Annotated in this window: 51 protein-coding genes, 1 rRNA gene and 1 pseudogene; 14 read left to right on the top strand and 39 right to left on the bottom strand. The window is 72.3% G+C overall.

Annotated elements, in window-relative coordinates:
- Positions 1-53: 53 nt before the first annotated feature.
- Entirely contained in the window at positions 54-269 is a 216-nt protein-coding gene (locus AC07DO_RS24345; RefSeq protein ID WP_479062575.1) for an I78 family peptidase inhibitor, read from the bottom strand.
- Positions 270-711: 442 nt separating this feature from the next.
- Between AC07DO_RS24345 and ctaD the strand changes: the two are divergent.
- Positions 712-2379, top strand: a pseudogene (gene ctaD / locus AC07DO_RS24340) (aa3-type cytochrome oxidase subunit I); the annotation flags it as partial.
- Here the strand turns inward: ctaD and AC07DO_RS24335 are convergent.
- The 5 genes from AC07DO_RS24335 to AC07DO_RS24315 form a co-directional block, all read right to left on the bottom strand.
- Entirely contained in the window at positions 2285-3388 is a 1104-nt protein-coding gene (locus tag AC07DO_RS24335) for a helix-turn-helix transcriptional regulator (protein ID WP_479062573.1), read from the bottom strand. The pseudogene ctaD and the gene AC07DO_RS24335 sit on opposite strands and share 95 nt — an antisense overlap.
- 27 nt (positions 3389-3415) lie before the next feature.
- On the bottom strand, positions 3416-4318 hold the full coding sequence (locus AC07DO_RS24330; RefSeq protein ID WP_479062571.1) for a hypothetical protein: 903 nt from the start codon (positions 4316-4318) through the stop codon (positions 3416-3418).
- Positions 4315-5577, bottom strand: coding sequence for a glycosyltransferase family 4 protein (locus AC07DO_RS24325; protein ID WP_479062570.1), 1263 nt, complete (start codon positions 5575-5577; stop codon positions 4315-4317). Before AC07DO_RS24325 ends, AC07DO_RS24330 begins: the two co-directional genes overlap by 4 nt.
- Before the next feature lie 163 nt (positions 5578-5740).
- Positions 5741-7033 (bottom strand): ABC transporter substrate-binding protein, encoded by a 1293-nt coding sequence (locus AC07DO_RS24320; RefSeq protein ID WP_479062569.1) that lies wholly within the window; start codon positions 7031-7033, stop codon positions 5741-5743.
- Positions 7008-7583, bottom strand: a complete 576-nt coding sequence (locus tag AC07DO_RS24315) for an MTB12 C-terminal domain-containing protein (RefSeq protein WP_479062567.1) — start codon at positions 7581-7583, stop codon at positions 7008-7010. Before AC07DO_RS24315 ends, AC07DO_RS24320 begins: the two co-directional genes overlap by 26 nt.
- A gap of 146 nt (positions 7584-7729) precedes the next feature.
- On the opposite strand from AC07DO_RS24315, the gene AC07DO_RS24310 reads away from it, so the two are divergent.
- From AC07DO_RS24310 to AC07DO_RS24300, 3 genes are read left to right on the top strand one after another with little or no spacing between them, the layout of a single operon-like run.
- The gene (locus AC07DO_RS24310) at positions 7730-8263 is read left to right on the top strand and encodes a hypothetical protein (RefSeq protein ID WP_479063234.1); all 534 of its coding nucleotides are present in this window, start codon (positions 7730-7732) and stop codon (positions 8261-8263) included.
- A gap of 4 nt (positions 8264-8267) precedes the next feature.
- The gene (locus AC07DO_RS24305; protein WP_479062565.1) at positions 8268-11084 is read left to right on the top strand and encodes an ABC transporter permease subunit; all 2817 of its coding nucleotides are present in this window, start codon (positions 8268-8270) and stop codon (positions 11082-11084) included.
- Complete coding sequence (locus AC07DO_RS24300; RefSeq protein ID WP_479062563.1) at positions 11085-11834, top strand: ATP-binding cassette domain-containing protein; 750 nt, start codon at positions 11085-11087, stop codon at positions 11832-11834.
- On the opposite strand, the gene AC07DO_RS24295 is transcribed toward AC07DO_RS24300, so the two are convergent.
- The gene (locus AC07DO_RS24295) at positions 11800-12384 is read right to left on the bottom strand and encodes a LysM peptidoglycan-binding domain-containing protein (protein WP_479062562.1); all 585 of its coding nucleotides are present in this window, start codon (positions 12382-12384) and stop codon (positions 11800-11802) included. The genes AC07DO_RS24300 and AC07DO_RS24295 overlap by 35 nt on opposite strands.
- A gap of 84 nt (positions 12385-12468) precedes the next feature.
- Complete coding sequence (locus AC07DO_RS24290) at positions 12469-13110, bottom strand: LysM peptidoglycan-binding domain-containing protein (protein ID WP_479062561.1); 642 nt, start codon at positions 13108-13110, stop codon at positions 12469-12471.
- A 525-nt stretch (positions 13111-13635) separates the two neighbouring features.
- On the opposite strand from AC07DO_RS24290, the gene AC07DO_RS24285 reads away from it, so the two are divergent.
- Complete coding sequence (locus tag AC07DO_RS24285) at positions 13636-14418, top strand: hypothetical protein (protein WP_479062560.1); 783 nt, start codon at positions 13636-13638, stop codon at positions 14416-14418.
- 174 nt (positions 14419-14592) lie between these two features.
- Positions 14593-14889 carry a hypothetical protein gene (locus AC07DO_RS24280; protein WP_479062558.1) on the top strand — a complete coding sequence of 99 codons (297 nt, stop codon included), beginning with the start codon at positions 14593-14595 and terminating at the stop codon, positions 14887-14889.
- Positions 14890-14974: 85 nt separating this feature from the next.
- Here the strand turns inward: AC07DO_RS24280 and der are convergent, their stop codons facing one another.
- From der to aroH, 5 genes are all read right to left on the bottom strand, one after another.
- Complete coding sequence (gene der, locus AC07DO_RS24275; RefSeq protein ID WP_479062557.1) at positions 14975-16453, bottom strand: ribosome biogenesis GTPase Der; 1479 nt, start codon at positions 16451-16453, stop codon at positions 14975-14977.
- A gap of 81 nt (positions 16454-16534) precedes the next feature.
- Positions 16535-17122 (bottom strand): lysophospholipid acyltransferase family protein, encoded by a 588-nt coding sequence (locus AC07DO_RS24270; protein ID WP_479063232.1) that lies wholly within the window; start codon positions 17120-17122, stop codon positions 16535-16537.
- 56 nt (positions 17123-17178) lie between these two features.
- Positions 17179-17874: a (d)CMP kinase gene (cmk, locus tag AC07DO_RS24265; RefSeq protein WP_479062555.1), complete on the bottom strand. Its 696-nt coding sequence runs from the start codon at positions 17872-17874 to the stop codon at positions 17179-17181.
- A gap of 112 nt (positions 17875-17986) precedes the next feature.
- On the bottom strand, positions 17987-19072 hold the full coding sequence (locus AC07DO_RS24260) for a prephenate dehydrogenase (protein WP_479062553.1): 1086 nt from the start codon (positions 19070-19072) through the stop codon (positions 17987-17989).
- Positions 19069-19431, bottom strand: coding sequence for a chorismate mutase (aroH, locus tag AC07DO_RS24255; RefSeq protein ID WP_479062551.1), 363 nt, complete (start codon positions 19429-19431; stop codon positions 19069-19071). The genes AC07DO_RS24260 and aroH overlap by 4 nt, the downstream gene beginning before the upstream one ends.
- A 328-nt stretch (positions 19432-19759) precedes the next feature.
- Between aroH and AC07DO_RS24250 the strand changes: the two genes are divergently transcribed.
- Entirely contained in the window at positions 19760-20503 is a 744-nt protein-coding gene (locus AC07DO_RS24250; protein WP_479062549.1) for a nucleotidyltransferase domain-containing protein, read from the top strand.
- Here the strand turns inward: AC07DO_RS24250 and AC07DO_RS24245 are convergent.
- The 12 genes from AC07DO_RS24245 to AC07DO_RS24190 form a co-directional block, all read right to left on the bottom strand.
- A complete protein-coding gene (locus tag AC07DO_RS24245; RefSeq protein ID WP_479062548.1) occupies positions 20429-21193 on the bottom strand; it encodes a nucleotidyltransferase domain-containing protein in 765 nt (254 codons plus the stop codon). The genes AC07DO_RS24250 and AC07DO_RS24245 overlap by 75 nt on opposite strands.
- Before the next feature lie 3 nt (positions 21194-21196).
- A complete protein-coding gene (locus AC07DO_RS24240) occupies positions 21197-22198 on the bottom strand; it encodes an ADP-ribosylglycohydrolase family protein (RefSeq protein ID WP_479062546.1) in 1002 nt (333 codons plus the stop codon).
- Positions 22195-22920, bottom strand: coding sequence for an NUDIX hydrolase (locus AC07DO_RS24235; protein ID WP_479062544.1), 726 nt, complete (start codon positions 22918-22920; stop codon positions 22195-22197). Before AC07DO_RS24235 ends, AC07DO_RS24240 begins: the two co-directional genes overlap by 4 nt.
- A gap of 99 nt (positions 22921-23019) precedes the next feature.
- On the bottom strand, positions 23020-24147 hold the full coding sequence (locus AC07DO_RS24230) for a pseudouridine synthase (protein ID WP_479062543.1): 1128 nt from the start codon (positions 24145-24147) through the stop codon (positions 23020-23022).
- 11 nt (positions 24148-24158) lie between these two features.
- On the bottom strand, positions 24159-24815 hold the full coding sequence (gene scpB / locus AC07DO_RS24225; protein ID WP_479062541.1) for an SMC-Scp complex subunit ScpB: 657 nt from the start codon (positions 24813-24815) through the stop codon (positions 24159-24161).
- On the bottom strand, positions 24812-25861 hold the full coding sequence (locus AC07DO_RS24220; protein ID WP_479062540.1) for a segregation and condensation protein A: 1050 nt from the start codon (positions 25859-25861) through the stop codon (positions 24812-24814). Before AC07DO_RS24220 ends, scpB begins: the two co-directional genes overlap by 4 nt.
- Positions 25862-25880: 19 nt before the next feature.
- A complete protein-coding gene (locus AC07DO_RS24215) occupies positions 25881-26468 on the bottom strand; it encodes a hypothetical protein (protein ID WP_479062538.1) in 588 nt (195 codons plus the stop codon).
- On the bottom strand, positions 26453-27625 hold the full coding sequence (locus AC07DO_RS24210) for a ParA family protein (RefSeq protein WP_223828263.1): 1173 nt from the start codon (positions 27623-27625) through the stop codon (positions 26453-26455). The genes AC07DO_RS24215 and AC07DO_RS24210 overlap by 16 nt, the downstream gene beginning before the upstream one ends.
- Before the next feature lie 324 nt (positions 27626-27949).
- On the bottom strand, positions 27950-29065 hold the full coding sequence (gene ald / locus AC07DO_RS24205) for an alanine dehydrogenase (protein WP_479062536.1): 1116 nt from the start codon (positions 29063-29065) through the stop codon (positions 27950-27952).
- Positions 29066-29210: 145 nt separating this feature from the next.
- Positions 29211-31301: a tetratricopeptide repeat protein gene (locus AC07DO_RS24200; protein WP_479062534.1), complete on the bottom strand. Its 2091-nt coding sequence runs from the start codon at positions 31299-31301 to the stop codon at positions 29211-29213.
- Positions 31302-31489: 188 nt separating this feature from the next.
- Positions 31490-32116 carry an NUDIX domain-containing protein gene (locus AC07DO_RS24195; RefSeq protein ID WP_479062533.1) on the bottom strand — a complete coding sequence of 209 codons (627 nt, stop codon included), beginning with the start codon at positions 32114-32116 and terminating at the stop codon, positions 31490-31492.
- 86 nt (positions 32117-32202) lie between these two features.
- Complete coding sequence (locus tag AC07DO_RS24190; RefSeq protein ID WP_479062531.1) at positions 32203-33876, bottom strand: CTP synthase; 1674 nt, start codon at positions 33874-33876, stop codon at positions 32203-32205.
- A 442-nt stretch (positions 33877-34318) separates the two neighbouring features.
- On the opposite strand from AC07DO_RS24190, the gene AC07DO_RS24185 reads away from it, so the two are divergent.
- Positions 34319-36130, top strand: coding sequence for a glycoside hydrolase family 15 protein (locus AC07DO_RS24185; RefSeq protein ID WP_479063231.1), 1812 nt, complete (start codon positions 34319-34321; stop codon positions 36128-36130).
- Positions 36131-36298: 168 nt separating this feature from the next.
- Entirely contained in the window at positions 36299-37942 is a 1644-nt protein-coding gene (locus tag AC07DO_RS24180; protein WP_479062529.1) for a PucR family transcriptional regulator, read from the top strand.
- A 24-nt stretch (positions 37943-37966) separates the two neighbouring features.
- Here AC07DO_RS24180 and AC07DO_RS24175 read toward each other — a convergent pair whose 3' ends face one another.
- From AC07DO_RS24175 to recN, 4 genes are all read right to left on the bottom strand, one after another.
- Positions 37967-39103 carry a glycosyltransferase family 4 protein gene (locus AC07DO_RS24175; protein WP_479062527.1) on the bottom strand — a complete coding sequence of 379 codons (1137 nt, stop codon included), beginning with the start codon at positions 39101-39103 and terminating at the stop codon, positions 37967-37969.
- Positions 39104-39303: 200 nt separating this feature from the next.
- Positions 39304-40350 (bottom strand): hypothetical protein, encoded by a 1047-nt coding sequence (locus tag AC07DO_RS24170; protein ID WP_479062526.1) that lies wholly within the window; start codon positions 40348-40350, stop codon positions 39304-39306.
- 99 nt (positions 40351-40449) lie between these two features.
- Entirely contained in the window at positions 40450-41220 is a 771-nt protein-coding gene (locus tag AC07DO_RS24165; protein ID WP_479062525.1) for a hypothetical protein, read from the bottom strand.
- 46 nt (positions 41221-41266) lie between these two features.
- On the bottom strand, positions 41267-42994 hold the full coding sequence (recN, locus tag AC07DO_RS24160) for a DNA repair protein RecN (RefSeq protein ID WP_479063229.1): 1728 nt from the start codon (positions 42992-42994) through the stop codon (positions 41267-41269).
- A gap of 234 nt (positions 42995-43228) precedes the next feature.
- Between recN and AC07DO_RS24155 the strand changes: the two genes are divergently transcribed.
- Positions 43229-44584, top strand: coding sequence for an FtsX-like permease family protein (locus AC07DO_RS24155; protein ID WP_479062524.1), 1356 nt, complete (start codon positions 43229-43231; stop codon positions 44582-44584).
- 76 nt (positions 44585-44660) lie between these two features.
- On the opposite strand, the gene AC07DO_RS24150 is transcribed toward AC07DO_RS24155, so the two are convergent.
- The 3 genes from AC07DO_RS24150 to AC07DO_RS24140 are packed head-to-tail and all read right to left on the bottom strand — an operon-like array spanning position 44661 to position 46715.
- Positions 44661-45566, bottom strand: a complete 906-nt coding sequence (locus AC07DO_RS24150; protein ID WP_479062523.1) for an NAD kinase — start codon at positions 45564-45566, stop codon at positions 44661-44663.
- Positions 45567-45577: 11 nt separating this feature from the next.
- A complete protein-coding gene (locus AC07DO_RS24145) occupies positions 45578-46393 on the bottom strand; it encodes a TlyA family RNA methyltransferase (protein ID WP_479062521.1) in 816 nt (271 codons plus the stop codon).
- 7 nt (positions 46394-46400) lie between these two features.
- The gene (locus tag AC07DO_RS24140; protein ID WP_479062520.1) at positions 46401-46715 is read right to left on the bottom strand and encodes a hypothetical protein; all 315 of its coding nucleotides are present in this window, start codon (positions 46713-46715) and stop codon (positions 46401-46403) included.
- 42 nt (positions 46716-46757) lie between these two features.
- On the opposite strand from AC07DO_RS24140, the gene AC07DO_RS24135 reads away from it, so the two are divergent.
- Positions 46758-47105, top strand: a complete 348-nt coding sequence (locus AC07DO_RS24135; RefSeq protein ID WP_479062518.1) for an alkyl sulfatase C-terminal domain-containing protein — start codon at positions 46758-46760, stop codon at positions 47103-47105.
- Here AC07DO_RS24135 and AC07DO_RS24130 read toward each other — a convergent pair.
- From AC07DO_RS24130 to AC07DO_RS24120, 3 genes are read right to left on the bottom strand one after another with little or no spacing between them, the layout of a single operon-like run.
- Positions 47089-47952 (bottom strand): ABC transporter ATP-binding protein, encoded by an 864-nt coding sequence (locus AC07DO_RS24130; RefSeq protein WP_479062516.1) that lies wholly within the window; start codon positions 47950-47952, stop codon positions 47089-47091. The genes AC07DO_RS24135 and AC07DO_RS24130 overlap by 17 nt on opposite strands.
- Positions 47949-48977 (bottom strand): FecCD family ABC transporter permease, encoded by a 1029-nt coding sequence (locus tag AC07DO_RS24125; protein WP_479062515.1) that lies wholly within the window; start codon positions 48975-48977, stop codon positions 47949-47951. Before AC07DO_RS24125 ends, AC07DO_RS24130 begins: the two co-directional genes overlap by 4 nt.
- Positions 48974-50017, bottom strand: coding sequence for a FecCD family ABC transporter permease (locus AC07DO_RS24120; protein WP_479062514.1), 1044 nt, complete (start codon positions 50015-50017; stop codon positions 48974-48976). Before AC07DO_RS24120 ends, AC07DO_RS24125 begins: the two co-directional genes overlap by 4 nt.
- 53 nt (positions 50018-50070) lie before the next feature.
- Here AC07DO_RS24120 and AC07DO_RS24115 point away from each other — a divergent pair, with 53 nt between their 5' ends.
- Together AC07DO_RS24115 and AC07DO_RS24110 are read left to right on the top strand one after the other, a co-directional pair.
- Positions 50071-51117 carry an ABC transporter substrate-binding protein gene (locus AC07DO_RS24115; RefSeq protein ID WP_479062512.1) on the top strand — a complete coding sequence of 349 codons (1047 nt, stop codon included), beginning with the start codon at positions 50071-50073 and terminating at the stop codon, positions 51115-51117.
- Positions 51114-51947, top strand: coding sequence for a siderophore-interacting protein (locus tag AC07DO_RS24110; RefSeq protein WP_479062511.1), 834 nt, complete (start codon positions 51114-51116; stop codon positions 51945-51947). Before AC07DO_RS24115 ends, AC07DO_RS24110 begins: the two co-directional genes overlap by 4 nt.
- A gap of 26 nt (positions 51948-51973) precedes the next feature.
- Here AC07DO_RS24110 and AC07DO_RS24105 read toward each other — a convergent pair whose 3' ends face one another.
- On the bottom strand, positions 51974-53026 hold the full coding sequence (locus AC07DO_RS24105; protein WP_479062510.1) for an HAD hydrolase-like protein: 1053 nt from the start codon (positions 53024-53026) through the stop codon (positions 51974-51976).
- Positions 53027-53098: 72 nt separating this feature from the next.
- Here AC07DO_RS24105 and AC07DO_RS24100 point away from each other — a divergent pair, with 72 nt between their 5' ends.
- Positions 53099-54391, top strand: a complete 1293-nt coding sequence (locus tag AC07DO_RS24100) for a DUF1015 domain-containing protein (protein ID WP_479062509.1) — start codon at positions 53099-53101, stop codon at positions 54389-54391.
- Between the two features lie 75 nt (positions 54392-54466).
- Here AC07DO_RS24100 and AC07DO_RS24095 read toward each other — a convergent pair whose 3' ends face one another.
- The 3 genes from AC07DO_RS24095 to rrf all read right to left on the bottom strand — a co-directional run bounded on the left by AC07DO_RS24095 (position 54467) and on the right by rrf (position 56496).
- The gene (locus AC07DO_RS24095) at positions 54467-55270 is read right to left on the bottom strand and encodes a tetratricopeptide repeat protein (RefSeq protein ID WP_479063228.1); all 804 of its coding nucleotides are present in this window, start codon (positions 55268-55270) and stop codon (positions 54467-54469) included.
- Positions 55162-56136, bottom strand: a complete 975-nt coding sequence (locus AC07DO_RS24090; protein WP_479063227.1) for a hypothetical protein — start codon at positions 56134-56136, stop codon at positions 55162-55164. The genes AC07DO_RS24095 and AC07DO_RS24090 overlap by 109 nt, the downstream gene beginning before the upstream one ends.
- Before the next feature lie 243 nt (positions 56137-56379).
- Positions 56380-56496, bottom strand: a 5S ribosomal RNA gene (gene rrf, locus AC07DO_RS24085).
- Positions 56497-56696: the final 200 nt, after the last annotated feature.

The following is a 56696-nucleotide window of genomic DNA, read 5'->3' as shown; positions in this document are numbered from 1 at the left end:
GTCATGCGCTCGCCGGGCGTCCCGCGGGGTGAGGGCGGGCCCCTGAGGGCGGCTCAGCCCTTCCAGCAGCGCGCCACGACGCCGTCCTCGACCTCGAAGTTGAGCCGCCCCGCGAGGTACTCCATCGTGATGATCGCGCCCGGCCGCAGCGACCTGACGGTGGACCAGCCGCGCTCGCGCGCCTGCCGCTCGGCGCCGTCGGCCGGCAGGCCGACATAACCGTCCGGGCTGTCCTGGGGCTCTGTGGGAGGGGTCGGGATAGGTGCCATGCCCGCCACGGTAGGCGAGCGCGGCCCCGCCGGGGAAGGCCGGGAGGCATGCACCTTGTGTCACCGATACCTCTCCGGTCACGCTTTCGTCACAGGATCACGACGCGCGTTTTGGTCGAACTCCGTCACACGTACGGGCGGTTCCGTACTTGTACCGACGTAATTCACGAGTGTCCGAACGTCACTCGGAAGGGTTCTCCCATACGCCCGGAAAAGACCGGTCCGAATAAGAACGCGCCCCGTCGTCACGCCCTTTTCCGGACGTCTGCTTTCCCGAATCCCGGCCCTCGCGCGGAAGGTGACGAAGTGTGGAGGAATTCGCCATTCCGGCTCGCCCCCTGTCGGTCGCGCGGCGACGCGAGCATCATGGGTGGGCTTCGAACAGCTTCGGGCGGGCAGCGTCGGGCGAGCCCGGGACGCGAGGGCGAAGGGGCGGGCGGCGATGGGGACCGAGACGGCGCGGGCGGCCGAACGACCGGTGCGGGACCGGCCTCGCGGCCGGATCGTCGTGGACTGGCTGACCACCACGGACCACAAGAAGATCGGCCACCTCTACCTGATCACGTCGTTCGTCTTCTTCCTGATCGCCGGGGTGCTCGCCCTGCTCATGCGGGCCGAACTGGCCCGCCCCGGGCTCCAGCTGATGAGCAACGAGGAGTTCAACCAGGCCTTCACCCTGCACGGCACGATCATGCTGCTGCTCTTCGCGACGCCGACGTTCGCGGGGTTCGCCAACGAGATCATGCCGCTGCAGATCGGCTCGCCCGACGTCGCCTTCCCGCGGCTGAACATGCTCTCGTACTGGCTGTTCCTCTTCGGCGGCCTGATGGTCCTCGGCTCGCTCCTCGTGCCGACCGGACCCGCCGCGTTCGGCTGGTTCGCGTACGCCCCGCTCAACAGCATGGAACGGTCACCGGGCATCGGCGCCGACCTGTGGATCATGGGGCTCGCGCTCTCCGGCTTCGGCACGATCCTCGGCTCGGTGAACTTCCTGACCACCATCATCGGCATGCGGGCGCCCGGCATGACGATGTTCCGGATGCCCATCTTCACCTGGAACGTGCTCTTCACGTCGATCCTGGTGCTGATCGCGTTCCCCGTGCTCGCCGCCGCGCTGCTCGTCCTGGAGGCGGACCGACGCCTCAACTCGCTCGTCTTCGCCCCGGAGAACGGCGGTGCGCTGCTGTGGCAGCACCTCTTCTGGTTCTTCGGGCATCCCGAGGTCTACATCATCGCGCTGCCGTTCTTCGGCATCATCACGGAGATCATCCCTGTCTTCAGCCGGAAGCCGATCTTCGGCTACCTGCCGCTGGTCGGCGCGACGACGGCCATCACCGGTCTCTCCGTGGTCGTGTGGGCGCACCACATGTTCGCCACCGGCGGGGTCCTGCTGCCGTTCTTCTCCTTCATGTCCTTCCTCATCGCCGTCCCGACGGGCGTGAAGTTCTTCAACTGGACGGGCACGATGCTCAAGGGCTCGCTGTCCTTCGAGACACCCATGCTGTGGGCGGTCGGGTTCCTGGTGAGCTTCCTCTTCGGCGGCCTCACCGGCGTCCTGCTCGCCTCGCCGCCCATCGACTTCCACGTCACCGACACGTACTTCGTCGTCGCGCACTTCCACTACGTCGTGTTCGGCACCGTCGTCTTCGCGACCTTCGGCGGCTTCTACTTCTGGTGGCCGAAGCTGACGGGCAAGATGCTCGACGAAAGGCTCGGGAAGATCCACTTCTGGACGCTCTTCGTGGGCTTCCACACGACGTTCCTCGTCCAGCACTGGCTGGGCGCCGAGGGCATGCCGCGGCGGTACGCGGACTACCTGGCGGCGGACGGCTTCACGGTGCTCAACACGGTCTCGTCCATCGGGGCGTTCCTGCTCGGCATGTCGACGCTGCCGTTCCTCTACAACGTCTGGAAGACCGCCAAGTACGGCGAGAAGGTCGAGGTCGACGACCCCTGGGGCTTCGGCCGCTCCCTGGAGTGGGCGACCTCCTGCCCGCCGCCGCGGCACAACTTCGTCACGCTGCCCCGGGTCCGCTCCGAGTCCCCGGCGTTCGATCTGCACCATCCCGAGTACGCGGCGTACGAGGCGCAGGACGCGGGCCGGGACCCGGAACGGCGGCCCGACGATCTGCAGACGGACCACCCCGGCCCGGGGCACCCCGGTCCAGAGCCCGGCTGAGCAGATCCCTGGACGCCTCGATGCGCTCGGAGAGCTCCGCGGGCTCGACGACCTCGAACTCCATGCCCAGGAACAGTACGTGGAAGACCATCACGTCCAGGCTCGTCGCGCCCGTGCGCAGCAGACAGGTCCGCGCGGTCTCGGCCTCCAGGGTGCCGTCGGCGGGCGAGAGCCGCTGGGCCGCCTCGTCGAGGGGGACGAGGAGGCGGACGACGGCGTGCGTGGCGTACGCGCGCGTGGAGAGGCCCTGCGCGACATAGGCGGCGAGATCCTCGGCCGGCGGGGTGCGGGGCGCGAAGCGGGGGCCGTGCGGCGGCCGCGGGTCGATGCGGTCCGCGCGGAACGTACGCCAGTCCTCGCGGTCGAGGTCCCACGCCACGAGGTACCAGCGGCGCTCGGTGCAGACCAGACGGTGCGGCTCCACCGTCCTGCGGGTGGAAGTGCCGCCGTGGTCGCGGTAGTCGAAGCGCAGCCGCTCCGAGTCCCGGCAGAGGTCGGCGAGTTCGGTGAGGACCGCCGGGTCGACGCCCTGCCGCTGCGGGGCGCGCAACAGCGGCACGGTGAAGGCGTTCAGGGCGCCCACGCGGCGGCGCAGCCGGTTCGGCAGCACCTGTTCGAGCTTGGAGAGCGCACGCACCGAGCTCTCGCCGATGCCCTCGACGCCCTGTCCCGCGGCGGTGCGCAGCCCGACGGCGACCGCGACCGCCTCGTCGTCGTCCAGGAGCAGCGGCGGCAGCTCGGCCCCGGCGCCGAGCTGATAGCCGCCCCCGGTGCCCGGGCTCGCGTTCACGGGGTAGCCGAGCTCGCGCAGCCGGTCCACGTCGCGCCGGACCGTGCGCGGGGTGACGCCGAGCCGTTCGGCGAGGTCCGCGCCGGACCAGTCGCGGTGGGCCTGCAGCAGGGAGAGCAGGCGGAGCAGTCGTGCCGAGGTCTCCAACATGGACGCGATTGTGCCGGTGCGCCCGCGCTACTTGCCGGTCCCCTTCCCCGCGTCGGTCTCGCGCACGCGCACGGACAGGTCGTTGTCGAGCGTGTAGTACGGGCCAGCCTCCAGCCTGCCGTGCTCCGCCGTCGCACACGGCACGACCGGGTACGTGAAGATCGCCTTCTTGTCCGGGACGTCGTCGAGGAGCCGGGCGAGGCGCACCCGCGGGCCGCTCTCACCGGCCGGGCACAGCCACAGGTCCCAGGGTCCCGCCCCGCGGCCGGCGAGCGGGCCGTACGGCAGCGCGAAGGAGAACTCCGGTCCTTCGGCGGTGATCTCGGCCCGCTGGACGGCGTCCGGCTCGTCGCGCCGGACGGCCTCGACGTATCCGGCGTCGGTGAGCGCGGTGCCGTACACCCGGCCCCGTACGGTCATGGCGGCGCCGGAGATCTCTATCTCGCCGGCCTCGGCGTGCGGGGCGCGCAGCCAACTGCGCACCGAGAGGTTGCCCTGCTTCGTCGCGTAGGGGATGCGCACCGCGACATGGCCGCGGCTGCCGCTGGGCGCGCGGTCGACCAGTGAGCGCAGGTCGTTCACGCCCGGCATGAGGCGGCGCGGCTCACCGCCCGCGACCTGCGCGTACGCGTTCCAGCGGCCCTCGGCGAGCTCGACGCTGCTGGGCAGCGCGGCCCGCAGCCTGCCGTCGCCCGACGGGGTCAGGGGCAGCCGTACCGTGCTCTCGGCGGACTCGGCGAAGTCGGCGGACTCGGCGTCGCGGAGGCGCAGCACGAGGTGCGCGACGGCCTCCGTGCCCGGCTCGCCGGGGTCGGTGACGTCGAACGTGAGCCCCCCGGCGGAGTCCGCGATGCAGTCGGCACGCGGCGCCACCGACGCCTCCTGGTCGTCCCCGGCGTGCGCCGCCTGCGAGGTGGCCAAGGCCGTCATGCGGTCGATCCCTTCGTCTGTGCCCGGCCGAGGTCCCGCACGGCGTACGCGCCCCCGAGCAGCGCGCCGCGTGTGCGGTGCAGAGAGCCGCGCATCCGGCCCCCCACCGAGCTCCCCCGGGCGAGCATCCCGGTGAACATGGTGTCGTAGCGCTCGGCGATGCGTTCCGGGTCGAAGCGCTCGGAGTCCTGGAGCGCCGCGCCCGCCATCTGCTGCCGGAGCGAGTCGTTGTTGATCAGTTCGAGCAGTCCGCCGGCGATGGCGTCGGCGTTGCCGACCTCGACGAGCCGGCCGTCGACGCCGTTGGAGATGATCTCGCCGGGGCCGTGCGGGCAGTCGGTGGCGACGACGGGCAGTCCGCAGCGCATCGCCTCGACGATCGTCATGCCGAAGGACTCCAGGCTGGAGGTGACGGCGGCGATGGAGCCCTTGGCCCACTCGGGCTCGATCGGGTGGGCGGGGCCCATCAGGAAGACGTGGTTGTACAGGCCGAGCTCGTCGATGAGGGCACGCAGCTTGTCCTTCTGCTTGCCGCCTCCGTAGATCCGCAGCCGCCAGTCGGGGCGCTCGCGCCGCACCTTGTCGAAGGCCCTGATCAGCAGGTCGTACCGCTTCACCGGGGCGAGGCGGCCTGCCGCGACGACCCACTTGTGGGAGCCGTCGGCGGGCTCGATGCCGGGCGCGGGGACGGGGTTCGGCACGGCTTGGACGTGTACGCCGGGCAGCCGCATCTTGCGGGTGTACGCGCGGGCGTCGGCCTCGGTCGTCGTGGTCAGGACGTCGAGGCGGGGGTAGACGCTGCGGAGCTGGCGGCGCAGTTCCTTGCTGTGGCTGTCGAGCGTGAGGTGCTCCTGGCCGACGCGCAGCGGCCCGCGCGCGGTCTGACGGGCGAGGTGCACGTTGAGGCCGGGCCGGGTGCCGATGACGACGTCCGCGTCGACGCCCGCGAGGTGGGCGGCGATGCGCCGGTCGGTGAGGGCGCTGTACTGCTTGTACCGGCCCTCGGCGCTGGGGAACGTCCGGGCGGGGCGCAGGTGCTCGGGGTCGTCTCCCTCGTAGCCGGCCGTGTTCTTGCGCAGGTCGACGAGGTGGCGCAGTCGGACGCGCTGGTCAGGCGCGAAGACAGGCTCGTCACGGTGCCGGAAGACGGATACGACCTCGACGTCATGCTGTTGGGCCAGCGTGTTCGCCAGGTTGTACGTCGTCCGGATCGTCCCTCCGATTCCGTACGCGTTGTGTATGAGGAAAGAGATGTGCATGCGTCCCCGTATTCCGCGCTTCCATGCGGACAGTCCCCCTCGTCCGCCTACCGGAGGGTTAGACGGGGATTCCTGGCCAAGGGTTGGGTTTCCTCACCATCTTGTTCCCGAACAGATGCCTGATCGGTAGCCGTGGATGGGAACCTTTTTGCGGTCTCGTCCATCAAGGCTGGTAGGCGAGCTGGGGTACGTCGAAACAATTCTGGCTCATGTCGCCCTGTGTGACCCATCCCTCACCGTCCCGCCAGCGCGCCACGGACAGACACGTCCTGCGGGTCTTCGGCGGCTCCGTCCGGTGCTCGAAGGTCACGGGAAGCAGCAGCCCCCGCGCCGAGTACGGCTTGTTCCGGCTCATGAAGCGGTCCACGCACGCGCGCGTGACGTCGCCGCCACCGCCGCTCGGGCAGGACTTCGCGGCGTCGGTGAACCACATGGCGGCGGCCCAGCCCTCCAGGTGCCACTGGGAGAGCGCCTTGCCGCGCAGGGCCGCGCGGAACTCGCGTACGGCAGGGTGGCTCGTGTCCTCGTAGCTCCTGCTCGATCCGGTGGCCCACAGGGCGTTGCGGCAGCGGGGCGCGTCCTTGTAGTCGTCGCCGACGGACGAGGTCCAGTTCTGCACGTTGGTGACCTTGGCGGTGACCTTCGCGCCGACGTCGTCCATCGCCTCGCACAGCCGGGCGTTGCCGTGCGTGTCCATCGCGTCGAAGACCAGGTCGGCGCCCTGTTCCTTGAGATCGGCGGCGGCGGCGCGGAAGTTGGGCAGCGCGAAGTCGACCTGTTCGGTGACCACCTTGTAGCCCTCGGCCTTCAGGCCCCGGGTGACGAGCCGGGCGTACGCGGCGGAGGCGGCCTGGTTGTAGGAGACGACGGCCGCGGTCCGCGCGCCCTGCTCCCGTTTGAAGTAGCGGTAGACCTCGGTCCCGCCGTACAGCTCGCCGTCCCAGCCCGGCTCTCCGTCGCGCGGGGCGAGGCTGCCGTAGATCCCGTAGAGATGCGGGTACGTCTCGTACGCCGCCCCGATGGGCTGCCCGCCGATGTCGGGCACGCCGGCCCGCGAGACACGGGCCGCGCCGGCGTAGTCCAGGGACGACGTGGCGACGAGCGCGACGACCTTCCGCTCCTCGACGAGCCGGTGCACGCAGTCGTTGTTGCCGACGCCGCTGCCGCCGTCGTCACAGGTGAGCACCTCGACCTCGCGGCCGCCGATGCCGCCCCGCGCGTTCAGCCGGTCGAAGTACGCCTTGGCCCCGTCGCGCGGCCCGGTGAACGCGGCGCCGCCGACCGGACTGGTCGCGCTGGCGATGACGCCGACCCTGACCGGCGCTCCCCCGGCCGGCGCGGACGCCGTGCCGCGCCGCTCGAAGTCGCTCTCGGGCAGCCGGCTGCCGCAGGCCGCGCCCGCCAGCAGGACCGCGACGACGAGCAGCGTCTCAGCAGCCGGGACCCGGCGACTCATTGCCGCTCAGCTTCACCAGGGCGCAGAGGGTCTTGACGGAGACCTTCCAGGTGTCGTCCTGGTTGACGGCCGTCCCCGACGCGTCGGGCAGCGCGGTGGCGCCCTTCAGCGTCAGCGCGTACGTCACGTCCGCCTCCGTCGCCGAACCGAACCCGACCTCGGTCACGTCCGCCGCGACCTGCTTGCCGCGCTCGTCGCCGCTGAAGCTCTCCAGGACGTCCCGCATCTCGGGACCGTTCTCCAGGACGGTCTCCTTCTCCTTCATCGATGTCTTCGGGTCGAAGAACTTCTCCCAGTTCTCCGTGACCTCTTTCTCCGCGGCCGCCGGGTCGGCGGGTGCGGACGCGGACCCGCCCCTGTCGTCGGACGGCTCGGTGGTCTTCTCCACGGACGGCTCGGGCGGTGTCGGCCCGTCCCCGCCCCCGCTGTCGTCGCCGCAGGCCGCGGCGGCCGGTCCGACGAGCAGGACCGCGGCGGCCGCCAGCGCCGCGCTCCGAACCCTGCCCCGCCCTTGGTGCGTCCCCCGCCTGGGGCTGATCCCGAGAACCATCTGGTCACCACCGGGTATCGGTCCGGACCGTGCGGGCCCGGAGCTTTCAGCGTCGGCTTCCAGAAGGCATAGTGCAAGCCATCGGCTGACATGGACAGCCCACCGACGTTACTGATGTGACCGACGACGTGTCCCAGGGGGCCTCGATGCGGGCGGATCGGACAGCTCGGACGGCCGGTGCGGCCGGCACGGCACGCCTGCGCGCCGTGCACCCCATGCTGTGGGCGGCCTGCGCGTCGCTCGCCGTCGGCGCGGTGCTCTGCGTGCTCGGCTGGTACGGCGTCTCCGGGGAACGGTTCGCCGAGCGGCAGCTGCCCTACCTCGCGTCCTGCACGGTGCCGGGCGCCGCGCTGATCGTGGCGGGCACGCTGCTGCTCACGCACGGCAGGAGCGTCCTGGCGACGGCGCGCGTCGAGGAGCTGTACGGCCTGCTGGTGACGACGGAGCCGCCGCCGCCCCCGGAGCGGACCCGCGCCGCGGCCGACGGCACACCCCTCATGGTTCCCGGCGGCACCCTCTGGCACCGCGCGGACTGCCCGCTGGTCGCGGGGAAGCCGGAGGCGGTCCCCGCGGACGCCACGGTCCTCTCCGCACAGGCCCTCGCGCCCTGCCCGATCTGCGAACCGGGCCGCCCTCCCGAGCCCGAAGACCCGCCCGCCGCCCCCGCACCCGAGCACTGACCCGGTGGCGTCCCTGGGCTACGACCTCACACTGGCCGGGCTCTCGGTCGGCAGCGCGGCCGCCCTCACCGGCATCGGACTGATCGTCACCCACCGCGCGACCGGCGTCCTCAACTTCGCGCACGGCGCGGTCGCGATGGTCTGCGCCTACCTCCTGCGCCAGCTGACCGTCGAATGGCACTGGCCGCTCCCCCTCGCCGCGGCGGTCACCCTGCTCCTGATCGCGCCCGGCATCGGCCTCCTCCTCGACCGCGCGGTCTTCCGCCCCCTGGCGGTGCTCGGCGGGGACCCGGCGCGGACCCTGGTCGCCTCCATCGGCGTCTTCGTCCTGCTCGTCGGCGGCGCGGCCCTCCTCTGGGGCCCCGGCGCCCGCGACGACGCGCCCGAACTCCTCCCCGCGGAGCCCTGGACCCAGCTGGGCGCGGCCGTCGCCCTCGCCGCCGCGGTGGGCGCGGTGACCCGCTGGACCCGCTTCGGCGGCGAGCTGCGCGCGGTCGTGGACAACCGTGACTTGGCCATGCTCTCGGGCATCGACGCGGACCGGGTCGCCGCGGCCGGCTGGGCCTTCGGCTCCTTCACGGCGGGCCTCACGGGTGTCCTGCTCGCCCCCTACGTACGTCTCGACCCGTACGGCATGCCGCTCCTCGTCATGGAGGTGGTGGCGGTCGCCGTGGTCGCCGGCATGCGCAGCCTGCCCGTCGCCGTGGCGGTCGCCCTCGGCCTGGGCGTGGCCCAGAGCCAGTTGACGCGCCTGCACCCGGGCGGCCTCCCGGAGCAACTCCTCCAAACCGCGGGCGCGAACCTCTTCGTGATCGCCCTGCTCGTCGCGGCGCTGCTCCTGCCCGGCATCGGCTCCCAGGACGCCCTGCCCCGCACGGCGACGGCCCGCGTCCCCACGCCGCCGGGGGCCTGGACCGTGGCGGCGGTGCTCTTCCTCATCCCGCTCGGCTTCGCGGGCTCAGATCTGACGACAGCGGTCCAAGTCCCCGCGCTCGCGGTGATCCTGCTCTCGCTGGTGATCGTCACGGGCAGGGGCGGCCAGATCTCGCTCGGCCAGGCGGCGTACGCGGGCCTCGGTGCCCTCTTCACCGCCCTCCTCACGGCGGGCCGCTTCCCCGGCCTCCCCGCACTCCCGCACCTGCCGGCCCTCGCCGTGGCGGTCCTCCTCGTCGCACCCCTCGGCCTGCTCACGGGCCGGCCCGCGATCAGCCGCCGAGGCCTGGCACTCGCCCTCGCCACCTTCGCGGTGGGCGTGGGCGTCAGCCGTTTCGTCTTCACCCAGCCGTACGCGACGTCGGGCCTGACCCTGGACCGCCCCGCGGGCTTCACGGGCGACCGCGCGTACTACGTCCTGGAACTCGCCCTCCTCGCCGGGGCGTTGCTCCTGGTCGTCGCCTTGCGCAGGGGCCGCACAGGGCGGGCGCTCGCGGCGATGCGGGACCACGAGGCGGGCGCCGCGGCGGCGGGGGTGCCGGTCCCGGCCCTGAAACTCGCCGCGTTCGTGACCGGCGCGGCACTCGCGGCGCTCGGCGGCGGCATGCTCGCCATGGGCCAACGGGCGTTCGACGCGGGGGCGTACGACCCCGTACGCGGCCTGCTCTGGTTCGCCGCGGTCCTCGTCCTCGGCTCGGACAGCGTGCTCGGCGCGCTGGCCGCGGCGGCCCTCCTCGTCGGCCTCGACGCAGGCACACGAGGCGGCTTGGCGGCGGCCTTGATAGGCCTCCTGGCGATCCTGATAGGCCGCTTCCCGGGCGGCCCCTACGAAGCCCTGCGCGCAGCAACGCACCATGTCACCCGCACCCCCCGCCTGACCCCGACAGGCACCCGCGCCCAAAGATCCCTACCACCCACCACCCACCACCCCCCGAACCACCACAAGAGCACACGGAGGCCCCGGCCCCCGCAACCCCCGAACCAGCCCACTGCCCCGCAGCCGCCGAACCGGCGGAAGGGGACGTGGGGGTGTCTGCGCGCGCAGCACAGTGGCCCCGATGACCGAGCCGATGCAAAGGGGCCAGGCCGCAGGGATGGCGAGCACGCAGACACCCCCGCGGCCCCGCCCCCCGAACAAGCGACCGGCGCGACCGGCACGGACGACCCACCCAAGCCCCAACACCAATACCGGCACCGGCACCGGCACCACCCCACCCTCACAGCCCACCACCTCACCCTGGCCTACAACGGATTCACCGCCCTGAACGACGTCAGCCTCAGCGTCCCGCCGGGACAGGTGACCGCAGTCGTGGGCCCCAACGGCGCGGGCAAGAGCACGCTGTTCCACTGCCTCGCCGGAACCCTCCGCCCCGCCTCCGGACGCATCACACTCGACGCCCGCGACATCACCGCACTACCCGCACACGCCCGCACCCGCGCCGGCATGGCCCGCACCTTCCAACAGCTGGCCGTCTTCCCGTCCCTGACGATCGAGGAGAACATCCAGGTGGGCGCGGACCGAGGAAACAGGTCGCACACCCCCACCACCGTCACCCAGACCCTCCGCCTCCTGGACCTGACGACCCTCCGCGCCCGCCCCGCCACCGCCCTCTCCACCGGCACCCTCAGACGCACGGAACTGGCCAGAGCCCTGGCCGGCAACCCCCACACCCTCCTCCTGGACGAGCCGGCCGCAGGCCTGGACGCGGCCGAGGTCGCGGCGCTGGCCACCCTGCTGCGGGCCCTCGCCGCCGACGGCATGGCGCTCCTCGTCGTCGAGCACGATCTCGACCTCGTGGCGGGCCTCGCCGACACCGTGCACGTGATGGCGGCGGGCCGCATCGTGACGAGCGGCCCCGCGGGCCAGGTCCTGAAAGAGGCACACTGAATGCACGGCATCGAACCGCACGACACCGAACCGCACGACACCGAACCGCACGGCATCAATCTGCGCGGCATCGAACTGCGCGACGCACGCGTCCACTACGGCCCCCTGGAAGCCCTCCACGGCATCACACTGGCCGCCCCCGCTCCCGCCACCACCGCCCTCACCATCCTCATCGGCCGCAACGGCGCGGGCCGGACCACCGTCCTGCGCGCCCTGGCCGGCACGGTCCCGCTCTCCGCGGGCGCCGTCGTCCGCGACGGACGGGACATCACACGCCAACCGGCCCACGAACGGGCCGCCAAAGGCCTCTGCTTCGTGCCGGACCGAGCCGCCGTGTTCTCCTCCCTCACCGTCGCGGAGAACCTCGCCCTCACCCACCCCTCCGGGGACTCCGCACGCGCGCTGGACGCCTACCCCGAGCTGCGCCCGCTCCTGTCCCGCCGCGCGGGCACCCTCTCGGGAGGCGAGCAGCGCATGCTGGCCCTGTCCAGGGCCCTGCTGGCCGACGCGGCCGTCATCCTCCTGGATGAGCCGACCCAGGGCATGTCACCCGCCGTCGCGGCCCGCACGTACGCCCTCCTGCAGAGCCTCGACGCCTGCGTGGTCCTCGCCGAGCAGCGGCTGCCGCCCGGCCTGCGGGTGGGCGCGGGCCGGACGGCGGTCGTGCACGAACTGCGCCGGGGCGCGGTCGTGTTCAGCGGGGAGCCGGGAGAGCTCAGTCCCGCCCGGCCGCGGCACGCCCCGGAATGACGAGGAGCGTGCCGACGGCGAGCCGTTCGGGACGGCTCCCGACCTTGTCCCGGTTGGTCTTGTACAGGGCCTGCCAGCCTCCCTTCACGTCGTAGCGGCGGGCGACCGAACTGAGCGTCTCGCCCGGCCTCACCGTGTGGACGCGTCGGTCGAACCGCTCGATGCGCACCGCCTTGGAGCAGGCGGGCCACGCTTTCCAGCCCTGGGTGCGCACCACCTTCTCGGCCACCTTGATCTGTTCCTCCCGGGTGGCGAGATCGGCGCGCGGCGCGTACTTGAGCCCGCCGTGCTCCTCCCAGGTGGGCTGCCAGAACTGCAGCCCTCCGTAGAAGCCGTTGCCCGTGTTGCTCTGCCATCGTCCGTTGCTCTCGCACTCGGCGAGGCAGTGCCACGGGCCCTTGTCCAGGGAGCAGTCGAACGGCCTCGATGCGCCGCCCGGCTGCTGCGGCGCGGCCGCCGAAGCGGCGCCCGAGGGCAGCGCCACCGCCGCGAAGATCGCGCCGACGACCAGGGACACGGACCTGACACGCAGAATCGACTTCGGGTGCATCGGGTCACGCTAGGCAGCTCCGCGGCGGGCCCGTGGCCTGCCGCGCCGCCGCGGAGCCCGCCCCCACCCGGTCGGACGATCCGATCAGAGGCTCAGCCGCTGCCCCGGCACGATCACGTCCGGATCACCGCCGATGACCTGCCGGTTGGCCGCGTACACCCGCCGCCAGTCCGTCCCGTGCCGGGCCGCGATGACGCTGAGGGTGTCGCCCTGCCGGACGGTGTAGTTGCCGGGAGCGCCGCGCGAGGAGCCCCGGCCGGAGTGGCCCGCGGTCGCGCCGGGCCGCTGCCCGACGGCCTTGGGTGCGGGCTTCGCGGCCCTGGGTGCGGGCTTCGCCGCCTTCGGCACCGGCGCGGCGGCGGACGGCGCGCTGCCGTAGGCCCCGGCCCGGGCGGCACAGGAGGGCCACGCACCCCATCCCTGCGCCCGCTGCACCTTGGCGGCGACGGCGATCTGCTGCGCCTTCGACGCCCTGTCGGCGGTCGGCGCATAGGCCCCGCCGCCGTACGCACGCCACGTACCGGCGGAGAACTGCAGCCCGCCGTAGTAGCCGTTGCCCGTGTTGATCTGCCAGTTTCCGCCGCTCTCGCACCGTGCGATGCGGTCCCACACTCCGCTGTCCGCGGCTCCGGCCGGGCCGGTCGCGGCGAGCAGGCCCAGGGGGGCCAGGAGCGCGGCCCCTCCGATCACTGCCATGGTGCGCGTGCTCTTGGGACGTGCGGACATGGATTTCCCTCTCGCAGGACCCGGGCTCCCCCTGGCCGTACGACCCCTCGCGCATCCGGCGCCCGGGGTCCGGCCGGCCCCGTCCGCCGGTGTCGGTGCTCGAGCTGGCTGGTGCGACCGGCGGACGTACCCGAGCGGTGCTCGCTGCACACGGCGGTGGAATCTATGAGTCCTTCCGCCCCCTATCAACCAAGTCCTTGTCGTTCCAGGCCAGTTGAGCGTTACCCGTGGTATCAGCGACTTCAGGACACCCACTTCATTGGCTGATATCAGGATTTAGTGACCGTCCCGGCCGACGATCTGTGACTCAGCTCACCGGTCCAACCTCCGTGCCTCCAGCATCTGTTGGCGCGGAGTGATGCATTCCGCCGCCCGTTTCACCCTCCGCTGCGGATGGTTCGATTCCGTTCGTCTTCGTGCGTGACTTGCGCCACTGATCCGCCGTTGAGTCCTTATGAGCCGGACACGGTCCGGCCCGCCACACCCTCCCCATGCACCCCAGATGACGATCCCGAGGAGCCAACCGTGCCGCGCATGCTGGACGTCAGCGACGACGTACGCGCCGAGATCGGCGACGAAGAAGCCGACCGGCTGCTCGCCGGAGACAACACCCCGGGCAGCTACGACTGCACGTCCTGCCGCACCCCCGGCGACGCGGAACAGGAGCGCACCAGCACCGTCCTGTTCGTCGGCGACGAGACGGCCGTGCTGGCCTTCGCCCACTCCACCTGCCTGCCCTCCCAGATCGTCACGGTCTCCGAGGAGCAGTTGCAGGGCGCCGTCCGTTCGATCACCGGCGACGACGGCGCCACGGCGGACGACGCGGCCCCGAGCCAGGCCGTGCTCGGTGTGACCAGTGGCCTCGTCCTGATCGAGGGCGAGCTGCGCCCCGCCCTCGTCGTGGAGCCGACCGGGGCCATCGCCCGCCCCGGCAGCGAGCCCGGCGGCGGCGACGAGTTCCTGCAGCTCCTGATCGAGCAGGGCTTCATGCCCGCCGCCTCCCTCGACACCGTGCCGCCCCCGCTGCCCGGCTGGTCGGTGCTGCTCGCCATGGGCCAGCTGCACGCCATCCTGCAGCCCGGCGCCAACGGCGGCTCCCCCGTCGCCTGGTGGCAGGCGCACCACCCGCTCCAGGTCACCGAGGACTGGCGGACCGCGGCCAACAAGACCCAGACCGTGCTGCTCTTCGCGGCCCCCGTCGGCTCCATCGGCCGGCAGCCGCGCGAGGACATGCTGCGGGACGCGCTGGACAAGGCGGCGACCCACGGCCGCCTCGTCGCGAGCTCGCTGCCCCTCGCCGGAACCTGAGCGGCCGCCCGGCCGCGGGGGCCGTCCGGGCCCCGACCGCGCCGGTCACCCTTCTGCCGGACGGGGAATCCGGTGCGGCCCCCGCATCCGGGGGGCGCCCGTTTCGTTGGCACATACGTGCATCCATACGACCCCTCCCGCCCCCGGCCGGCGTACCAGAGCCCCATCCCGTCCATGCGCACCGCGCAGGACGCGACGGGCAGCCACTCGGCCACACCCATCTACGACGCGCTGTACTCGGAGTACCGCAGGGCCTTCAGGGCCCTGCCGGGCGACCGGAGCGGCGAGGAGGACCTGGGGTTCACCGCCTTCGCCCCGGGGCCGTACGGCATGCAGCACCGCGCGGACGGACGGCACGACTCCCGCTACACCTCGTTCCAGATGGCGCGCCACGGCCAGTACGAGTACCACGGCACGAGCCACCACCAGTTCCCCGCGGCGCTGCCGCCCGGCCCGCGCCGCGAGCACTGAGCGCGCCCGCCGGACAGCCGAATGCCCGGCCTCCCCACGAGAGGGGGCCGGGCATCGGTCTGTGTACGACGCGTTCGCGGGCGCCTTACTTCTTGCGGCCGCGCTTCTCGCGCACCCGCACGGAGATGTGGATCGGCGTGCCCTCGAAGCCGAACTCCTCGCGCAGACGGCGCTCCAGGAAGCGGCGGTAGCCCGCCTCGATGAAGCCCGACGCGAAGAAGACGAACCGCGGCGGCTTGGTGCCGGCCTGCGTGCCGAAGAGGATGCGGGGCTGCTTGCCGCCACGGACCGGGTGCGGGTGCGAGGCGACGATCTCGCCGAGGAACGCGTTCAGACGCCCGGTCGGCACGCGCGTCTCCCAGCCCTCGAGGGCCGTCTCGATCGCCGGGACCAGCTTCTCCATGTGGCGCCCGGTGGCCGCCGACACGTTGACGCGCGGCGCCCAGGCCACCTGGCCGAGCTCCGTCTCGATCTCCCGCTCCAGGTAGTAGCGGCGCTCCTCGTCGAGGGTGTCCCACTTGTTGTACGCGACGACGATCGCGCGGCCCGCCTCGACGGCCATCGTCACGATGCGCTGGTCCTGGACCGAGATGGCCTCGGAGGCGTCGATGAGGATCACCGCGACCTCCGCCTTCTCGACGGCGGCGGCGGTGCGCAGCGAGGCGTAGTAGTCCGCGCCCTGCTGGAGGTGGACGCGCTTGCGGATGCCCGCCGTGTCGACGAACTTCCAGGTCACGCCGCCCAGCTCGATGAGCTCGTCGACCGGGTCGCGGGTGGTGCCCGCCAGCTCGTTGACGACCACGCGGTCCTCGTTGGCCACCTTGTTGAGCAGCGAGGACTTGCCGACGTTCGGACGGCCGATGAGCGCGATGCGGCGGGGGCCGCCCATGGCCGCGCCGAAGGTCTGCGCGGGCGCCTCGGGCAGCGCCTCCAGGACGGCGTCCAGCATGTCGCCGGTGCCGCGGCCGTGCAGCGCGGAGATCGGGTGCGGCTCGCCGAGGCCCAGGGACCACAGGGCGGTGGCGTCGGCCTCGCCGGACGGGCCGTCGACCTTGTTGGCGCAGAGCACGACGGGCTTGCCCGACTTGCGGAGCAGGCGCACGACGGCCTCGTCCGTGTCGGTGGCGCCGACCGTGGCGTCGACGACGAAGACCACGGCGTCGGCGGCCTCGATCGCGTATTCCGCCTGGGCGGCGACGGACGCGTCGATGCCGAGCACGTCCTGCTCCCAGCCGCCGGTGTCGACGAGCTTGAAGCGGCGGCCCGACCACTCGGCCTCATAGGTGACGCGGTCGCGGGTGACACCGGGGCGGTCCTCCACGACGGCCTCGCGACGGCCGATGATGCGGTTCACCAGAGTCGACTTGCCGACATTGGGGCGGCCGATCACGGCGAGGACGGGCAGCGGGCCGTGGCCCGCCTCCTCGATGGCGCCCTCGACGTCCTCGACGTCGAAGCCCTCTTCGGCGGCGAGCTCCATGAACTGTGCGTACTCGGCGTCGCCGAGCGCCCCGTGGTCGTGCTCGGCGAAGCCGTCGCCCTCGGGCTGGATCTGGTCGTTCATGAAGTCCGTACCTCGTCGTTCATCGTGGTGATCGGTGCACCGGCCTCGTGTCGGTCCTGCGCACTACTTGATAAGTCTCGCTCAGCGCCCGGTCAGGCGCCTGGCGTTTTCCAGGTGGCCGGTGAGCCGCTCCTGGATGCGCACGGTCGCCTCGTCGAGCGCCTTGCGCGTGCGGCGCCCGCTGCCGTCGCCCGCGTCGAAGGGATCTCCGAAGACGACGTCGACCCGGCTGCGGAGCGGGGGCAGCTGCTTTATCAACCGTCCCGGCCTATCGGTGCTTCCCAGCACCGCGACCGGCACGATCGGGGCGCCTGCCCGCACCGCGAAGTACGCGAGCCCGGCCCGCAGCGACGCGAAGTCGCCCTCGCCCCGGGTGCCCTCCGGGAAGATCCCCAGGACGCCGCCCTGCTCCAGGACGCCGAGCGCCCGCGTGATCGCCGTGCGGTCGGCGACCGAGCGGTCCACCTTCAGCTGGCCGATCCGGTGCAGGAACGGGCCGAGGGGCCCGATGAACGCTTCCTTCTTGATCAGGAAGTGCGTGGGCCGGGGCGCGACGCCCATGACCATCGGCCCGTCGACGTTGTGCGAGTGGTTGACGGCCAGGATCACGGGGCCGCTCGCGGGCACCCGCCAGGCGCCGAGCACCCGCGGCTTCCACAGGCCGTACATGAGGCCGACGCCGATGCGGCGGCCGACCTCCGCGCCCCGCTCGGAAGCACCTTCAGTCACTTGCCGGCCCGCTTCTCCTCGACGAGGGTGACGACGCACTCGATGACCTGCTGGAGCGTGAGCTCGGTGGTGTCGACCTCGACGGCGTCGTCGGCCTTGGCCAGCGGGGACGTCTTGCGGCTGGAGTCGGCCGCGTCCCGCTTGATCAGGGCTTCCTGCGTCGCCTTGATGTCGGCGCCCTTCAGCTCGCCGGAGCGGCGGGCGGCGCGGGCCTCGGGCGACGCGGTGAGGAAGATCTTCAGGTCAGCGTCGGGCAGCACGGTCGTGCCGATGTCACGGCCCTCGACGACGATGCCGTCCTCGGCCGAGACCGCGATGGAGCGCTGCAGCTCGGTGATGCGGGTGCGGACCTCGGGGACGGCGCTGACCGCGCTGACCTTCGAGGTGACGTCGGTGGTGCGGATCGGCCCCGCGACGTCCGTGCCGTCGACCGTGATGGTCGGGGCGGCCGGGTCGGTGCCGGAGACGATCTCGGGCTTGCCCGCGACGGCGGCGATCGCCGTCGGGTCGGTGAGGTCGATGCCGTGGTGCACCATCCACCAGGTGATGGCCCGGTACTGGGCACCGGTGTCCAGGTAGCTGAGGCCGAGCTGGGCGGCGACAGCCTTCGAGGTGCTCGACTTGCCCGTGCCGGACGGTCCGTCGATGGCGACGATCACGGCTGCCGGGGCGGCGGTTTCGGCTGTTTCCACGGGGCTGTGGGCACCTTTCGCATGACGCGGGCCAGGGAGGCGGGGCGCGAACGCGCCCCGCACAAGGTTACTGGCTCGCACACCCTGCCCCGACAGCCCCCGCACGGGCCCGCTACCGCCGGATCGACCAGCCCCGCTCCCGCAGCGCCGCCGTCAGCACCGGCACGGACCGCGGATCGATCATCAGCTGCACCAGACCGGCCTGCTGCCCGGTCGCGTGCTCGATGCGGACGTCCTCGATGTTGACGCCCGCGCTGTCCGCGTCGGCGAAGATACGGGCCAGCTGGCCCGGCTGGTCGTTGATGAGCACCGCGACGACCTCGTACGCGGCCGGGGCCGCGCCGTGCTTGCCGGGCACCCTCACCTGGCCCGCGTTGCCGCGCCGCAGCACGTTCTCGACTCCGGCGGCGCCCTCGGTCCGCTTGTCTCCGTCGGCGGACTGCAGCGCGCGCAGCGCCGCCACCGTGTCGTCCAGGTCGGAGGCCACCTCCGCGAGCAGGTCGGCGACCGGGCCGGGGTTGGCGGAGAGGATGTCGATCCACATCCGCGGGTCGGACGCGGCGATCCGCGTCACGTCGCGGATGCCCTGGCCGCAGAGCCGTACCGCGGACTCCTCGGCGTTCTCCAGGCGGGCCGCGACCATGCTGGAGACCAGGTGCGGCATGTGGGAGACGAGGGCGACCGCGCGATCGTGGGCGTCGGCGTCCATGACGACGGGCACGGCCCGGCAGAGGGCGACGAGCTCCAGGGCGAGGTTGAGCACCTCGGTGTCGGTGTCCCGGGTCGGCGTGAGCACCCAGGGCCGGCCCTCGAAGAGGTCGGCGGTGGCGGCCAGCGGGCCGCTGCGCTCGCGCCCGGACATGGGGTGGGTGCCGATGTACGGGGTGAGGTCGAGGCCGAGCGCCTCGAGCTCGCGGCGCGGGCCGCCCTTGACGCTCGCCACGTCGATGTAGGCGCGCGCGACCCCGCGGCCCATCACGTCGGCCAGCGTGGTCGCGACGTGCGCGGGCGGCACGGCGACGACGCAGAGGTCGACGACGCCCGCGGGCGACTCGTCCGTGCCCGCGCCGAGCGCGGCGGCGGTGCGGGCCTGCTCGGGGTCGTGGTCGGCGAGGTGGACGGCGACGCCGCGGGAGGCGAGGGCCAGGGCTGCGGAGGTGCCGATCAGGCCGGTGCCGATGACGAGGGCGGTTCTCACTGGGCGATGTCCTTGCGGAGTGCGGCCGCGGCGCCGAGGTACACGTGCGTGATCTCGGAGCGGGGCCGGTCGGTGTCGATGTGCGCGAGTACGCGGACGACGCGGGGCAGGGCGCCCTCGACGTCCAGTTCCTGCGCGCAGATCAGCGGTACGTCGACGATGCCGAGTCCGCGGGCGGCGGCCGCGGGGAAGTCGCAGTGCAGGTCCGGTGTGGCCGTGAACCAGATGCTGATCAGGTCGTCCTGCGTCAGGCCGTTCCGTTCCAGGAGGGCGATGAGCAGCGCACCGACCTGCTCGCCCATGTGCCCGGCCTCGTCCCGCTCCAGCTGGACGGCGCCCCGGACCGCTCGTACCGCCACGTCACTGCCCCTCTTGCCCCACGTACGCCTTGGATGAGCGTCAAGCCTATCCAGCGTCCGGCACGGGAGTGCGCGGCGCCCGTCTGCCGAGACGGGCGCCGCGCGCCGTACCGGGGCGGCGCCATGGTCCTGCCGTGGAAGGCCGGGTCCTGACCGCACCGGCGCCGAACCTCGGACCCTGCCGATATCGGCCGAATCAGCCCCTGTCGCCCCATGGGCCGATCGGGGTCGTCCAGCACCGTCGATGTCGACAAAGCGACCTGCAAGTTCACCGCCGACCACCGGGAATTCGATCACCTTGGGCTGATCCCGGCCATACGCTCCTCGCATGCACCCTCAGGACCTGGTACGCGACCACACCGTCTACTCCTGCGTGATGGGTTCGCGCGCCTTCGGTCTGGCCACGGACGACAGCGACACGGACCGCAGGGGCATCTTCCTGGCCCCCACGCCGCTGTTCTGGCGCTTCGACAAGCCCCCGACGCACGTGGACGGCCCGGCCGACGAACAGTTCGGCTGGGAGCTGGAACGGTTCTGCGAGCTCGCGCTCCGCGCCAATCCGAACGTCCTCGAGTGCCTGCACTCCCCTCTCGTGGAGCACGTCACGGAGACCGGGCGCGAACTGCTCGCGCTGCGCGACGCGTTCCTCTCCCGCCAGGCCCACGACACCTTCGCCCGCTACGCGCTGGGCCAGCGCAAGAAGCTCGACGCCGACGTCCGCACGCACGGCGCCCCGCGCTGGAAGCACGCCATGCACCTGCTGCGGCTGCTGATGTCCTGCCGCGACCTGCTGCGCACCGGCGAGCTGACCATCGACGTCGGCGACCAGCGGGAGCCGCTGCTCGCGGTGAAGCGCGGCGAGCTGCCCTGGCCGCGGGTCGAGTCCTGGATGAACCGTCTCGCCGCGGAGTCGGAGGACGCGGCCGTGCACAGCCCGCTCCCGGCCGGGCCCGACCGGGAGCGGGTCGAGGACTTCCTGTTCCGCACGCGCCGGGCGTCAGCCCTGGAGGCGTACGCGGACGACGAGGTCGTGCAGCGCGTCGTACGCCGCGTGGGAACCGGGCAGCGCTGACTCCGCCTGCGCCTCGTCGAGGAGGGCGTGCAGCCGCTCCACGTCGGCGGCCACGCGCGCGTGGTTCACGGCGGCGCCACCGTGCTCGGCCTCGGCCTTGGCGGCGACGAGCTCGGGCAGGTAGGCGGGGGCGGCCTTCTCCGCCTCGACGAGCGTGGGCAGATGGGCCACCACGGCACCGCTGCGCATCAGGTGGATGCCGGTGAGCAGGACGCGGAAGGTGTAGAGCAGCGGCTTGAGCTCGCCGTTCCTCTCGAAGAGCCGCCACTGGGTCCTGGCGAAGCCGCGGTAGTGGTGGGCGTGGTGGCTGGTGAGGACGTCCGGGGCGTGCGCGACGAGTTCGGCGTGCGCGTCGGTGGCGTGCACGACCAGCGGGGAGAGCAGCTGCTCCAGGACGTATCCGTTGTGGCGCAGCATCAGCCGGACGAACTTGCGCAGGTCGTGCGTGACGAGGTCCATCTCGACGCCGTCCCGGTCCCACATCCTCGACCGCGTCTCGTCCGGCTCCCGCAGCCCCACCAGATCGGTCACGGGCAGCAGGTGCACGCCCCGCAGGTCCACGTCCGAGTCACGGGAGGGAAAGCCGTACAGGTGCGCCCCGGAGACCGTCGCGAAGAGCAGCGGGTCCCGCTGCTCGGCGACGACGGAGGTGAGGTCGATGTCCAGGTCGGGGCCCAGGTCCACAGTCATGGCTCAAGCGTCCCAGAGCGCTCCGAACTCCTGAAGCTCGTCCCTGTGTTCGATGCGCCCCACCCACTCCGCCGGCCAGGCGTCCGCGCCGAGGTGGGCTCCCGCGAAAGCACCCGTGAGGCAGGCGATCGAGTCCGAGTCGCCCGATGTGCAGGCGGCCCTGCGCAGCGCGGTGACCGGCTCGTCGACGAACATCAGGAAGCAGAGCAGCCCGGTGGCGAAGGCCTCCTCGGCGATCCAGCCCTCGCCGGTCGCGAGGCAGGGGTCGGTCTCGGGCGAGGGCGAGCGGAGCGCGTCACGGAGCCGCTCCAGCACGCCGAGGCACTCGTCCCAGCCGCGTGCGATGAACGCCCGCGGTGACGCGTCCCCGCCCCGCCTCCACAGCTCGCCGAGCCAGCGCTCGTGATACGTCTCCCGGTTGTCGTACGCGTACGAGCGGAGGAGCCCGACCAGTCCCGTCGGCTCGGCGCCCTCGGCGAGCAGCCGGACGGCGTGGGCGGTGAGGTCGGAGGCGGCGAGCGCGGTGGGGTGGCCGTGGGTGAGGGCGGACTGCAGCTGGGCGACGCCCGCGCGCTGCTCGTCGCCGAGCCCGGGTGCGAGCCCGACCGGCGCGACGCGCATGTTGGCGCCGCAGCCCTTGGAGTGCACCTGGCTCGCCTCCTCCCACGGCTTGCCGGTCTTGAGGAGGTAGCAGGCCTTGAGGCAGGTGTTGCCGGGCGCGCGGTTGTTCTCCGGCGACTGGTACCAGTCCACGAATTCCTCGCGCAGCGGCCGCTCCAGCCGCTTGGGGCCGAGCAGGCCCCGGCCCATGGCGGTGCGAAGGCCGCGGCTCAGGGCGAGCGTCATCTGCGTGTCGTCGGTGATGTACGCCGGGTCGGGCAGCGCCATCTCCCGCCAGGGGCCGCACTTGGCGAGGATCGAGGGCACGTCGTTGAACTCGGTCGGGAAGCCGAGCGCGTCCCCGAGGGCGAGACCCATGAGGGATCCCGTGGCGGCACGCTTCATGAGGGCTGTCCTTCCGGGGTGGGGCGGAGCAGGGGCGGATGCAGGGCGGAGGCGGCGCCGGCCCGGAAGAGCGCCGCGGGCTTCCCTCGCCCGCCGGTCAGCCGCGCGGCGCCGGGCACGGCCTCCACGAGCCCGGCCGTGCCGACCACCTTGCGACGGAAGTTGGCCGGGTCGAGCTCGGCGCCCCACACCGCTTCGTAGACCTGGCGCAGCTCGCCGAGGGTGAACTCGGGCGCGCAGAACGCGGTGGCGAGTCCGGTGTACTCCAGCTTGGCGCCGACCCGGTCGTGGGCGTCGGCGAGGATCCGGTCGTGGTCGAAGGCGAGCGGCCGGTAGGTGGCCGGGCTGTGGGGCAGCCAGGCCGCGCGGGCGGCGTCGCCCCCGCCCCGCACCTCCGGCGGGTCGGGCACGAGCGCCGCGAAGGCGACGGAGACGACCCGCATGCGCGGATCGCGGTCCGGCTCGCTGTAGGTGCGCACCTGCTCCAGGTGCAGCCGCCCGACGTCGGCGATCCCGGTCTCCTCGGCGAGCTCACGCCCCGCGGCCGCCTCGGCGGACTCGTCGGGCAGCACGAAGCCGCCGGGCAGCGCCCAGCGGCCGACGTACGGCTCCTGGCCGCGCTCGACGAGCAGGACGTGCAGCGCGCCGTCGCGGATGGTGAACACGGCCAGGTCCACGGTGACGGCGAACGGCTCGAAGGCGTGCTTGTCGTACTCCTGCATGCACGACCACCCCCCTCTCTTTATGGTCTCATTGACTATAAAGAGAGGAGGGTGGGCCGCACAAGGGGCCTGCGGGCCTGGGCCCCAGGGCCTTGAGGCCTAGAGGTCGACTTCCTGCATCAGCATCCCGACCTCGGTGTTGGACAGCCGCCGCAGCCAGCCCGACTTCTGGTCGCCCAGGGTGATCGGCCCGAAGGCCACCCGCACCAGCTTGTCGACGGGGAAGCCCGCCTCGGCGAGCATGCGCCGCACGATGTGCTTGCGGCCCTCGTGGAGGGTGACCTCGACGAGGTAGTTCTTGCCGGTCTGCTCGACGACGCGGAAGTGGTCCGCGCGGGCGTACCCGTCCTCCAGCTGGATGCCGTCCTTGAGCTGCTTGCCCAGGTCACGCGGGATGGGGCCCACGATGTGCGCGAGGTAGACCTTCTTCACGCCGTACTTGGGGTGGGTCAGGCGGTGTGCCAGCTCGCCGTGGTTGGTGAGCAGGATGACACCCTCGGTCTCGGTGTCGAGCCGCCCCACGTGGAAGAGCCGCGTCTCGCGGTTGGTCACGTAGTCGCCCAGGCACTGCCGGCCCTCGGTGTCCTCCATGGTGGAGACGACGCCCGCGGGCTTGTTCAGGGAGAAGAACTGGTACGACTGGGTGGCCACGGTCAGGCCGTCGACCTTGATCTCGTCCTTCTCCGGGTCGACGCGCAGGCCCTGCTCCAGGACGATCTCGCCGTTGACCTCGACGCGGGCCTCGTCGACGAGTTCCTCGCAGGCGCGGCGCGAGCCGTAGCCCGCGCGGGCCAGGATCTTCTGCAGCCGCTCGCCCTCCTGCTCGGCGCCCGGGAAGGTCTTGGGCAGGTTGGCCTTCGGCTTGCCCGCGTACCGCTCCCGGTTGCGCTCCTCGGCCCGCGCGTCGTACTCACGCGAGGTGGCCGGGGCCCAACGCCCCCGTCCGCTGCCCTGGCCCTGCTTGGGGCCGCCCTTGGCGCCGCCGCGCGCCGAGGCGCCACGGCCCGACTTCGGACCGTTGTGCGTGCCGTCGGACCCTACGTCGTAGCGCCGCTCCTCCGGACGCGGCTTCTTCGGACGGCCGCTGCCGCCCTGCTTGTCATCGCGGTTGTTGCCGGCCCCGCGGGGGTTGCCGCGACCGCCGCCGTTCCCGCCGCGGCCGCCGCTGTTGCCACCACGGCTCCCGCCGTTGTTTCCGCTGCTGTTCCTGCCGCTGCTGCTTCGCATCAAAGTTCCGTCTAGTCGGCTGTGTCCTGGGTGTACTCGTACCCCGGTGCATCGGGTGCGTCCGGGTCGAACGACGGAACACCTTCCTGCGTCTCTCCCTCGATCGCGTCCGCCTCGGGGAGGAAGGGCGCGAGCTCCGGGAGCTCGTCCAGGCCGCGCAGGCCCATCCGCTCCAGAAAGTAGTTCGTCGTCCTGTACAGGATCGCACCTGTTTCGGGTTCCGCGCCCGCCTCCTCCACCAGACCCCTCTGGAGGAGCGTGCGCATCACGCCGTCACAGTTCACCCCGCGCACCGCGGAGACCCGGGAACGGCTGACCGGCTGGCGGTACGCGACGACCGCGAGGGTCTCCAGAGCCGCCTGGGTGAGCCGCGCCTGCTGCCCGTCCAGGACGAAGCCCTCCACGGCGGCCGCGTACTCGGGCCGCGTGTAGAAGCGCCACCCGCCGGCCACGAGACGCAGCTCGAAGCCGCGCTTCTGCACGGTGTACTCGTCGGCGAGCTCCCGCAGCGCGACGGCGACGGCGCGCCGCGGCCGCTGCAGGATCTTCGCCAGGTGCTCCTCGGTGGCCGGCTCGTCGACGACCATCAGGACCGCCTCCAGGGCGGGCCGCAGCTCCAGCTCCGCCACGGCACCGGCAAGCTCCCCGACGGGGCTCTGCGTGCTCACGCCTTCTCCTCCAAGGGCTCGGGTGCCCGGTCGAACTCATCGGTCACGGTCGGCTCCGCGATGCCGTCCCCGCCCGTCCACCGCACCATCAGCTCGCCCAGGGGGTCCTCCTGGTCCAGGGCGACGGCCTTCTCGCGGTAGAGCTCCAGCAGGGCGAGGAAGCGGGCGACGACGGTGAGGGTGTCCCCCGCGTCCTCCACGAGCACCCGGAAGCTGGCCTCCCCCTGCTCCCGCAGCCGGGCGACGACGAGCCCCGCCTGCTCCTGCACGGAGACGAGCGGAGCGTGGATGTGTTCCACGTACACCTGCGGCTTCGCACGGGGCTGCATCGCCTTCACGGCGAGTTTGGCGAATCCTTCCGCCCCGATGCTGATGACGACTTCCGGGAGCAGTTCGGCGTGGTGCGGTTCGAGGCCCACGGTCCGCGGATAGCGCCGAGCCTCGTCGTCGAGCCGCCCGCTGAAGATGTCCGCCACGTGTTTGTACGCGCGGTACTGGAGGAGCCGCGCGAAGAGCAGGTCCCGCGCCTCGAGCAGCGCCAGATCGGCTTCGTCCTCCACCTCGGCGGCGGGCAGCAGCCGCGCCGCCTTCAGGTCGAGCAGTGTGGCGGCGACGACCAGGAACTCGGTCGTCTGGTCCAGGTCCCAGTCGGCTCCCATGGCCCGGATGTGCGCCATGAACTCGTCGGTGACCTTGGAGAGGGCGACCTCGGTGACGTCCAGCTTGTGCTTCGAGATCAGCTGGAGCAGCAGATCGAAGGGCCCCTCGAAGTTGGCGAGCCGAACCGTGAACCGCCCGTCACCGGGCTCGGCGGACTCGGCGGACTCGGGGGATTCGGAAGATTCGGGGGATTCGGGGGATTCGGCGGATTCAACGGGCGCCGCGACTTCCGCGGGCGCCGCGACTTCCGCGGGCCCGGCCGGGGGCTCCGGAGCCGGAGGCGGGTCCTCCACCGCTTCCCGCTCCACGGGCGCCGCGCCGGGCCCGCGGCCCAGGGCGCGGCGGCGGGAGGGCGGGGGCGGTGCGGATTCGCTGTTCGAGGCCATGAGGCCAGAAACGCTACCCCTACCGCCCGCGCAACCGTCGTACGAGGATGCTCGCGTCCCCGCGGGACTCCAGATCGGCGAGGACGACGGCGACCGCCTCCCGCACGATCCGCCCGCGGTCGACCGCGAGCCCGTGCTCGCCGCGCAGCACGAGCCGCGCGTGTTCGAGGTCCATCAGCTCCTCGGCGGAGACGTACACGGTGATCTTCTCGTCGTGCCGCTCGCGTCCGCTGGGCCGCCGGTTCGCCGCCCGTGCCCGACGCCGTGCCTGCGCGGTGGACGAGCCCCCGGACTTGCCGCCCTGCGTGGCCGAACCTTCCTGCGCCGCCCCCGAGCGCCGTCCGGCACTCTTGTCGCCCTCGGCGCCGGCCGCCCTCGCGCGCGACTCGGTGCCCGACTCCGCGTCCGATGCCGCGTGTTCGGCGGGCTCACCGTCGCTCTGCGCCGCGTCCTCGGCCGAGGCCGCCGCCTCGTCGCTCTCGCCCGCCGGAGCGGGCACCTTCGCCTCGCCGTTCGCCTGGCGACGCGGCGACGACGACTGCAGCGCCATTCCCCCGGTCGTACGGAACAGTTCGTCGGCCCCCGGCAGACTCACTCGGCGTGACACCGGGCGAGCACCTCCCTGGCGAGCTGGCGATAGGCGGCCGCGCCGACCGAGTTCGACGCGTACGTGGTGATCGGCTCACCGGCGACCGTGGTCTCCGGGAAGCGGACCGTGCGGCCGATGACCGTGTGGTAGACGTGGTCGTCGAAGGCCTCGACCACGCGCGCGAGCACCTCACGGCTGTGCACCGTGCGGGAGTCGTACATGGTCGCGAGGATGCCGTCGAGCTCCAGGTCGGGGTTGAGCCGCTCCTGGACCTTCTCGATGGTCTCCGTCAGGAGGGCCACACCGCGCAGCGCGAAGAACTCGCACTCGAGCGGCACGATCACCTTGTGAGCCGCCGTCAGGGCGTTCACGGTGAGCAGGCCGAGCGAGGGCTGACAGTCGATCACGATGTAGTCGTAGTCCTGCATGAGCGGCTTCAGGGCGCGCTGCAGGGTGGACTCGCGCGCGACCTCGCTCACCAGCTGCACTTCGGCGGCCGACAGGTCGATGTTGCTGGGCAGCAGGTCCATGTTGGGGACCGCCGTCTTCAGGAGCACCTCGTCCGCGGACATGCCGCGCTCCATGAGGAGGTTGTAGACCGTCAGGTCCAGCTCCATCGGGTTGACCCCGAGGCCCACGGAGAGGGCGCCCTGCGGGTCGAAGTCGACGAGCAGGACCCGGCGTCCGTACTCCGCGAGGGCCGCGCCCAGGTTGATGGTCGACGTCGTCTTGCCGACGCCGCCCTTCTGGTTGCACATCGCGATGATCTTCGCGGGACCGTGGTCGGTCAGCGGGCCCGGGATCGGGAAGTACGGCAGCGGGCGTCCCGTCGGGCCGATGCGCTCACGGCGCTGACGGGCGGCGTCCGGCGCGAGCGTGGCCGCGTACTCCGGATCGGGCTCGTACTCGGCGTCGGGGTCGTAGAAGTGCCCCTGGGGCAGTTCCTCGTAGTCGGCGAGGTGGGTGTGGGTGTTATCGCCACTCCGGTCGCCGGCCATGGCGTTCACGTGATGGCCATCCATGCTCTGGGGTGCTGACTGTGTCGGCTGGGGGCCCTGCCGGGCTTCGAAGGTGCGGACAGCGACCGAGCCGACGGCTTCGAGCCCCTCGGAACCCTGGTCCCGCACAGACGTTCCTGGTTGACCACCCCCGGGAGCAAATGTCGACTCATTCACAAGTCGTCTTACCTCCTTGGTGACCAGGAAATTTCTCGATAGGTCAGCGTGGCACCATGCCGACGGTTGGCGACTCTATGGCGTGTCACCGCTCCGCAGCAACACAATCCGCCGGACCCGGCCCGATGTGTCGGCAATGGAACACCCTTGTGTCAAGGGCGTGCGGCTCGCCGTCGTCGCGTTTCGGGGGTGGGCGAAACGGTTAAAGGGTTACGTTCAAGGCCAGTTGAGCGTGTCCACACTGATACGCATACGGCCGGACCCCTCTCAAGGTCCGGCCGCGGGCGTGAGATTGACGACTTTCGTTGACGAAAGCGGTCAGGTTCAGCCGAGGAGCGACTCCAGCTCGACGTGGTCGAGGCCGTGGGCCTCGGCGACCTCCTTGTAAACGACCTTGCCGTCATGCGTGTTGAGACCCAGCGCGAGGGCGTGGTCACGGCGCAGCGCCTCGACCCAGCCGCGGTTCGCGAGCTCGACGATGTACGGCATCGTCGCGTTGGTCAGCGCGTACGTCGACGTGTTGGGCACGGCGCCGGGCATGTTGGCGACGCAGTAGAAGACCGAGTTGTGGACCGGGAAGGTCGGCTCGGCGTGCGTGGTCGCGTGCGAGTCCTCGAAGCAGCCGCCCTGGTCGATCGCGATGTCGACAAGGACACTTCCGGGCTTCATGCGCGAGACGAGCTCGTTGGTGACCAGCTTCGGGGCCTTGGCGCCCGGGATGAGGACGGCACCGATGACGAGGTCGGCCTCGAGGCAGGCCTTCTCCAGCTCGAAGGCGTTGGAGACGACGGTCTGGATCTTCGTACCGAAGATCTTGTCGGCTTCCTTGAGCTTGTTGATGTCCTTGTCGAGCAGGGTCACGTGGAAGCCCATGCCGATGGCGATCTGCGCGGCGTTCCAGCCGGAGACGCCGCCGCCGATGACGACGGCCTTGCCCGCGGCCACGCCGGGGACACCGCCCGGCAGGACGCCGCGGCCGCCGTTGGCGGCCATCAGGTGGTAGGCGCCGACCTGCGGGGCCAGCCGGCCCGCGACCTCGGACATCGGGGCGAGCAGCGGGAGCGCGCGGTTGGCGGTCTCGACCGTCTCGTACGCGATGGCGGTGGTGCCCGACTCCAGGAGCGCGTCCGTGCACTCCTTGGACGCGGCCAGGTGGAGGTAGGTGAAGAGGGTCTGGTCCTTGCGGAGGCGGTGGTACTCCTCCGCGATGGGCTCCTTGACCTTCAGGAGCAGGTCCGCGGTGGCCCAGACCTCATCGGCGGTGTCCAGGATCTTGGCGCCCGCCGAGACGTACTCGGCGTCCGTGATCGAGGAGCCGACGCCGGCGTTCCGCTCGATGACGACCTCGTGGCCGTGGCGCACCAGCTCGTGCACACCGGCGGGGGTGATGGCCACCCGGAACTCGTTGTTCTTGACCTCGCGGGGGATGCCGACCTTCATCGTCGATCACGGTCCTTGGCTCAGGGGATTTCTCGGGCAATACAACGCATACCGGTGCGCGTGGGGGCGCAGCGGGAGACACCGCAGAGGTATGCGGCGGAGCCAGTCTAATGAAGGATTTCTCGCTGTCTAGCCTTTCAATACTTCAATCTTCTGTCGAAGCACTACGGATTTCGTAGGCGGAAGTGGCTGCTCCACCGTTCGTTTCAAGCCTTGCGGCCTGCGGAAGCTCCTCTCCCAGCATGCGCTCGGCCGCACCGCGGTGCAGCCGGGCGGCCGCCGGGTCGCCGAGCCGCTCCAGGGTGTCCGCGAGCCGCAGCTGCAGCGCCGCCTGCAGCCGTACGTCCTTGGCGTGCCGGGCCAGCTCGACGGCCTCCTGGCAGGTCCGCAACGACTCCTCGGGGCGCCCCGCGTACTCCTGCACACGGGCCATCTCGCTCAACGCCCGCGCCTGGGCGGCCACGTCGCCGCTCTTGCGGTACCCGGTGACGGCCGAACTCCAGTTGCGCAGCGCCTCTCCGTAGCGCCCCGCGTAGGTGTGCACCGCGCCGATCCGGCCGTACAGACGGGCGGCGTCCGTGCGCTCGCCACGGGCGAGGCGCTGGGCGAGCGCTCTGCCGAACCAGTCGGAGGCCCGTGACCAGTCCCCCAGCTCCTGGTGGGCGCCGCCTACGGATTCCATCGCGCGCCCGGTCGCGTACGGATCGCCAGCCGCACGTCCCGCGTCCAGCGCCGCGCGGTAGCGGGCGAGCGCGTCCTGCGTACGTCCCGTCTGCGCGTCCAAATCCGCCAGGTTCAGCAGCGCCGCGGCCTGCTCGCGCGGCAGGTTCCGCCGCTCGGCGACGTCCAGGACGAGCCGGTGGATGCCGTAGAGCTCCGGGGCCGCGTCCTCCGTGCCGCGGTGTGCCACCAGGGCTCTGACCAGGGCGGCCATCAGACGCCGCGCGAGGGTGTCGAGCTCACCGTCGGCCACGGCGAGGCGGGCGGCGGCGAGCAGTGCGGGCTGCCGGATGCGCAGCCACTCGGCGGCCGCCCCCGGGCCGGGGAAGCGCAGGGCGCGCGGCATCCCCGCGAGTTTCTTGCGGGCGGCGGAGGCGTCCGGCTCCGTGACGGCCCGGCAGGACTGGAGCAGGCGCACGGTCCGCTCCAGCATGCGGGCGCGGGCCAGCTGGATCTCGGCGGGGCGGTCCTGGCTCTCGGTGCGGGCCTTCAGGAGCGGCACCAGGCAGCCCGGCACCTCGTACTGCGGCAGCGGCGAGTCGACGGCCCGCACGAGGCCGAGGGCGACGAAGTCGTCGAGGGTGGTCCTGGCCGCGGAGACCGAGCAGCCCGCGAGCGCGGACGCGGTGTGCGGGTCGACGTGGCCGGCCGGGGCGAGGGAGAGGAACCGCAGTATCCGGGCGGCGGGCGCGGGCAGCGAGGCGTAGGTGTGAGCGAAGACACGGGCGAGGGGCGAGCCCTCGTCCGGCATGTCGTGCACCTGCTTGGCCAGATCGGCGACGGCCGCCTTCGGCCGGCCCCCGAGCCAGCCGCCGGCCAGGACGAGCGCCGCCGGGTGGGCCGCGCACGCCTCGACGAGGGACTCCGCGGAGCGCGGGTCCACGGTGATGCGGACGGGCCCCGCGGCGCGCGCGAGGAGCTCGACGGCGGCCGCCTTGTCCAGACCGCCCAGCGTGCAGGGCCGCACGTCGGGGATGCCGGTGAGCGGGCCCTCGGCGACCGCGACGACCAGGCAGTCCGGGGTGTCCGGAAGGAGCGGGTCGACCTGCTCGGCGTCCGTGGCGTCGTCGAGCAGGAGCAGCGCCCTGCGTTCGGAGAGCGCTTCCCGGAGGATTCCGGTGAGGTCGTCCTCGGCCGCTCCGGGGGGTGCGGGCACGCCGAGCGCGTCCAGGAGTTCGCGGGCGGTGCGTTCGGTGGGCACCCGGCTGCCGTCGGGGTCCGTGAGGCGGGCCCGCAGCACGCCGTCGGGGTAGTCGCCGGCGACCCGGCGGGCGAGTTCCCCGGCGAGCGAGGTGCGGCCTGAGCCGGGGCGGCCCGCGACGAGCAGGACGCGCGCGCGGGGCGCTTTGCGGCCCGAGAGGGTGTCGAGGCCCGCGCGGTCGATGTCCGCGCGGAGTTCCTTCAACTCCCGGCATCTGCCGACGAACTGACCCCTTGTCGGCTCCGGGGCACTCGCGGGCGGCGGCACGGCGCCACCCGCCGTCGCACCGTCGGTGTCGACCGCCTGATCCGTCACGGGCCACGCTCCCGTCCGCCTGCGCACGAGCCCGCCGGGACTCCGGGCGGGACGCTTTCAGAGCCTAGTTCAGGCCCTGTGGCGGTTCCGGTCACACAGCGCGCACAAGTCGCCCGATCGGATCAGTGGATCGTCATATCGGAACCCGTGCGCCCCCCTTCGGTGACCGCGCCCCGACCGGAGCGGGCCTAGGCGTCGAAGGGCCGGGCGGGCCAGGGCGCCTCGGCCGGGCGCAGCGCGTCGAGGCCGTCGCCGTTCTGGGCCGCGACCAGCGACAGCGCGCCGACGACCAGGCAGTTGTTGTGCAGTTCGCCGGCGAGCACACCGCGTACGAGCTCGTCGAGGGGCACCCGGGCGAGCTCCATGTCGGACTCCTCCTCGGCGACCTCGAAGCGCTCCCCCTCGGCCTCGGACAGATCGCGGGCCAGGAAGATCCGGACGGCTTCGTCGCAGCCGCCGGGGGTGGTGTACACGTCGGTGAGGACACGCCAGTCCTCGGCCTTGACGTGCGCCTCTTCGTAGAGCTCGCGCTGGGCGGCGTGCAGGGGGTTCTCGCCGGGGATGTCGAGGAGGCCCGCGGGGATCTCCCAGAGCTTGTGGCGGACCGGGTGGCGGTACTGGCGGATGACCAGGACGCGGCCCGTGTCGTCGAGGGCGAGGACGGCCACCGAGCCGGGGTGGACCTGGTAGTCGCGGCGGACGACCGATCCGTCGGGCATGACCACGTCGTCGGTGCGGACGGAGGTCTTGTTCCCGACGAACGGGGTCTCCGTCGCCGTGACCTGCCACTCCTCGGCGGTGTCCTTGATCGTCATGTCGCCCTGTCCTCCCACACGTACAAAAAGAAACCGGGGTGCGCGTCTCTCGGGACACGCACCCCGGCAACCGTACCGTTCCGGTGTTACTTGCCGGACTTGCCGCCGGACTTCTGCTCGCCCTGCCGCTCGACGGCGGCCTTCACCAGGCCCGCGAAGAGCGGGTGCGGGCGGGTCGGACGGGACCGCAGCTCCGGGTGGGCCTGCGTGGCGACCAGGTAGGGGTGGACCTCGCGCGGGTACTCGACGTACTCGACGAGCTTGCCGTCCGGGGAGGTGCCGGAGAACAGGATCCCGGCCTTCTTCTCCAGGTCCGCGCGGTAGGCGTTGTTCACCTCGTAGCGGTGGCGGTGGCGCTCCTCGACGTACTCCTTGCCCTCGTACACCTCGCGCACGATGGAGCCCTCGGCGAGCTTGGCGGGGTACATGCCCAGGCGCATCGTGCCGCCCATGTCGCCCTCGCCCGCGACGATGTCGAGCTGCTCGGCCATGGTGGAGATCACCGGGTGGCCGGTGGCGGCGTCGAACTCCGTCGAGTTCGCGTCGGGGATGTCCGCGAGGTTGCGCGCGGCCTCGATGACGATGCACTGCAGGCCGAGGCAGATGCCGAGCAGCGGCACCTTGTTCTCGCGGGCGTACTGGATCGCGCCGACCTTGCCGGAGACGCCGCGGTCGCCGAAGCCGCCGGGGATCAGGATCGCGTCGCAGTCGGCGAGCTGCTTCTTGGCGCCGGCCGGCGTCTTGCAGTCGTCCGAGGTGACCCACTTGACCTTGACGCGGGCCTTGTTGGCGAAGCCGCCGGCGCGCATGGCCTCGGTGATCGAGAGGTAGGCGTCGGGCAGGTCGATGTACTTGCCGACGAGCGCGACGGTGACCTCGTGCTTCGGGTTGTGCACGCGGTCGAGCAGGTCGTCCCACTGCGTCCAGTCGACGTCGCGGAACGGCAGGTCGAGCTTGCGCACCACGTAGGCGTCGAGGCCCTCGGTGTGCAGCACCTTCGGGATGTCGTAGATCGACTTGGCGTCGATGGCGGCGACCACGGCGGCCTCGTCGACGTCGCACATCAGCGAGATCTTGCGCTTGATGGCGGTCGGCACCTCGCGGTCGGCGCGCAGGACGATGGCATCCGGCTGGATACCGATGTTGCGCAGCGCGGCGACGGAGTGCTGGGTCGGCTTGGTCTTCAGCTCGCCGGAGGGGCCGATGTAGGGCAGCAGCGAGATGTGCACGACGAAGACGTTGTCGCGGCCGACCTCGTGGCGGACCTGGCGGACGGTCTCCAGGAACGGCAGCGACTCGATGTCGCCGACGGTGCCGCCGACCTCGGTGATGACGACGTCGACGTCGTCGGTCGCCATGCGGCGGATGCGGTGCTTGATCTCGTTGGTGATGTGCGGGATGACCTGGACGGTGTCGCCGAGGTACTCACCGCGCCGCTCCTTGGCGATCACCTGCGAGTAGACCTGGCCGGTGGTGACGTTGGCCGAGCCGTCGAGGTCGACGTCGAGGAAGCGCTCGTAGTGGCCGATGTCCAGGTCGGTCTCGGCGCCGTCGTTGGTGACGAACACCTCGCCGTGCTGGAAGGGGTTCATCGTGCCCGGGTCGACGTTCAGGTACGGGTCGAGCTTCTGCATCGTGACGCGCAGGCCACGTGCCTTGAGGAGCGCACCCAGGCTGGAGGCAGTCAGACCCTTGCCGAGGGAAGAGGCGACACCCCCGGTGACGAAGATGTGCTTGGTCGTCTTGGATTTGGGCTGCATGGCCAAGAGGGGGCTCCCGTGGTCGCGGTCTGGAGGGTGCGTACCGGCGCTCTCACCAGGGATTCGGGGAGGTGCCGTCGCTGCGGTTCGGGGGTTCTATGACCACCGGCTCACGGGCTACCAGGGTATCAGCGCCGGACGGAGCCCGCGTCCGGCCACGCTCCGCCATCAGGCGCACACAAGTCGGTCACGAGACCCGCACGCCCCGGTTTTCCCCGCCGCACCGCCTCTCACCTGCCGCTCACCCGTTCGGCGGAGCCTCGTTGCCGGGAGGGGCGCGCGGATCACTAGGGTGCGTCGTATCCTGCTCGGACAATCGCTGCCGAGCCCATCCGGCACACGGCACCATCCCGCCTTGCACCCGGAACAAGCGCTCGTCGACGATCACTTGACCGCTGACCTGTAAGCGCCCCGCGGGGCGAACGTGGCCGTTCGACTGGAGATAGACGTGGCCGGGCGCATCGAGGATTACGCACTCATCGGAGACATGCAGACCGCAGCCCTGGTCTGCCGGGACGGCACAGTCGACTGGCTGTGCCTGCCCCGCTTCGATTCCCACGCCATTTTTGCCGGCCTGCTGGGCACCGAGGAGCACGGCTTCTGGCGCCTTGGGCCCGCACACGACCCGGACGCGCAGCCACCCACTGCCGCGCGCCGCAGCTACCGCGGCGACTCCCTGGTGCTCGAATCCGAGTGGGACACGACGCGCGGAACGGTCCGTGTGATCGATTTCATGCCTCCGCGCGACACCGACGCGCCGCAGCTGGTGCGGATCGTCGAGGGTGTCAGCGGCCGGGTGCCGATGCGCTCGGCACTGCGCATGCGTTTCAGCTACGGCCGTGTCGTGCCCTGGGTGCACAAGGTCGACGGCCGCACCGTGGCCGTCGCGGGCCCCGACTCGGTCTGGCACGACACCGAGGCCGAGACCTACGGCAAGGACCTGACCACCTACTCCGACTTCACCGTCTCGCCCGGTGAGCGGATCGCGTTCACCATCTCGTGGCAGCCGTCCCACAAGGACCAGCCCGCGCTGCCCGAGCCCGAGAACGCGCTCGCCGCCACGGAGGAGTTCTGGCGGGAGTGGGTCGACCACTGCACGTACCACGGCCCCTACCGGGAAGCCGTGGTCCGCTCGCTGATCACGCTCAAGGCGCTCACCTACGCGCCGACCGGCGGCATCGTCGCGGCGCCCACGACCTCGCTGCCCGAGGACGTCGGCGGCTCCCGCAACTGGGACTACCGCTTCACCTGGCTGCGCGACGCCGCCATCACGCTCTCCTCGCTGCTGCGCACCGGCTACCGCGAGGAGGCCCGTGCGTGGCGCGAGTGGCTGCTGCGGGCTGTCGCGGGCGACCCGGAGAACCTGCAGATCATGTACGGCATCGCGGGCGAGCGCGAGCTCGGCGAGACGGAGCTCGACTGGCTGCCGGGGTACGAGAACTCGCAGCCGGTCCGTGCGGGCAACGGCGCGGCGGGCCAGCTGCAGCTCGACGTGTACGGCGAGGTGACCGAGGCGCTGCACCTGGCCCACATGACGGGCCTGGCCCGCAACGACTACGCCTCACTCCTCCAGCTCAAGCTGATCCGGTATCTCGAGGACCACTGGGACGAGCCGGACGAGGGCATCTGGGAGGTGCGCGGTCCGCGCCGGCACTTCGTTCACTCGAAGGTGATGGCGTGGGTCGCGGTGGACCGCACCATCAAGCTCATCGAGTCCGGTGACGCGGACGGCCCGCTGGAGGAGTGGCACAAGCTGCGCGACGACATCCACCGGGACGTGTGCGAGCGGGGCTACGACAAGGAGCGGAACACCTTCACGCAGTCGTACGGCTCGAAGGAGCTGGACGCCTCGCTGCTGCTGATTCCGCAGATGGGCTTCCTGCCGCCGGACGACAAGCGCGTCATCGGCACCATCGAGGCGATCCAGCGGGAGCTGTCCACGCCGGACGGCTTCATCCTGCGCTACCCGACCTCCAGCGACGAGGAGAACCTGGACGGCCTGGAGGGCGACGAGGGCGCGTTCCTCGCCTGCTCGTTCTGGATGGCCGACGACCTCGCGATGATCGGCCGGGTCGACGAGGCCCGCAAGCTCTTCGAGAAGCTCCTCGCCCTCCGCAACGACCTGGGCCTGCTCGCCGAGGAGTGGGACCCGCGCCTCCAGCGGCAGGTCGGCAACTTCCCGCAGGCGTTCAGCCACGTGCCGCTCATCGACACCGCGCTGCGACTGACGGCTTCGGGGGCGTACGGGGGCTAGCGCCTCCGGCACCGGCACCCCCTCCCTCTGTGGCGTACGTCATAGAGGGAGGGGGTGTTCGCAATTCCCGCGCGGAATCCACGAGTTGCCGGGCAGCCGCCATCCGTGGCCGGCCCTGTGATCGTTCGGAGATGTTCGCCGGAGGTGCGCCCCGGTAGCGTCCGCGCCATGGACAGTCAGGGCACTCAGGGCGGCATCACCGTGCAGCGCGCGCTGGAACTTCCGGGGCTGCGCGGCGGGCTTCCCGAGGTCGTCGCGGGCGCGGAGCGGCTGCAGCGGACCGTGCGGTGGGTGCACGCGGGCGAGGTACCCAACATCGCCTCGCTGCTCAAGGGCGGCGAGCTGCTGCTCACCACGGGCCTCGGGCTCGGTGCCCGCCCCGCCGAGCAGCGCGCCTTCGTGCGCAAGCTCGCCGAGCGGGGCATCGCGGCGCTCGTCGTCGAGCTGGGCCCGCGCTTCGCACGGCTGCCCGCGGCGATCGTGGATACGGCGCGCTCCGCGGGCCTTCCCCTGGTGCAGCTGCACCGGGAGGTGCCGTTCGTGACGGTCACCGAGGAAGTGCACACCGAGATCGTCAACGGCCACTACGCGCTCCTCCAGCAGGCCGAGGAGGTGCACCGGCGCTGCACGGAGGCGCTGCTCGGCGGGGGCGGCACGCCGCAGGTCCTCGGGATCCTCGCGGAGTTCAGCGGCAACCCGGTGTTCCTGGAGACGGCGGACGGCCAGCTCCTGTACGCGGCCGGGGCGGGCACCGAGTGCGCCGACCCGCTCCAGGTGTGGGAGGGGCTGCGGGGGCGGACCGTCGACCGGGAGGGCCCGCCCGCGAGCGCGGTCATCGTCGACGTGCCGGGCGGCGGACCCGGCGCGGGGTCGGTGCGGGCCAGGCTCGTCCTGCTCGCCGTGGAGTCGGCGCCGCTGCCGGTGCACCGCATCGCCGCGGAGCGGGCTGCGAGCAGCCTCGCGGTGGTGCTGATGCAGGCACGCCAGGAGGAGGAGCTCGCCGCGCGCGGTCGCGGCGACTTCCTCACCGATCTCGCGGAGAGCCGCATCGCCGCCGATGACGCCCCCGCGCAGGCCCGTGTCCTCGGCTTCCGGCCCGGCTCGGCCGACAGCCCGTTGCTCCCGGTGGTGATGCGGCTGGCGGACGGCCTGCCGACCGGCGGCGGGTGGGCGGTCCTGGCGCGGGCGGTCGCGGAGGAGCTGGCGTCGGTGGGGGTGCCCGCGCTGCTCGGCGTACGTCCTGTGGAGGGACGGGTGCCGCTGCTGCTCGGTCTGCGTTCGGAGTCCGAGCGGACCGCGGTGGCGGACCGCGTCGCCGCCGCGCTGCGGGCCGGGGTCGAGCGGGCGGGGATGCAGCGGCCCGGGGCGCAGCCGCCGGTCGTGGTGGTCGGGGTCGCGGGCGGCTGGGCGGCGGCCTCGGCGGGGCTGCGGCACGCGGCGGAGACGGCGACGGCGGCGCAGGGGCTCTCCGACCGGCCCTGGTACGACGCGCGGCGGCTCGACATCGACCTGCTGCTGTGGCGGCTGCACCGGCACGACGAGGACGGGGTCCTCGCGGCGTTCGTGGACCGCGCGATCGGCCCGCTGCGCGCCCACGACCAGCGTTCCAAGCCGCCGCTGCTGCCGACGCTGCAGACGTATCTGGCGCATGCGGGACGCAAGGCGGAGACCGCGCGCGAACTGCATCTGAACCGGCAGACCCTGTACAACCGGCTCGCGAGGATCAGCGAGTTGCTGGGCACGGATCTCGACGACCCGCAGACGGTGCTCGCGTTGAGCCTGGCGCTGCGGGCGCGCAGGCACGTGGCGTAGCGGTCCCAGGCGGGTTGTGGGGCCTCAGGTGTACGGCAGGGGCTGCGTCAACTCGTCGTAGATGCTGAGGACTTGCGTGACGGTCTCGTCCTCGGTCGGCCACGTGGCGACCTGGGCCGCGCCCCTGTCCCTGAGTTCCGCCCGGCGGACGGGGTCGGCGAGGAGGCGTACGACGGCGGTGGCGAGGGCCTCCGGGTCGCCGTACGGGACGAGTTCGGCCGCGTCGCCGACGAGTTCAGGAATGCCGCCGACCGCGGTCGCCACGAGCGGCACGCGCGCGTGGAGCGCTTCCTGGGCCAGCACGGAGCGGGACTCCCAGCTGCTGGGCAGCACGGCGAGGTCGGCCGCGGCGAGGAGTTCGGGGACGTCGTCGCGCCGCCCGACGAGCCGGACCGGCAGCAGTTCTTCCTCGATGCGGCGCTGCAGGGCGGCCCGTTCGGGCCCCTCCCCCGCGACGACGAGCAGCGGCAGCGGGTCCAGGTGGCGCCACGCGCGCGTGGCGTCCAGCAGGACGTCGTAGCCGCCGTTCCGTTCGAGGGCGCCCACGGCGAGGATCAACGGCCGGTCCACGGCGCCGATTTCGGCGCGGGCCTTGTGGAGGAGGCCGTCGGGTTCCTCGGGGGGCTCCGGGCGGCGCGGCGCGGGCAGGGCGACGGCGGCGAGGCGGGCGTCGCGGGCGCCCCTGCTGCGGGCCCGGTCGACCAGGTCGGACGAGGTGCCGAGGACCACGGCCGCGGCCCTGGCGACGCGCCGTTCCAGGAGGCGCAGCAGGCGGGCGCGGGCGCCCTCCGCCTGCGCGCGGGTGTGCCAGGTGACGACGAGGGGGACGCGGCGCCCGGTGAGCGCGAGGGCCGCGCGGAGGGCGGCGTGCAGTCCGTGCGCGTGCACGAGGTCGGCGTCGGCGCAGGCGGCACGGAGGGCGGCGACGGAGGCGGGGTCGCCGCTGCGGGGCACGGGGACGTGGCGGGCGCCCGCGCCGGTGAAGTCGTAGGTGCGGGCGGCCTCGTCGGGGGCGCACACGGTGACCCGCAGCCCCCGGGCGCTGAGGCCCGCGGCCAGCGATCTGACGTGCGCGCTGCTGCCCGCGCTGCCACCTCCGAGGACTTGAACGGTGTGCAGCGGCGTCTGTCCGTGCGGCGAGTGGCTGCTCACGTGGCTCACGTGGCGGGGGCTCCTGGGTCTGCGTCGGGGGGTGCTCGGACGGGTACTCGGGCAGATGCTGCGCCAAGGATGCCAGGAGGCACGGACGTTCCGGCACTGCCGAAAGGTCACTTCCGCATTTGGCGGGGCAACTCCGCGGACGGGATCACCCACACGGGTGAGAGATATGGGAGGTTGCGGATACCTTGCGGGGCTTGCCCTTAGAACGGCCGTCCGAACCGGGCGTCCTGCATGAGGTCGTACACCGCGCGCAGCCAGGGTTCGCGGACGGCGGGCAGCCGGGCCAGTGTGTGGAGGAAGACCCGTCGGTCGGGGGCGAAGAGCCGGATCGGGCGCAGCGGCAGCGGATCGTCGCGGTAGACCCCGTCGGGCAGCCCGCCCGTCGCCGGGACCGGCAACTGCTCGCGGGGGAAGGCCACATGGAGCCAGACATCGGCTTCGAGCGGCACGATCGCGGCCGCGGCGTCCGAAGGCTGCCAGACCTCGCCCGTCCGCGGGTGCCTGGGCACCAAGGCGATGTCGGTGTCCCCGACGGCCGCCGGCAGACCGGGTCCGGTCGGCACGAGGCGCCGCGCCGCGGGCCCCGTGGGGAGCAGCGCGTCGAGAGCACGGCCGAACGTCTCCGTGACGATCCCGTCGGGCAGGCTCACGGGCGCGCCCGCCGACACCGCGAGCAGATGGGCCAGCGCCGCGCCGACCGCCGCCTCCCACCGCGCGTCCCACGCCCCGCACGGCTCGACGGGCGGCGCCGCCCGGTGCTCCCGCGCGAGGGCGTCCCAGTCGGTGCCGGGGTCCGCGGACGCGGAGCGCACGTCGGCGTCGCCTTCGGGCACGAGGCGGACGGCATCCGGCACGAACCACACCGTCTGCCACAACGAGCAGTCGTCGATACGGGTCGCCACCGCGTTCCCGCACCTCGCGCAGGCCAGATTCGGGCCGTCCCGCCCGTCGAGCCCCATGCAGTAGCCGTCGCACCGCTCGGGGATCAGGACGGTGCCGCGGGTGTCCCCCGGCGCGACGACGACCGCGCCCGGGGCGCCGAAGGACAGCCTGTGAACGGGCGCGAACACGCCGCGCTCCGCCGCCGCTTCCGCCCCGACCTCGCTCCACGGCCGAAAGGGCAGCCCGAACGGCTCCGGATCGACGGCGTACGTGCCGGACTCCATGAGCGCGGGAAGCAGCTCGTGTCCGTACGCCTGACGGGCCCGTACGGGAAGAGCGACCTGCTCGACGGGCCGGGTGAGCACGGCAGCGCACCGCACGCACGCGAACACGACCACGCACATCCCCCGTTGCCCCGACCCCTGACCGCCCCCGATCCGTCAGAGCCTAATACGCCGCAACGATCATGATCCAACCCTTTTGTGCGCCCTGTCGGCGTATGCCGCCACGGCGACCAACGCCGCCGCGTGAGCGGCGAGACCCGCGCGGCCGTTGCCCGCGGCGATGGCCGTGCCGAGGGCCGCGCCCAGGGCGTGCGCGCCCGCGTCGCCGAGCATCGTGCGTTCGCCGAGGTCGTCGGGGAGGACGGCGGCCGCGGCCCCCATGGACGCGGCGGCGACCGTCGCGCCCGGCCCCTTGCGCAGTAGCCCCGGCGCGCCCAGCGCGAGCACGGCCGCGCCGGCCTGCCCCGGGCGTACGTCCACGAGGTTCACGAGGTGGGCGGTGCCCGCGACGACCACGCCCGCGAGTGCCTTGTCCACGGGCCGTTCCTTCAGGAGGGCCCCGGCGGCGAGCCCCGCGGCGGAGACGCCGAACAGCTTCACGGCGCCGCTGGTGATCTCGCCGCTCCGCAGCGCCCCGAGGTGCGCGCGGAACCCGCGGCGCGGGTCTCCCGCGCCCGCCACGTCGTCGTAGCCCCCGCAGGCACCGGCGCCGAGCACGGCCAGCGCGGCGGCCGCACGCGGCCTCGCGGGCAGCGCGGCGACACCGACGGCCGCACCGATGGCGACGGCGGGCCCGGCGTACAGGTCGACGCTCCTGCCCGCGTAGTTCTTCCGTGTCCACCGCTCGGCCCCGCCGGGCGCGAGGAACCGCAGCGCGACGGCTCCGGCACGGGTGGCGGCAGCGGCGACGGCCGCGGCACCCAGCCGCGACCCGATCTTGTGTTCGATCATGCGGCCACCCTAGGGGGCGGCCGCGAACGCCCTACCCGTCACCCGGTCACCCGTCGCCCCGGGCCGTCGCCAGCAACTCCTCCGCATGGGCCCGGGCCGTCTCCGAGTCCTCCTGGCCGGCCAGCATGCGCGACAGTTCACGCACCCGGTCCTCGCCCTCCAGGACCTGCACCCCGGAGCGCGTGACCATGCCGTCGTGGGTCTTCTCCACGAGCAGCTGGCGGTCGGCGAAGGCCGCGACCTGCGGGAGGTGGGTGACGACCACGACCTGCGCCGACTTGGCGAGACGTGCGAGGCGTCGGCCGATCTCGACCGCCGCCTTGCCGCCGACGCCCGCGTCGACCTCGTCGAAGAGGTACGTCGGGACGGGGTCCGTACCCGCGAAGACCACCTCGACGGCGAGCATCACGCGCGACAGCTCACCGCCCGACGCACCCTTGGCGATGGGCCGTGGCGGGGCGCCCGGGTGCGGGGCGAGCAGCAGCTCCACCTCGTCGACGCCCGCGGGCCCGTACGCGACGGTGCGCCCGCCGACCTCCACGCCGTCGGCGCCCTCGGGAACCTCCGTGCTGCTGATGGCGATCGACACGCGCGCGTGGGGCATCGCCAGCGACGCGAGCTCCTCGGTGACGGCCGCGGCGAACCGCGTGGCCGCCTCCTGGCGGGCGTCGGTCAGCGCCTGGGCGAGCCCGGCGAGTTCGGCGCGCAGCGCGTCGCGCTCGGCGGTCAGCTCCCCGAGCCGGTCGTCGTCGCCCTCCAGCTCCGTGAGGCGCGCCGCGCCCTCCTCCGCCCACGCGAGGACGGCGTCGATGTCCTCGCCGTACTTCCGGGTGAGCTGCGTCAGCGCGGCCCTGCGCTCCTCGACCGCGGCGAGCCGCAGCGGGTCGGCGTCCAGGTCGTCGGCGTACCCGGCGAGCTCGCCCGCCACGTCGCCGAGGAGGATCCCGATCTCGCCGAGGCGGTCGGCGAGGGCGGACAGGACGGGGTCGTGGGAACGTACGGCCTCCAGGGCCCGTGAGGCGCCCGCGACCAGCGTCGAGGCGTCCACGACCTCCGGGTCCTCGGGGTTGCCGGCGAGCGCGGCGTGCGCGGACGTGGCGGCGGAGGCGAGCGCCTCCGCGTGGCCGAGCCGCTCGGCCTCGGCGGCGAGTTCGGTGTCCTCGCCCGCACGCGGTTCGACGCCCGCGATCTCCTCAAGGCCGAAGCGCAGCAGATCCGCTTCCTGGGCACGCTCCCGCGCGCGGGTGGTGATCTCCTCGACCTCGGTGGTGACGGCCCGCAGCCTGCGGTACGCGGCCGTGTACTTGGTGAGCGGCGCGGTGACGGCGTCGCCCGCGTACCGGTCGAGGGCGGCGCGCTGACGGGCCGGTCTGAGCAGGCCCTGCTGGTCGGTCTGGCCGTGCACGGCGACGAGGTCGTCCGCGAGCTCGGACAGCAGGCCGACGGGCACGGAGCGCCCGCCGAGGTGCGCCCGTGAGCGGCCTTCCGCCGAGACGGTACGGCTGATGAGCAGCGCACCGTCGTCGAGTTCCGCCCCCGCCTCCTCCGCGCGCACGACGGCCGAGGCGCCGGCGGGCACGGCGATGCGCCCCTCGACCACCGCCGACTTCGCGCCGATCCGCACCAGGGCGGGGTCGGCGCGCCCGCCGAGCAGCAGGCCAAGGCTGGTGACCACCATCGTCTTGCCCGCACCGGTCTCACCCGTCACGGCGGTGAAGCCCGGTGAAAGCTCGACGACCGCGTCGTCGATGACTCCGAGCGACCGTATCCGCATCTCCTCCAACACGGACAAGACCTTACGAGGTCAGAGGGCCCGTGTGCGACGGGCCCCGGGCCCCTCCTGTGAAGACGCAGGTCGAAGCGGCGCACCGGAGACGGCTGTCACCCGCTGGGGTGGGCCTCCGGAACAGGCGACCCTCCCGTCGCACCGGGGGTGGGGCTGTCCCCCGCAAGATCCACCGGTTCTCCACATGGTTCCCTCCGCACACCCGGCGAGACCATGATCCACATGACAACTGGACTGGCCCGGGCGGCCCTGCGCGCACACCGCCCGGCTTTCGTGGGGACGGCGGTGGCCGCGCTCTTCGCGGCGACCGTGGTGAGTGCGTCGACGATGATGCTCGGCACGACGAGCACGGACCGCGCGGGGCTCTCCGCGGCGGCCCGCCGGCAGATCGAGGAGAACGGCGTGGGCGACATGGCCGTCGTCCTGCTGATCGGCTCCATCTACATGTCGATTTTCGTGGTCGTGTCGACCATGGGCACGGCCGTCGCGCAGCAGCACCGCGAACTCGCGATGGTCCGCTCCATCGGCGCCAGACCCCGCCAGATCCGCCGTGCGGTGGCCGCACAGGCGCTGGCGGCCTCGGTCCCCGCCGCTCTCGCCGGCTTCGTGCTGGGCGGCTTCGGCGCGCGGTGGTGGCACGCCGGGATGGTCGACCACGGGCTGCTGCCCGCCGAGGCCGGCTTCCGTTTCAGCTGGCTCGCCCTGCCCGTGTGCGTCGGCGTGGCCGTGGTGACGACGACGCTCGCCGCGATGCTGTCCGCGCTGCGGTTCTCGCTGCTCCGCCCGGCCCGCGCCCTGAGCGAGGCGGCCACGGGCCGTCGCGGCCTGGGCCTGTTGCGGGGACCGCTCGGCGTCCTGGCGGTGGCGGGAGCCTGCGCCGTCGCGCTACTCCTCTCCTCCCGGCCCGCGGAGGAGGCGGGCGAGGGAGCATTCCTGGTACTCATCCTCTTCTGCGTGGGCGCGGGCCTCCTCGGGCCGCGCATCATCGGCCCCGCGGCCTGGCTGGTCTCGTCGGTGGTCGGCCGGTTCGGCCCGAGCGCGCGCCTGGCGATGCTCAACGTCCGCTCGCAGCCCCGCCGCTTCTCCGCCGCGGTGGTCCCGCTCCTCCTGGTCGTGGGCTTCGGCCTCACCAAGATCGGCATGCACACGACGGCCCGGCACTACACGGGTTCGGCGGGCGACCGGGGCGAGGTCTGGCTCGACTACGTGGGCACGGGCCTGTACGCGGGCTTCGCCGCCATCGCCGCGGCGAACACCCTCGCCATGATCTCCTTCGAACGCCGCCGTGACGTGGCGCTGCTACGGGTCGTGGGCAGCCGACGAGCACAGGTCGGCGCGATGGCGGCATGGGAGGCGGCGGTCGTGGCGGGAACGGCCCTGCTCCTGGGCACGGCGATCGCACTGGCCACGCTGGCCCCCATCCTCAGCACGGCGTTCGGCTCAGCGCTCCCGCACCTGCCGTGGCCGGTACCGGCAGGAATAGCGACAGGCACGCTGCTCCTCGCGCTCCTGGCAACGGGCATCCCGGTACGCACAGCGATGCGAAGGCGACCCGTCTCGGTCCTGAGCACAACGTAAAGGCGCCGGGGGCGAAGGGTAGCCAAGGGGCGCGGGGAACTGCGCGACAAGCCCCCACGACCCGCACCGTGCAGTCCTACTGCGGAGCCCCCCGCCACCCGGAAACCGGCAACGCGAACTTGGCGACAAGTCGATCCGTGAACGACGCATGGTGCAGCCGAGCGAGCCGCACCGGCACCTCACCCCGACGCACCTCGACCCGCGCCCCCGAGGGCAGCTCCAGAGTCCGCCGCCCGTCACACCACAGCACCCCGTGCGGCGTGTGCGGCTGGACCTCGACGGCCAGCACGGAGTCCGGCGACGTCACGAGCGGCTTGGCGAAGAGTGCGTGCGCGCTGATGGGGACCATGAGCAGCGCCTCCACCTCCGGCCACACCACAGGCCCACCCGCCGAGAACGCGTACGCCGTGGACCCCGTGGGCGTCGCGCAGACGATGCCGTCGCAGCCGAACCCGGTGACGGGCCGCCCGTCGATCTCCAGGACGACTTCGAGCATCCGCTCGGGCGACACCTTCTGCACCGCCGCCTCGTTCAGCGCCCAGTCGCGGTGCACGACGTCACCGTTGCGGTGCACGAGGACGTCGATCGTCATGCGCTCCTCGACCTCGTACGCCTTGGTGACCACCCGGTCGACGACCTTGTCGAGGTCGTCCCGCTCGGCCTCCGCGAGGAAGCCGACCCGCCCGAGGTTCACCCCGAGCATCGGCACCCCGGACGCCCGGGCGAACTCGGCGCCCCGCAGCAGCGTCCCGTCACCGCCGAGGACGACGATCAGCTCGCAGTCGTCGATGCAGTCGGCCGTGGCCTCCTCGACCGTCTCCACCTCGGCGGGCAGTGGCAGGTCCACCGCCTCCGCCTGGAGGACCCGCACACCGAGACCGCTGCGCAGCAGCCCCTGGACGACGAGTTCGGCGCTGCGGATGGCCGCGGGCCGCCCGGTGTGCGCGAGCAGGAAGACGGTACGAGCTCGGGTCTGGGTCACTCTGGTCCGGGTCAACGGGGCCCCTCCGCCACGGCACGGTCAACATCCGCCGGGTCCAGCTCATCGGCCCCGGCGCACAGCCACAGAAAGTACTCGACGTTGCCGGAGGGTCCGGGCAGCGGGCTCGCGGTCACCCCGCGCACCCCGAGGCCGAGCCCCCACGCCTGCCGTGCCACGCCGCGCACGGCTTCCGCCCGCAGTTCGGCGCTGCGCACCACGCCACCGCTGCCGAGCCGTTCCTTGCCGACCTCGAACTGCGGCTTGACCATCAGGACGAGGTCCGCGTCGGGCGCCGCGCACCGCACCAGGGCGGGCAGCACCAGGCCGAGCGGGATGAAGGAGAGATCCCCGACGACCACGTCCACAGGGATGTCGTCGATGGCTTCGAGCGTCAACTCGCGTACGTTCGTGCGGTCCTTCACGGTGACCCGGTCGTCGCTCTGCAGCGACCAGGCGAGCTGGCCGTACCCGACGTCGACGGCGACGACGTGCTCGGCGCCCGCGCGCAGCAGCACGTCGGTGAAGCCGCCGGTGGACGCGCCCGCGTCCAGCGCGCGGCGCCCCTCGACGGTCAGCCCCCGCGGCACGAAGGCCGCGAGGGCGCCCGCGAGCTTGTGCCCGCCGCGCGAGACGTAGTCGGGGTCGCTGTCGTCCTGCGTCACCACGATCGCGGCGGCCGTCTCGACCTGCGTCGCCGCCTTGGTCGCGACGGTCTTGCCGACCGCGACCCGGCCTGCGGCGATCAGCTGGCTCGCGTGCTCGCGCGAGCGCGCGAGCTTCCTGCGGACGAGCTCGGCGTCGAGGCGGCGTCGTGCCACTCCTGCCACGTTCGGTTCAGCTCCTGTCGTACGAAGATCGAGTTGCCGGTGCCCCGGTGGGCGCCGGCGGGCCGGGGCGCGCGTCGAGCGCGGTCAGCGCGTCGCGCAGGCCACGGTGTACATCCTCGTACACCTCGATGTGGCCGTCCGTGGCGAGGTGGTCCGCGTCGCCGAGCCGGGCCAGGCACGCGTCCACCTCGGAGTTCCCGGTGGGCGTGCGCTCGACGCCGAGGGGCGCGGGGGCGGCGGGGTCGTACGAAGGATCGTCCGGAACCTGGCGCTCCGGCTCCACCGCCTCCCCCTGTCCGGGGCCCGCGAAAGAGTCGCTCATGGCACGACGCTACCGCGAAGGCCTGGGGTACGGTCGATCACGATGGCGACCATGGCGGAGTGCCGTACAGCACTCGACAAACTCTCCGACACCCTCGCGTCGGCCGACGGCGACGTGCGCAGTGCCGCTGCCCTGAACCGCTCGCTGAGCTGCCGCATCACCGATCTCGACGTCACCTTCACGGGCCGGCTCGAGAACGGCCGGATCACGGTGCTCGACAGCCACCCGGGGCCGCCGCGCGAGAGGGCCGAGATCCGTCTCGCGATGACCGGGGACGACCTGCTCGCGATGGTGGACGGCGAACTCAACTTCGCGAAGGCGTGGGCGTCGGGCCGGGTGAAACTGGAAGCGGGCTTCCGGGACCTGCTGCGCCTCAGGTCGCTGCTCTAGCGGTCGTCCGGCGCCCCGCCCGCGCCGCCGGCACCACCAGCGGCGTCCCCGTCTCGGGGTCGTCGATGATCTGGCAGTCGATCCCGAACGCCTCCTTCACGAGCTCCGCCGTGACGATCTCGGACGGCGGGCCCTCGGCGAGCACCGCGCCGTCGCGCAGCGCGATGAGGTGCGTGGCGTAGCGGGCGGCGTGGTTCAGGTCGTGCAGGACGGCGACGAGCGTGCGGCCCTGCTCCTCGTGGAGCTCGGCGCAGAGGTCGAGGACGTCGAGCTGGTGCTGGATGTCGAGGAACGTCGTCGGCTCGTCGAGGAGCAGCAGCGGCGTCTGCTGGGCGAGGGCCATGGCGATCCAGACGCGCTGGCGCTGGCCGCCGGAGAGCTCGTCGACGTACCGCTCGGCGAGCTCGCCGACGCCGGTCGACGCCATGGACTCGTCGACGATCCGCTCGTCGTCCTCGGACCACTGCCTCAGCAGCCCCTGGTGGGGGTAGCGGCCGCGGGCGACGAGGTCGCCGACGGTGATGCCGTCGGGCGCGACGGACGACTGCGGGAGCAGTCCGAGCGTCTTGGCGACCTTCTTCGCGGGCATCGACTGGATGACGTTCCCGTCGAGCAGGACGCGCCCCGTGGACGGCTTGAGCATGCGGGACAGGGCGCGCAGCAGCGTGGACTTCCCGCAGGCGTTGGGGCCCACGATCACGGTGAAGGAGTTGTCGGGGATCTCGACGGACAGCTTCTCCGCGATGACGCGCTGGTCATAGCCGAGGGTGACGTCGTCGGCGATGAGCCGGTTCACAGCAGCACGCTCCTGGTCGTGGGGTGGTACGGGTTCGCGGCGGGGCTTCATATCCGTCCCGCCTTGCGCTGGCTGACGAGCAGCCACAGCAGATAGACGCCACCGAGCACACCGGTGACGACGCCGACGGGCAGCTGGTCGGCGCCGAAGGCCCGCTGCGAGGCCCAGTCCGCGACGATCAGGAGCGTGGCGCCCATGAACATGGCGGGCATCAGGTTGGGTCCCGGCGAGCGCGTGAGGCGGCGCGCCAGCTGGGGCGCGGTGAGCGCGACGAAGCTGACGGGGCCCGCGGCGGCGGTGGCGGCCGCGGTGAGCAGCACGGAGGCGCCGAGCAGCACGAACCGGGTGCGTTCGACGCGTACGCCGAGCGAGTTGGCGACGTCGTCGCCCATCTCCAGCATCCGCAGCGGACGCCCGTACAGGAGCACGAGCGGTACGAGGACGGCGCAGAGCACGAGCAGCGGCCAGACCTGCTTCCAGTCGCGGCCGTTGAGGGAGCCGGTCATCCAGACCACGGAACGCGCGGCGTCGACGAAGTCCGCCTTGGTGAGCAGATAGCCGTTGATGGCGGTGATGAACGCGGAGACGCCGATGCCGACGAGGACGAGGCGGTAGCCGTGCACACCGCGCTTCCAGGCGAGCAGGTAGATCGCGAGGCCGGTGACGAGTCCGCCGACGAGCGCGCCGGCCGCGACCTGCACCGCGCTGCCCTGGAACAGGACGATCATGGTGAGCGCCCCGGCGGTCGAGCCCTGCCCGAGGCCCAGTACGTCCGGGCTGCCCAGCGGGTTGCGGGCGATGGACTGGAACAGCGCGCCGCCGAGCCCGAGGGCCGCGCCCACCAGGAGCCCGACGAGGACCCGCGGCAGCCGCAGGTCGTTGATGATGAACTCCTGTCCCGCGTCGCCGTCGCCGAGCAGGGTGCGGACGACGTCGGCGGCCGGGATGTCGAAGTCGCCGGTGCCGATCAGGACGACGCCGGAGACGAGCGCGGCGACCACGAGGAGGGTGATGACCACGGCCGTGCGGACGTCGAGGCGGACGGAGAAGCCGCCCCGGGTGCGTATCGCCTTCACAGCTGGGCCACCTTGCGCCGACGTACGAGGAAGATGAAGACCGGCGCCCCGATGACCGCGGTGACGATGCCGACCTGGAGTTCGGCGGGCCGGGCCACGACGCGCCCGACGACGTCCGCGCCGAGCAGCAGGACCGGCGAGAGCACGGCCGAGTAGGGCAGGATCCAGCGCAGGTCGGGTCCGGTGAAGGAGCGCACCATGTGCGGCACCATCAGGCCGACGAACACGATCGGGCCGCAGGCGGCGGTCGCGGCCCCGCAGAGCAGGGTCGCCGCCGCCATGGACAGGACGCGGGTGCGGGTGAGGTGGGCGCCGAGCGCGCGGGCGGTGTCGTCGCCCATGGCCATGGCGTTCAGCGGCCGGGCCAGGGAGAGGGCGAGCACGGTGCCGATCGCGAGGAAGGGCAGCACCTGCTTGATGGTGTCCATGTTGGCGGAGGCCAGGGAGCCGACCGTCCAGAAGCGCATCTTGTTCAGCGCCGCACCGTCCATGATCATGACGGCCTGCAGATAGCCGTAGAGGGCGGCGCTGAGCGCGGTGCCCGCGAGCGCGAGCCGTACCGGGGTCGCTCCGCGCGACCCGCCGAGGAAGTAGAGCAGTACGCCGACGAGCAGCGCGCCCGTGAAGGCGAACCACACGTAGCCGCTCAGCGACGTGACGCCGAAGAAGCTGATCGCGCTGACGACGGCGGCCGACGCGCCGAGGTTGATGCCGAGCAGTCCGGGGTCGGCCAGCGGGTTGCGGGTGAGCGCCTGGAGGACGGCGCCGGAGAGGCCGAGCGCGACGCCGGCGAGCAGTCCGAGGAGGCTGCGGGCGAGCCGCTCACCGACCACGACGTCCCCGTACGTCCCGGTGTCCTGAAACAGTCCGTGCCAGACCTGGTCCATGGACATCGATTTGGCGCCGACCGCGATGCTCGCGAGGAAAACGAAGAGCAGGACGGCCAGCGCGACGAGCAACCCGACGCTGCGTATCGCGCGGCGTCCGGGGGGCGCGGCGGCGGTCTCCGCGCGCGATTCTGGGGGACTGTCGACCAACACCTGGTTAGGTTAGCCTACCCTCGCACTGGACTTCGACGAGAGAAGCACCACCCATGCGCGCAGCCCGGCGCTCCCCCTCACCTGCCCCGAACCGCCGCCGCGTACTCCTCGCGGGCGGCGCACTCGGCCTCGGCGCCCTGCTCACCGCCTGCGGCGACGGCGACGCCTCTTCCGCGGGCCGGGACGGCAGGAACGGCCGGGGTGCCGGGGCCTGGCGCTTCAAGGACGACCGCGGCAGGACCGCCACGGCCGAGGAGCTCCCGAAGAACATCGTCGCCTTCGTCAGCACGGCAGCGGCCCTGCACGACTACGGCATCGAGTGCAAGGGTATCTTCGGCCCCTCCGACCCCGTCGGAGGGAAGCCGAACCCGCAGACGGGCGACCTGAACCTGAAGGGTCTCACCAGCCTCGGCACCGAGTGGGGCCAGTTCAACATCGAGAAGTACGCGGCCCTCGAGCCCGACCTGCTGATCAGCAACATGTTCCCGGCGCCCGCCCTCTGGTACGTGCCCGAGGAGAGCACCGAGAAGATCGCGTCGCTCGCCCCCACCGTCGGCATCAGCGTCGCCCGCACCTCGCTCGAGGAACCGCTGAAGCGCTACACCGAACTGGCCGCCTCCCTCGGCGCCGACCTGGAGACCGAGCGGGTGCGCGCCGCCAAGGCCCGCTTCCACCGCGCCGAACGGACCCTGCGCAAGGCCGCGGAGGCCAACCGGGGCCTCAAGGTCATGGCGATGACGGGCACCTCCGACCAGATGTACGTCGCCGTCCCCGACTCCTACTGCGACCTCAACTACTTCAAGGACCTCGGCATCGAGTTCGTCGAGGGCAAGAAGAGCGACGAGTGGGGCTTCTGGGAGTTCTTCGGCTGGGAGAACGCCGACCGGTACCACGCCGACCTCATCATGATCGACAACCGTACGTCCGCGCTCTCCTCCAAGCAGCTCGCGGAGAAGCCCACCTGGAACGAGCTCCCGGCCGTCAAGGCGGGCCAGACCATCCCGTGGCCGATGGAAGAACGCTACAGCTACGCCGGTTACGCACCCGTCCTCGAGCGGCTCGCCGCCGCCGTCGAGAAGTCGAAGAGGCTCAAGCGATGACAGACTCCCCGTACCAGTTCTTCGACGTCGACGTGGTGCGCGCCGAGCACATCACCCCCGCCATGATCCGCGTGACGTTCACCGGCGCCGACCTGTCCCGCATGGCGACCGCCGGCCTGGACCAGCGCGTCAAGATCTTCCTGCCGCACCCGGGCCAGGACGCCCCGGTCATGCCGGACACCACATCGGGGAACGCCCTCGACTGGTACGCCGCCTGGTGCGACCTCGACCCCTCGGTACGGGGCATCATGCGCACGTACACGACCCGTGCCCTGCGCCGCGACCCGGACGAGCTGGTCATCGACTTCGCGGTGCACGACCCCGCCCCGTCGCCCGCCGACGGCCCGGCGACCAGCTGGGCGCGGACCGCGCGGCCGGGCTCCCGCATCGGCGTCCTCGCTCCGGTCGAGGCGGAGAACTCGGCGTACGACTTCCGCATCCCCGACGACACCGACTGGCTGCTCCTGGCCGCCGACGAGTCGGCGCTGCCCGCCGTCGCCAACATCCTCGAGACGCTTCCGGCGGGCCTGCCGACCCGCGTCTGGATCGAGGTCCACGACCTCGCCGACCGCCAGGAACTGCCCACCGAGGCCGACGCCGAGATCCACTGGCTCACGCGGGTGGGCACCACGCCGCACGCGATCCACGGCACGGACCTCCCCGAAGGCACCTCCTACGCCTGGATCGCCGGCGAGTCCGCGACCGTCAAGGCCGTCCGCCGCCACCTCGTCGGCGACCGCGGCCACGACCGCAAGAGGGTGTCCTTCTCGGGCTACTGGCGCAAGGGAACGACCACGGACCAACTGATCGACTCCGGCGAAAACGCCTGACGGACTCCCGCGCCGGGCCCGGGTCCTCACAACCCCAGCCGGGACAACGCCTTCCCCGCGTCGAGACCGCACGCGCCGTCGCCCGCCTCCGTCCAGGCCGCCGCACACAGGGCGCGCAGCCCGTCCATGGCCTCGCCCGCACCCTCCAGCACGAGCTCTTCGCCACGCACCGAAGCGGTCCAGCCGCCGCAGCCGAACCCGCCCTCCACCTCGGCGACCTCCGGCTGACCGGTGAGCATGCCGCGCAGATCCGCGTCCACGTACGTCGGCCGGTGCTCGGGAGGCGCGGCGAGCAGCTGCGCGCCGTCCGTGACGCCGGTCAGCACAAGGAGCGAGTCCACCTCGCCGTTGAACGCCCCCTCGATGTCCGTGTCGAGGCGGTCGCCCACCACGAGCGGCCGCTCCGCGCCGGTCCGCAGGATCGTCTCGCGGTGCATCGGGGGCAGCGGCTTGCCCGCCACCTGCGGCTCCGCGCCCGTCGCGATCCGGACGACCTCGACCGCCGCGCCGTTGCCGGGCGCGATGCCGCGGGCGCTCGGGATCGTCAGGTCCGTGTTCGACGCGAACCACGGCACCCCGCGCGCGATGGCGTAACAGGCCTCCGCGAACCGCCCCCACACCATGTCCGGGCCCCCGTACCCCTGCACCACCGCCACCGGATCGTCGTCGGCCGAATCGACCGGCTCGAGACCCCGCTCGCGCAGCCCGACCCGCAGCCCCTCACCGCCGATCACCAGCACCCGCGCGCCCTGCGGCACCTGCTCGCTCACCAGACGGGCCGCGGCCTGCGCCGACGTGATGACGTCCGAGCCGTCGGTCGCGATCCCCAGCTCCGTCAGGTGCTCCGCCACCGCGTCCGGCGTCCGCAGCGCGTTGTTCGTGACGTACGCGAGGTGCATACCGCCGTCGCGCGCGGTGCCCAGCGACTCGACGGCGTGCGCGATGGCGTGCCCGCCCGCGTAGACCACCCCGTCGAGGTCGAGGAGAGCCGTGTCGTACACCTCACTGAGCGCCCGTTCGCTGCCGTCCGGGCGCGTCCTGACACGGCCTTCTGCATTCCCGCTCGCGGCCTGGCTCATTACGCATCGCTCCTCGCTCGATCCCACTCCCCCGATCATCGCTTATGCCACTGACACACATACGATGCCCTAATGAACACAGCGGGTCACAACGACGTCACCGGCCTCGATCTGATCCCGTTCCGGGGTGTGCGCTACGTCCCCGAACGGGTCGGCAGTCTCGCCGCGGTGACCTCACCGCCGTACGACGTGGTCGTACGGCCGGACGGCCTGCTCCACCTGGAATCCGCCGACCCGCACAACATCGTCCGGCTGATCCTCCCGCAGGCCTCCGGTCCGGAAGCACGCAACCAGCAGGCCGCCGACACCCTCCACACCTGGCTCGCCGAGGGCGTCCTCGCCCCCGACAGTGAGCCCAGCCTGTACGTGTACGAACAGCGGGACAGCGAGATCCTGCAGCGCGGCATCATCGGCGCACTGCGCCTCTCGGAGGCCGCGGACGGCGTCGTCCTCCCCCACGAGGGCGTCATGACGCACGTCGTCGAGGACCGCGCCGCCCTCATGCGGGCGACGTCCGCGAATCTGGAGCCGCTCCTGCTCACGTACCGCAGCGACGACCTCGACAGCGAGACGGAACCCGACGGCGCGACGGCCGCGGTCGAACGCACCGCCCGCCGCGAGCCCCTCATCTCGACGACCACGGAGGACGGCTTCCACCACCGTCTGTGGGCGGTCACGGAGCCGGCGGAGATCGCCGAGATCCAGTCGGACCTCGCCCGCCACCAGGCCCTGATCGCGGACGGCCACCACCGCTGGGCGACCAACCTGCGCCTGCGCGCCGAGCATCCTTCACCGAGCGCCTGGGACTACGGCCTGGTCCTCCTCGTCGACACGGCCCGCTACCCGCTCCGCGTCCGCGCCATCCACCGCTACCTCCACCGGCTGCCGGTCTCCGACGCCCTCGCCGCCCTCGGGGACTCCTTCCGCATACGGACCGTGGAGGGGCCGCTCGACCGCGCCCTCGAAGCGCTGGCCGAGGCGGCGGCCAAGGGCAACGCCTTCGTGCTCGCCGGCGACGGCGCCTTCCACCTCGTCGACCATCCGTCCCCGGAGCTCCTCGCCCGTACGGTCCCGAACGACCACCCGGCGGCCTGGCGCACCCTCGACGCGACGGTCCTGCACGCCACGCTCCTCGACCACGTGTGGCAGATTCCGGACACCCCGGACCATATCGCGTACATCCACGACACCGCGGCGACGGTCGAGAAGGCGGAGCGCGACGGCGGCACGGCGATCCTCATGCATCCGGTACGCGAGGAGGTCGTCCGCGACCTGGCCCGGCAGGGCGTCACGATGCCCCGCAAGTCGACGTCGTTCGGCCCGAAGCCGGCGACGGGCCTGGTACTCCGGGACCTCACTTTCTGACGGACACGACGGACACGCAGAAAGGGCGGGCCCCCCGGAGGGGAGCCCGCCCTTTCATCGTTCTACGCCGGCGCGTCAGTCCTTGTCGCGGTCACGCCCGTCGACATCGTGATCAACACCCGCATCGGCATCGGCATCGGCATCGGCATCGGCATCGGCATCAGCGTCGACCTCATCGACCTCATCAATGTCATCGACGTCGCCGTCGAGGTCGACGAACTCGACCCCGTCCAGCTCGGCGAGCCGGTCCGACGCGTCGGTGCTGCCGTCCTTGTCGGACTCGATGACCTTCGCGAACCACTCGCGCGCCTCGTCCTCGCGTCCGGCCGCGAGCAGCGCGTCGGCGTAGGCGTACCGCAGGCGGGCCGTCCAGGGCTGCACGGAGTTCGAGGCCAGCTCGGGGCTCTGCAGGGTGACGATGGCGGCGTCGATCTGGTCCAGGTCGCGGCGCGCCCCGGCGGCCACGAGCCGCATCTCGACCTGTCCGGCCTTGTCGAGCTTGTGCACCTCGGGGGCGCCGGCCATCTCCAGGGCCTTCTCGGGCCTGCCGAGCCCGCGCTCGCAGTCGGCCATGACGGGCCACAGCTCGACGCTGCCGGTCATGCGCCGCGCGGCACGGAACTCCGCGAGCGCCTCGCTGTACTTCTGGTTGGCGTACGCGGCGAAGCCGGCGGCCTCACGCACGGCGGCGACCCTGGAGGCCAGCCGCAGGGCGATCCGCGAGTAGGCGTACGCCTGCTCGGGCTCCTCGTCGATGAGCTTGGCGACCATCACCAGGTTCTTGGCGACGTCCTCAGCGAGCCCCTTGGGAAGGCTCTGCAGCTCCTGCTGTACGTCCTTGTCGATCTCGTAGCCCGTGACGTCCTCGGGGATCGGCAGCCGCCTGATGGGCTCGCGGTCACGGTCGTCACGCCCGCCGCGGTACCCACCGCGGTCGCCGTCACGCCGGTCGTCCCGCCCACGGAACCCGCCGCCACCGGGCCGCCCGCCGCGGTCGTCACGCCGCGGCCCGCGCCCGCGGTCGTCGCGACCCCGGTCGTCACGCCCGCGGTAGCCACCACCACTGCCACGGTTGTCGTCACGCCGGAAGCCACCGCGGTCGTTGTCACGCCGGTCATCCCGACGATCGTCACGGCGGTCATCCCGACGGAACGCAGGCCGGTCCCCATCACGCCGGTCGTCACGCCGGAACCCGCCACGGTCGTTGTCACGGCTGTCATCACGCCGGAACGCAGGCCGATCACCATCACGCCGGTCATCACGACGGAACCCACCGCGGTCGCCGTCACGCCGGTCATCGCGACGAGGCCCACCGGACCGGTCGTCACGACGGAACCCACCGCGATCGCCACCGGCCCGGTCGTCACGCCCGCGGTAGCCACCACCGCCGCCACCGCCGCCACGGTTGTCATCACGCCGGAAGCCACCGCGGTCGTTGTCACGCCGGTCATCCCGACGGAACCCGCCACGGTCGTTGTCACGGCTATCGTCCCGCCGGAACGCAGGCCGATCACCATCACGCCGGTCATCGCGCCGGAAGCCACCACGGTTGTCATCACGCCGGTCATCGCGACGAGGCCCACCGGACCGGTCGTCACGACGGAACGGGGGACGTCCACCACGGTCACCGTCGCGACGGTCGTCACGGCGGTCGTCGCGGCCTCGGTAGCCACCGCCACCGCCACCGCCACCGCCACGGTTGTCGTCGCGCCGGTCGTCACGTCGGAAGCCGCCGCGGTCACCACCGCGGTCACCGCGGTCGTTGTCCCGTCGGGGAGCCGCTCCGCGATAGCCGCCCCGGTCACCACTGTCCCGGCGGCGCTGGTCGCGCTCGGGTCGCTCGTCGGGAGAGTTGGGGGACATGGGTGACTCCTAGTCTTCGGTACCGCAGTCATTCTCGCGCAGCCGGGGTGCCGGCGCGCTTCGACAAAAACAAAAGGACCCCTGGTCCCAGCGTGAACGCTGGGACCAGGGGTCCTCCAAAGATTGTTCGGCGGCGTCCTACTCTCCCACAGGGTCCCCCCTGCAGTACCATCGGCGCTTTGAGGCTTAGCTTCCGGGTTCGAAATGTAACCGGGCGTTTCCCTCACGCTATGACCACCGAAACCCTATGAAATATCCTGCGGATTCGCAGGATCTCAAACAGGGCAGCGAACAAGCACACTCTTCAATTAAATAGTGACGCTGTTCAGCCGACACAACTGTTCGTTGTTTCAGAACCAACACAGTGGACGCGAGCAACTGAGGACAAGCCCTCGGCCTATTAGTACCAGTCACCTCCACCCGTTACCGGGCTTCCAGATCT

It is taken from the genome of Streptomyces sp. NPDC045678, assembly GCF_056432085.1.
The sequence above is the reverse complement of the archived record's forward strand: the minus strand, read 5'-3'. Positions and strand labels throughout refer to the sequence as shown.

Coding starts and splice junctions, on each gene's coding strand:
- AC07DO_RS24345 (WP_479062575.1), bottom strand. CDS start 269: ATGGCACCTATCCCGACCCCTCCCACAGAGCCCCAGGACAGCCCGGAC.
- AC07DO_RS24335 (WP_479062573.1), bottom strand. CDS start 3,388: ATGTTGGAGACCTCGGCACGACTGCTCCGCCTGCTCTCCCTGCTGCAG.
- AC07DO_RS24330 (WP_479062571.1), bottom strand. CDS start 4,318: ATGACGGCCTTGGCCACCTCGCAGGCGGCGCACGCCGGGGACGACCAG.
- AC07DO_RS24325 (WP_479062570.1), bottom strand. CDS start 5,577: ATGCACATCTCTTTCCTCATACACAACGCGTACGGAATCGGAGGGACG.
- AC07DO_RS24320 (WP_479062569.1), bottom strand. CDS start 7,033: ATGAGTCGCCGGGTCCCGGCTGCTGAGACGCTGCTCGTCGTCGCGGTC.
- AC07DO_RS24315 (WP_479062567.1), bottom strand. CDS start 7,583: ATGGTTCTCGGGATCAGCCCCAGGCGGGGGACGCACCAAGGGCGGGGC.
- AC07DO_RS24310 (WP_479063234.1), top strand. CDS start 7,730: ATGCGGGCGGATCGGACAGCTCGGACGGCCGGTGCGGCCGGCACGGCA.
- AC07DO_RS24300 (WP_479062563.1), top strand. CDS start 11,085: ATGCACGGCATCGAACCGCACGACACCGAACCGCACGACACCGAACCG.
- AC07DO_RS24295 (WP_479062562.1), bottom strand. CDS start 12,384: ATGCACCCGAAGTCGATTCTGCGTGTCAGGTCCGTGTCCCTGGTCGTC.
- AC07DO_RS24290 (WP_479062561.1), bottom strand. CDS start 13,110: ATGTCCGCACGTCCCAAGAGCACGCGCACCATGGCAGTGATCGGAGGG.
- AC07DO_RS24280 (WP_479062558.1), top strand. CDS start 14,593: ATGCGCACCGCGCAGGACGCGACGGGCAGCCACTCGGCCACACCCATC.
- der (WP_479062557.1), bottom strand. CDS start 16,453: ATGAACGACCAGATCCAGCCCGAGGGCGACGGCTTCGCCGAGCACGAC.
- AC07DO_RS24270 (WP_479063232.1), bottom strand. CDS start 17,122: ATGTACGGCCTGTGGAAGCCGCGGGTGCTCGGCGCCTGGCGGGTGCCC.
- AC07DO_RS24250 (WP_479062549.1), top strand. CDS start 19,760: ATGCACCCTCAGGACCTGGTACGCGACCACACCGTCTACTCCTGCGTG.
- AC07DO_RS24245 (WP_479062548.1), bottom strand. CDS start 21,193: ATGACTGTGGACCTGGGCCCCGACCTGGACATCGACCTCACCTCCGTC.
- AC07DO_RS24240 (WP_479062546.1), bottom strand. CDS start 22,198: ATGAAGCGTGCCGCCACGGGATCCCTCATGGGTCTCGCCCTCGGGGAC.
- AC07DO_RS24235 (WP_479062544.1), bottom strand. CDS start 22,920: ATGCAGGAGTACGACAAGCACGCCTTCGAGCCGTTCGCCGTCACCGTG.
- AC07DO_RS24230 (WP_479062543.1), bottom strand. CDS start 24,147: ATGCGAAGCAGCAGCGGCAGGAACAGCAGCGGAAACAACGGCGGGAGC.
- AC07DO_RS24220 (WP_479062540.1), bottom strand. CDS start 25,861: ATGGCCTCGAACAGCGAATCCGCACCGCCCCCGCCCTCCCGCCGCCGC.
- ald (WP_479062536.1), bottom strand. CDS start 29,065: ATGAAGGTCGGCATCCCCCGCGAGGTCAAGAACAACGAGTTCCGGGTG.
- AC07DO_RS24195 (WP_479062533.1), bottom strand. CDS start 32,116: ATGACGATCAAGGACACCGCCGAGGAGTGGCAGGTCACGGCGACGGAG.
- AC07DO_RS24190 (WP_479062531.1), bottom strand. CDS start 33,876: ATGCAGCCCAAATCCAAGACGACCAAGCACATCTTCGTCACCGGGGGT.
- AC07DO_RS24180 (WP_479062529.1), top strand. CDS start 36,299: ATGGACAGTCAGGGCACTCAGGGCGGCATCACCGTGCAGCGCGCGCTG.
- AC07DO_RS24165 (WP_479062525.1), bottom strand. CDS start 41,220: ATGATCGAACACAAGATCGGGTCGCGGCTGGGTGCCGCGGCCGTCGCC.
- recN (WP_479063229.1), bottom strand. CDS start 42,994: ATGCGGATACGGTCGCTCGGAGTCATCGACGACGCGGTCGTCGAGCTT.
- AC07DO_RS24155 (WP_479062524.1), top strand. CDS start 43,229: ATGACAACTGGACTGGCCCGGGCGGCCCTGCGCGCACACCGCCCGGCT.
- AC07DO_RS24140 (WP_479062520.1), bottom strand. CDS start 46,715: ATGAGCGACTCTTTCGCGGGCCCCGGACAGGGGGAGGCGGTGGAGCCG.
- AC07DO_RS24135 (WP_479062518.1), top strand. CDS start 46,758: ATGGCGACCATGGCGGAGTGCCGTACAGCACTCGACAAACTCTCCGAC.
- AC07DO_RS24130 (WP_479062516.1), bottom strand. CDS start 47,952: ATGAAGCCCCGCCGCGAACCCGTACCACCCCACGACCAGGAGCGTGCT.
- AC07DO_RS24115 (WP_479062512.1), top strand. CDS start 50,071: ATGCGCGCAGCCCGGCGCTCCCCCTCACCTGCCCCGAACCGCCGCCGC.
- AC07DO_RS24110 (WP_479062511.1), top strand. CDS start 51,114: ATGACAGACTCCCCGTACCAGTTCTTCGACGTCGACGTGGTGCGCGCC.
- AC07DO_RS24105 (WP_479062510.1), bottom strand. CDS start 53,026: ATGAGCCAGGCCGCGAGCGGGAATGCAGAAGGCCGTGTCAGGACGCGC.
- AC07DO_RS24100 (WP_479062509.1), top strand. CDS start 53,099: ATGAACACAGCGGGTCACAACGACGTCACCGGCCTCGATCTGATCCCG.